This is a genomic window from Corynebacterium sp. MSK032 (assembly GCF_030232065.1).
GTDB classification, from domain to species: Bacteria; Actinomycetota; Actinomycetes; order Mycobacteriales; family Mycobacteriaceae; genus Corynebacterium; species Corynebacterium jeikeium_D.
In genome coordinates, this window is sequence record NZ_JASPJR010000006.1 from 57,672 (window position 1) to 115,342 (window position 57,671).

Consider the following 57,671-nt stretch of genomic DNA (forward strand, 5'->3'; position numbering starts at 1 on the left):
CCATTATTCAGGTTGTTCTTAGGTCGCTATACTTGGCCATGTATAGGCAATGGGCCTTGGTAGTTGTAAAACCTCGAAACCAATATTCCTAATAACTAAGCAGAAGGCGCAGCGAAAAAATGATTAGTGGCGCGAATTGGCAGGAAGGGACCCTCGGCGAAAACCTCGCTAGAGCTGGTGTCTCACGGCGCAGTTTCATGAAGTTTTGTGGCACTATGGCGGCAATTTTTGCCGCCGGAACTCCGAATGTCGGTGAGGCTGCGGCGCAGTCACTGACTCCCTCGGCGGAGGAAATCGCAGATAAGCTCTCGGCTGTAAAGAAGCCGAAGGTGGCTTGGCTGCAGTTGCAGGAATGTACCGGATGTATGGAATCCGTATTGCGTTCCGGAGGCACCACTGCTGAAGATGTGGTGCTGAACCTGGTTTCGATGGACTACAACGAGCTGCTCATGGCACCGTCCGGGCATGCGGCTGAAAAGGCTTTGGACGACATGAATGCCGAGGATCACATTCTGGTGGTCAATGGCTCGATTCCGACCGGCGAGAACGGTGCGTACTGCACCATTGGCGGTAAGTCGGCAGAACAGGTGCTGCTCGAGGCTGCTGAGAAGGCCACGGCAATCCTGGCCGTTGGTGCCTGCGCAGTCTGGGGTTCTGTCCAGGCTGCTAAGCCGAATCCGACCGGTGCCAAGGGTGTCGATGAGATTATCAAGGACAAGCCGGTGATTAACGTCTCTGGTTGTCCGCCGATTGGTGAGGTGATTACGGCCACCCTGACGTACGTACTCACTTATGGCAAGACACCGGAGGTCGACGCTGAGGGGCGGCCAAAGTTTGCCTATGACCAGCGTATTCACGACTCCTGCCCGCGTCGCGCGCATTACGATGCCGGTCAGTTCGTGAAAACCTTCGACGACGAAGGCGCACGAAACGGCTGGTGCCTTTACGAGGTCGGCTGTAAGGGGCCATCCACGTTTAGCCCATGCCCAATCGTGCAGTGGAACCTTAAGTCCGGTTGGCCAATTGGTGCTGGTCACCCATGTATTGGCTGTACTGAGAAGGACTTCTTCGACCAGTTCACTCCGTTCTACGATAAGCTGCCGGGAATCCCGGGTATTGGAGTGGAGTCCAGCGTGAACAAGGTCGGCGTTGGACTGCTGGCTGCCACTGCCGCAGGTGCCGCGGTCCATGGCGGACTCACATTGGTGAAGGAACTGAAGATAAGGCGCTCCAACGGCGAAGAAAAGGTGTTGGCTGCGTTTGGTGGTGTGGAAGGCCGGAAGCCACCGATGGTCGACCTTCCTTCAAACGCACCAGGCACGCAGAGCGAGACAGCATCCGATTCGAAGGACAACTAAGGGGGCATAGGACATGGCTACGGAAAAAGTTGTAATCGACCCGATTACCCGAATCGAGGGACACCTTCGCATTGAGCTGGAGCGCGAGGGAGACCAGATCAAAACCGCGTGGAGTGAGACTACTCAGTTCCGCGGTATCGAAACCATTGTGAAAAACCGCGATCCTCGCGATGTCTGGGCATTCGTTGGTCGTATCTGTGGTGTGTGCACGGGTACTCACTCGGTGGCGTCCATTGCCGCTGTCGAAGATGCCATTGGCTCGACACCGCCCCCGCAGGCACGTCGTATTCGCGACCTGGTGATTGGCTCGCAGGAGATTCACGACCACGTCGTTCACTTCTACCACCTTCACGGTCTGGACTGGATTGATGTCACGAAGGCTCTCGAGGCAGATCCGAAGAAGACCGTTGAGTTCGCGCAGTCGATCGGCTCGACGTGGAAGGGCAACAACGAAGAAACCTTCGCCCGGGTCAAGGAGACCGTGCAGGGCATTGTGGACTCCGGCCAGCTGTCCATCTTCACCGGCGGCTACTGGGGACATGAGGACTACCGCTTGCCACCTGAGGCCAACCTGATGGCAGTGTCGCACTACCTCGACGCCTTGGCTTTCCAGCGCTCTATCATCCGCATTAACACCGTCTTCGGCGGTAAGAATCCACACCCGAACTTCCTGGTCGGAGGCATGGCGTGCTCCATCGACCCGGAACGCTCTGAGACGGTCAACCAAGTCGGCATTGATCAGATAAAGTCCTGGATCGACGAGATCGTGGAGTTCGTCAATGACTGCTTCTACCCAGATGCAGTCGCCATCATGAGCGTTTACAAGGACTACTTCGACATCGGTCGCTCCTCCGACAGCTTCCTGGCGATAGGCATGGCCGGCGCCACTTACTCCGGCGACCCGGCTAAGTCCCGTGTCCAGACCGTGCATCCAGACATCAAGCCCGGTGTCATTCTCGACGGTGACTACACCAAGCTCCACCCATTCCAGCCGGAAAAGATCGAGGAATTCATCAACTCCGCCTGGTACACGCAGGAAGCCGGCGATGATGTCGGCCTGAAGCCGTACGACGGCGAGACAACTGTGAACTATACCGGCCCGAAGCCGCCGTATGAGTGGCTGTCGGACAATGAAAAGTACACCTGGTCGAAGGCGCCGCGTTACGACGGTCGCGCTGTTCAAGTGGGCCCGGTTGCTCGTGTGCTGTTGGCGTACCTGCAGAAGGAGCCGGAGACAATGCGCCTGGTCGACGAGGTCATGGATAAGCTCGACCTGCGCATTGAGCAGATGAACTCCACTGCGGGACGCACCTACGCACGCGCTGTGGAGTCGGTGACCACCGCCAATTACTTGGCAGATCATATTTTCCCGGAGTTCGTTGAGGCCCTGAAGAACGGCGACATCGATGTCTTCGACAACAGCCGTTGGGAGCCGACCACGTGGCCGGAAAAGTGCCAGGGCGTGGGTTTCCTCGAGGTCGCTCGTGGCATGCTCAGCCACTGGGTCAAAATTGAAAATGGCAAGGTGACCAACTACCAAGCCGTGGTTCCCACCACGTGGCTGGCCGGTGGCCGTGACCCGAAGGGGCAGCTTGGCCCATACGAGCACGCGCTGGCTGGCGATGGCACACATCCGCTGGTTGATCCCGAGCAGCCGCTTGAACCACTTCGCACGATTCATTCCTTCGATCCATGTATGGCCTGCGCAGTCCACATTTTGGATCCGGCTGGTCAGGAAATGTTTAAGGTGACGACGGCATGACACCCCCAGTGAGTGAAAATCCGGAACTGCGACTAAAAGATTCCAAGGGCAACCCCCTGGTTATTGCGGTTATTGACGCACACACCAGCCACTGGTTGTCGCCATCCGAGGTCATTCAGGCCGCAGCAATTGTCCCGGACGACTCCCGCGATCCTGTCGACCTTGCGCTAAAGGTCAGCTTGCGTCGTCGTCGTGACGATCTTTTCCACCTCGACGGCACGCCACTGATGAAACTGACCCCGGATTCCTACGACCCGGCGACGCCTGACCGCCGTTACTCCATTGCCAAGGTGCACGGCCTCAACATTGCGGATCAAACGGTCGATGTCGCCATCATGCGCGGTGAATTGAATGCGGTCGTTGAGGCATCCACGATGTCCCGTGAGGAAGGCGTTCTACTTCGTCGTAACGCGAACATGCATCATGGTCGCGGGCACCGCAGCATGGGCGTCGCGCTTGCGCCCATTGACAAAGACGGAAATATCATCGGAGAGTTCATCTTCGAAGGATTCGTGGCAATGGGGCTGCGGAAACTCGACGAGGCCATTGCGGAGAACAAGAAGGGCTCCGGTTCGTGGGTCGAGGTTCACCTGTGGGGATGGGCGCTGCGCGTTCAACATTGGTTGAACCTGGCGCTGATGTTGGTGATGACCTTTACTGGCTGGTACATCATGCAGCCCTATTTGACTGAGCGCACCTATGACGGCTCGGCCGCGGGATTCGCGATGGGATATGTCCGTTTCGCGCACTTCTTAGCCGGATTCCTATGGATCGCGGTGGGGCTATGGCGTGTCATTCTGCTGTTTGTTACCCACGACCGACAAACACGATGGCGTGCGCTATGGCCGATTCATAACAAGCAGGATGTTAAAGACCTCTGGCACACGATGCAGTACTACCTCTTCCTGCGCAAGGAAGGGCCGTTCTACTTCGCTCACAATCCGCTGCAGCAGCTGGCGTACACCGGCATTTATGCGATGTGTTTCATTCAGATGCTCACAGGTTTGTCGCTATACGCGATGATGGATCAGTCCAACTGGTTCTTCCAGCTGCTGGCTATGCCGACGCACTGGATTGGCATCGGCTACTTCCGCCTGATTCACACAATCATCATGTACCTGATTTGGCTCTTCGCCATCATTCACGTCTACTTGGTCATCCGCTCCGATGCGGTGCACAACCACGGTGGTCTGTCCTCGATGATTGGTGGCTCTGTCTGGCTACCGCGCGGCACGCAACCGGTTGACTCTCCACGCATTGGATAGGAGATCATTGGGTAACGATAAGGTGTCCGACGCAGTCACCGGTGCTGATGCTGGCACTCCGTTGGTGACGGTTCTTGGCATCGGCAACCCCGTCATGGGCGACGACGGCATTGGTCTCGAGCTGCTGAGGCGCCTTGCCCCAGAACTGGAATCTGCAGGCATGGGGCAGACAACGCAGGCCGGGGATTCTGCGCATCTGGTCTGGTCGCCCTCCAACCTCGATGATCCTGCGAACCTCGCCGGGCGAGGGGACGAATGGACGGGTGCGGTTGCCTACATCGATGGTGGCACCTGCGGTATGGAGTTGCTGCCCATCGTGCAGGAGGCCAAGAACCTATTGTTGCTCGACGCTCTCGCTGGTCCGGGGGATCCCGGTACCGTCGTCAAGCTCGTCGGTGACCAGATCCCTAGACTATTGGCGGCAAAGCTGTCCGCGCATCAGGTCGGCTTGCTGGATTTGCTCACAGCGGCGCGCCTGCTGGGGCAGGAGCCTGAGCGCGTCGGTGTAGTGGGAGTGGTCTACGAGTCGGCTGACATGGTGGTGGGGCTCAGCAACACGGCACTTGGCGGCATTGAGGAGGCGACTGAGGTTGCGCGCGAGCTCATCGACAGCTGGCTTGCCGACGAGCGCGACAGTGACGTCTAACCCTCGCCCTCAGCGCTGACCTCAATACTGGAGATTTCAAACTCGCGGCCGTGCCGCAAATCCGCAGTTGGGGTGCCGCAGACAGGGCAGGTTAGAGCATAGAATTCATCAATTTCATGCTCAGCCTCGCAGGTGGGGCAGTAGACCGTCGAGACAATGAGCTCGGCATCTAACTCGGCGCCCTCACACTGCGTCGCGGCACTGGCCACAGGCCATGCGGCGATGAGGGAATCGTAGACGACCCCGGAGCGGTCGCCCACACGCATTGACACCTTTGTCACGGTACGTCCCGGGCAGACCTCGGCAATCTTTTCCACCACGCTGGTCAACAATCCAAGCTCATGCACAGATACCATTATGGCGAAGCACTCAGCGCGAAGGAGGCGCAGGCGGACCATGTCATCCAAATCCGTTCCGGTTACCCAGCACATCCAGCTCGATGAGCTTGTTGACCCATTCGAGGCACGACTGGATGTCTATCGCGATGACAACGGCGCCATCACACAGGTGTCCTTCGACCTTTCAGGGCTGCCGCGTATCGACGGGATGCTCGTGGGCAAGCAGGCATTAGATGTGCCAGATATCACCAAGCGGCTGTGTGGCCTGTGCCCGGTTGTGCATCATCTTGCAGGTGTACGGGCGGTGGAGGACCTCTACGGGATTTCCGATATTCCCCGCACCGCACAGTTGATTCGAGAGCTGCTGGCGGCCGGGTCGACCTTGGATAATCTAGCGACCAAGTTTGTGGCCGCCGACCGCGAGGGGGCGCGGGCAATGAAGCGTGCGGGAAAAGCTCTGATGCGTGCAGCGGGGGCACCGTCGCACTTCCCGGATGTCGCCGTCCCCGGCGGTGTGCGCGCGGCAGTGGATAAGACGCTTGTTTCTGAGGCCGAAAGTGCTCTGGAGGCGCTGGCTGAGACGGCGGTAATCAAGGAAGTGGAGCTTCTTGCCGCCCCCGATGCTTCTGGTGCTTGGACGGATACTTTTGACGGTCTCGACGTCGCAGTCGTCGACGCTGACGGTGAACTTGCTCCGCTGGGAAATTACCTGGCAGTCGCGCGGCACGACACCGATACCGCAGCGCAGATTTTCCCGGCTGCTGATTGGCCTACACGTGTTCGGGAATCCCGTCCGGGCGATGCCGCTCCCAGGCCGGTGTTTGATGCCTCGAAGGAGCTGGGCAAGGATGGTTGTGAAGGTCAGCGGGCAGATTTTTACCGGGTGGGGCCGGTCTCCAGGCAGGTTGTCGTCGATAAGCGTGGAATCAGCCCACGCGACGCCCAACGCCAGCTTCTCGCCGACACCGTGGCCTGGGCGAAGCGGGTGCTTGCCGACGGGGAGCTGCTCGGCGACCATGTGTGCAATCCGAATGCTGCGACGGCGATTGAGAATGCTGACTTTGAAGAACCTCGCAGCGGTGTCGGGATGATTGACGGGCCACGTGGGCTGTTAGTGCATCGTTATACGGCAGGAGCTGACGGCATCATTACGGATTGTCAGATTATGACACCGACTGCGCAGAATGAACCCTGGCTGACGCGTATGCTTACCGAGCAGCTGTGCGGTGGCGGGGAGACTGCGGGGGTCGAGAAGTCGATTTGGGCCGCTGATCCGTGCCTACCGTGTAGTTCGGCACCTGCGGGAGTGATGACATTCACGATGCAGGAACATGCCGGTGCACCTGCGGACAATATAACAACGGATAGCCCTGGTTCGGCGGACGCCCCGACTGTAGTGGAGAGGACGAAGTAACACGATGTGTCTTGGAATTCCTGCCCGGGTTTTGGCAATCGCCGATGGTCCATTGCCGATGGCGACGGTGGATATGGCGGGGCAGAAGCGGCAATGCTCGGCAATGTACGTGCCTGAGCTGGTGGCAGGTGATTGGGTGTTCGTCCAGAACGGGTTCATCATGAACGTGCTGGACGAACAGGAGGCCAAGGAGGCCTTGGCCGCAATTGAGGAATATAACCTCATCGAACATGTCGCTGAGGTCTCCCCGAAGGGACGGGCCTAGTTCACGCAGGTCACGCCGGCGGCGTCGATAGCGGGGCGATCTTCCTGCGGAATTGCCCCGCCTTCCTGGCCGATGACATCGCCATTGGAACCATCTTCGACTTCAGGCGCGGGTTCGGCACCGTCGCCCGAATCAGCGGCCATTCCCTCTGATGTCAATCCCGGGCCTTCGTAGTCACCGGCAATTGTCACTGAGATGTGGTGCGGATCGAGGTATGGATCGTGGACAATCGGTACGCCACCGAGTGCCTCAGAGATGGCCTGCGCTGCCGGATCCTCTGGGTCAGCCGCATTGATCTGGCTGGAGGCAACGCCGGCGAACTCAGCGTTGCCGACCTCGCCCTGGGTGTAGCCCTTTTCCGTTAAGAAGCCTGAGACGCCGCTGGCCAAACCTTCAATGCCTGTGGCGTTGTAAACGCTGACCGTAGTTTCAGCCGCGTTGGGGTCAGCCTTCTTTTCGTCTTCTTCCTTCGCCGGAGCTTTTTCTTCCTTGGTGCCCAGCAGGGTCTCGAAGTACTTGTGAACCTGGCCCTTATCGATTGTGACCACCGACTCGCCATAGTCACCGACACCGTCAATCGAGGTCACCGGGATAGTTTCAAACTTCACGTTGCCACCACTGAGGCCCTGCATCTGGGTGGCAAATCCGGTGACATCCCAGTTGTCGTCGAGCACCACCGAACGCTGGACGGCGTTGCCCAGTTCAGACAGCTTCGCGGGATTAGACAGCGTGCCAGCGCCGAGCAGCTTATTGGTGAACGAGGCCATGAAGACCTGCTGGCGAGTAATTCGGTCGAGGTCACCGCGGGGCAGACCATGGCGCTGGCGGACGAATGAGAGCGCGTCGGCGCCCTTCAATGTCTGTGAGCCCGCTGGGAAATCTGCACCCGAGAACTCGTCGTAGACAGCCTCATTCAGACATACATCGACACCGCCGATGGCATCGGTGAGCAGGACGAAGCCGAGCAGGCCAACTTCTGCGTAGTGGTCAACGGTGATACCGCTGAGGTCGCTAATGGTTTCAATCAGAGCTCTACGTCCGGCCTCGGTCGAGCGACGCTCAATGTCTTCCGGCGAGGCCCCGCTTCCTGCGAGTTCCTCTTCCACCATTTGCTTTGTGTTGCCGTAGACACCATTAATCTTTGTGTTGCCTAGGCGATTGGTGTGGACATAGGTATCGCGCGGAATGGAAATTGCCGTCGCTGAAGAACCATCGGCAGGAACACGAATCACAATAATCGTGTCTGTATTCGTGGCTTCTTCGTCGCCGGCACGCAGAAGCTCAACTTCTTCCGGAGTCAGCGGGTTGCCCTGGGCATCGGTGCGAGAGTCGGAGCCGACGAGCAGAATATCGGTTGCACCGTCCTTCTCACTGCCCAGACCGAAGTCGCCACCCGAACCCAAGTTGTCGGTGGTTCTACCAAGTGTCCACCAGCCAACTGCGGAAATAACCAGGATAATGGCTGAGAGCAGCACAAGCGCATTGCGTAGCATCGGCGGCCAAGCTTGGGCTGTACTCTCTGCAGAGGACGGTGGCGCTTGAATATCGCGTGCGTGACGCGCGCGTGGCGTGTGGCTGCTCAAACCGGGGCTCCTCTTAAACCGTTTTTCGAAAATATAATTTGTGCTGCATGTCTGCGTGGGCATTCCACACATCGTGGAGCGCAGTAAGCAGCTGCGGAAACTACATAAACCTTAACCGTCCAACCGTGTGCGGTTACACCTCAACACAGTGTCAATCGTATCTACGATAGTGATAAAGAAGAATATGTCCGAAATTTCAGTCTCGCATTTCGCCACTCCTGGACCAACCCACAGCAACTCGCGGCGTCCCATTGTCGCCATAACTGGCGCGGCGGGACAGCTGGGTACTGCGCTTCAGTGTGATTCTTTCGCCGCCGATGTTGAGGTGCTCGCTCTTACGCGGGCACAGTTGGATATCACTGATTCGGCTGCTGTGGAGGCAACGCCTCTGCTTGACGACGTCGACATCATCATTAACGCGGCAGCGGCGACCGATGTCGATGGTGCAGAATCCGATCCCGGTTCGGCACACCTAATCAATGCACTCGGACCGAAGTACTTGGCGGCTCGGGCGAAAAAGGAAGACGCGTATCTCATTCACATCTCCACCGACTATGTCTTCGGTGATGTAGCAATCGATGAGATGACGGGGCAGCGCCGAGCGCTGCGAGTTGATGATTTCACCGCACCTCAGACTATGTATGGACGTACCAAGTTAGTGGGGGAGAACAATGTGCGTGATTCGGGCGCGCGTTCCGCTATTTTGCGTACGGCGTGGGTCTGGTCGGGCCCCACACAGCCAGAGGCCAAGGACTTCGTCTCCACGATGATGCGTCTGGCGGAGACGGCGACTGATGACAAGGGCAATCCGGCAATTATTAAGGTCGTTGACGATCAGCACGGCAACCCCACCTTTGTTGGTGACCTCGCCGGAGCTATCTGGGAGTTGTGCGATCGCGTGTTGTCCGAACCGAGCAGCGCACCGACCGGCACCTTCCATGTCACGGGCAGCGGTGAGTCAACATGGTTCGAAGTGGCTCGCGAAGTGTTTCGGCTCATCGGTCACGATCCACAGCGTGTGGTGGCGTGTACCAGCAGTGAGTTCCCTCGTCCGGCCCCGCGTCCGGCCTGGTCCGTGTTGGATGGTTCCGCATGGAGTGAGGTAGGTCTACATTCACTTCCGGAGTGGCAGGACACTTTGCGGGCAGTCCTGACCTAGGGTCTAGGTTTGTGATTGAAACCTCGAATTCCCCGCAACCCTCGCAGCTTCCGCTCGGTGTGGTCACCGTGACCTTTTCGCCCGGTGAGCACCTGAGCAAGCTGGTGGATTCGCTGGGCTCCGCCGCCAGTGCCTCCACGCGTCTGATCATGGCCGACAACGGCTCGACGGATGGTTCCGTGGAGAAGGAAGAAGCTCGGGCTAAGGAGACCGGAGCGGATGTTCAGCTTCTGCGCACCGGCGGCAACATTGGCTATGGCGCGGCCGCCAACCGTGGCATTGCGGAGCTGGGACGGGCTCGCCGTGCCGGTGAGATTAATCCTGACTACGTCATGCTGGTCAACCCTGACGTGGTGTTTGCCCCTGGCGCAATCGATGTTCTGTTGGAATGCGCGCAGCGCAATCCCAAAGCCGGAGCGATTGGTCCGCTGATTCGCGAGGCGGATGGCAGCGTGTACCCGTCGGCACGCGCGGTTCCTGAGCTTGTCAGCGGTATCGGACACGCGCTGCTCGCCGACATCTGGCCTACTAACCCTTTCTCACGGCGCTATCGGGATGACGCGGATATGGATCGCCAGCGACCGGCCGGCTGGTTGTCGGGCGCATGCCTGCTGCTGCGATGGGATGCGTTCGACCAGATTGATGGCTTTGATACCCGCTACTTCATGTACATGGAGGACGTGGATTTGGGCGACCGACTGGGCAAGGCTGGTTGGAGGAATATTTTCTGTCCTCGTGCAGAGATTCGTCACGCGCAGGGGCATTCTGCCAGTAAGCACCCAGAAATTACTGTAAAGGCCCATCACGAGTCGGCATACCGTTTTATGTCAGATCGCCTGCCGGGGCCGGCGCTGGCACCTGTGCGACTGGCATTGCGTTTGGGGCTGTTCCTGCGTGGCAAAGTCATAATCGCGGTCAAAAAGCGTAGGAATTAATTAACTGTTGGAATAATCCATCGAAGAAAGTTACCGATTTCATGACTACCGAAGTTCGTCCGAGTGCTGGGAATGGCTCCGCCTTCCAGCCGGGAGCGGATGCTGCACAGCAGGCGGGAGCCACGTTGGCTGAACAGACTGACGCTGTCATTCTGGTCGGCGGGCAAGGTACGCGTTTGCGCCCCCTTACTGTGAATACGCCGAAGCCGATGCTGCCCACGGCAGGGCATCCATTCCTGGAGCACCTGCTTGGCCGCATTCGTGCAGCAGGTATGAAGCACGTGGTATTGGGTACCTCCTACCGAGCTGAAGTATTTGAAGAACACTTCGGCGATGGTTCGGATTTGGGTCTCGAAATTGAATATGTCTTTGAAGCTGAGCCGCTGGGTACCGGTGGCGGTATCCGAAACGTCCTAGACAAGCTGCGCTATGACACCGCGATGATTTTCAACGGCGATGTCCTCGGCGGTACCGACTTGCGTGCGGTGTTGGGTACTCACGCGGAGAAGGATGCGGACGTCACGATGCACCTCGTACGTGTGCCGGATCCACGCGCGTTCGGCTGTGTCCCGACCGATGAGGATGGGCGCGTCCTGGAGTTCCTGGAGAAGACCCAGGATCCGCCAACCGATCAGATTAATGCCGGTATCTACGTGTTCCGCCGCGAGATTATCGAATCGATTCCGGCTGGTCGTCCTATTAGCGTTGAGCGTGAAATCTTCCCAGCGCTGCTTGACCGCGGTATGAACGTCTACGGTCACGTTGATTACGCCTACTGGCGTGACATGGGGACTCCGGGTGACTTCGTCCGCGGCTCCTCCGATTTGGTCCGCGGTATCGCGCCGTCACCGCTACTAGAGGGTAAGCACGGCGAAGCGCTTGTCGACGAATCAGCGTCGGTCGGTGGCGGCGCTCTTCTCTACGGTGGCTCTGTCGTCGGACGTGGGGCGGAGATTGGTGCGGGAGCTCGGATTGATCAATCGGTGATCTTCGACGGCGCACGCATCGGTGCCGGTGCTGTGATTGAGCGCTCTGTGATTGCCGATGGCGCCGATATTGGCCCGCGGACGGTCATCAGTGATGCCATTATCGGCGAGGGTGCCGTCGTTGGTGCGCGCTGTGAATTGATCAACGGTATCCGTGTGTGGCCGGGTGTCCAGATCCCCGATCACGGAGTACGTTTTTCGACGGATGTCTAGTCTGCAGCCTTCGGCGTGTCAGACTTTTGTCGGCAATATCTGATTAGAATTGCCGAAGTGTCGCCAAAGGTGCTGGTGAGAGGCATGTGGCGAATGTGATTGAGTTCAGGTGGCAGGTTTAGAGTCCGGGGGCCATCCTTCAACCTGAACTTAATCCCCAACGCGGGGGGAGGGGCTTCAGGGGCAATGAAAAGTATTGGGGCAAATTCTCTATTCGGCTTGACCGATGGTGGGTTACACGTGTGTAATCACAAATGTGTGTTTCGCACACTAAGCCCAATTTAAAGACCCGCAGCAACAACCATCAGGAGGCCCTCGGCATGGAAAAGTCCAGCATGTTTGATGGCGGCTCTGCTGTGGATAGTGAGACGAATGCGGGTGACATCGCTGTGAATGATAGCTCCTCTGAAAACCAGCCTCGGCCGTTGACAGAGTGGGCAGATGACCTTTCGGGGTTGTTTGAAGCCGTCGATCAGGACTGGCAGGAGCAAGCTCTGTGTGCCCAGACCGATCCAGAAGCTTTCTTCCCTGAGAAGGGTGGGTCCACTCGCGAAGCAAAGCGTATTTGTCGTGCTTGTGGTGTGCGAGATGAATGCCTGGAGTTTGCTCTCGAGCATGATGAGCGCTTCGGCATTTGGGGTGGCCTCTCTGAGCGTGAGCGCCGCCGTTTGAAGCGGCAGATTGGCTAGGGCAGCCGGGTCTGCATTTTATCCCTCGCTCGACCTCGCAGTTTCCCCTTGGGTAATACCCTGGGGGATTTTTCGGTGAAGGAGTTTTTCCTGCTCTCTAGGGTTAATAGACGAAAATATGTCCGCTCAGCATGTCGCTGGGTGGGCCCTTTTGTCGCTTAGTTCTTAATGCGAGTTACTGACTGCGTTTATGACAAAAATCGCCCGAAAAATGGCCTGAAAGTGTCATAAACTTGCACAGTTTCACATTTGCAGCCCGTATTCACGCGTGCAGCCGGTAATTTATGGGGCCTGACCAGTTACTATCTTGAGAATCACACACTGTTTGTCTATTAACCCGGTCTCTAGGGAGCTCCTTAGAAGAGAGCTTTCTACAGGAAGTTCTCGTCGAAACTAGGGTCCACCTCAACCGGATCAATGCCCAGATATACCGCCACCAGGCGGATCAGTACATATTGCAGCATCTGGTCCAGTTCCACTCGGCCCGAGACACGGCGCTCAATGGGGCGGCGGAACACTACTACGCAGGGGCGGGTGGGGTTGCCTACGCGGTCAATGCCAGCAGGGATAAGTCGTCCCAGCGGAACAGGTCCATCAGCGACAATCTCTTCCGGGAAGTACATGTCCGGGCGCAACTGCATGCGAGGAATCGTGTCGATGGCGATGTCCAGGTGCGACAGTTGTCGGGACCAGCGCTGATCCAATGGGGCATAGGCGTCAATAACCGCCTGGTCAAAAGCTTCTGAACGGCTCTTCCAACGAGGTACTTCCGGCGGCAGCAGAGGTCCCCGAGGTCCGCGACCGCGTCGCAGTGAGCGTCGCAAAGAGCGCGGAGTATAAGCCGATGAATTCATATTTGTTGAGCATAATCGGTCGGCCTGTCAACGTGGGTGAGGTCAACTTTCGGCCATGTCGCGGGTTTGCTGGGTAAGGCTGGGGTGCCCCGGGGAGCGTCGGAAAGCGAAAAACGCCCGGAGTGGGAGAAAAACTATCGAAACTTAAAGTTAGGGTCTAGACTTTGATGCCGTGAGTGTTTTTAGACGTTGTTGCCGGCCCGGCTGTGGCAAACCTGCCGTAGCTACGTTGACGTATGCCTACGCGGAGTCGACGGCTGTGGTGGGGCCGCTCGCCGCCGCGTCCGAACCGCATAGCTGGGATCTCTGTGAGAAGCACGCGCGTTCCATCACCGCACCGCTGGGTTGGGAGCTCGTGCGTTACGACGTGCCGACGCCCGCCCAGGACGATGATGATTTGACCGCATTGGCGGAAGCCGTCCGTGAAGCTGGCCGCAACGCGACTGGCCTGGTGCTGCGGGATGAGGTCGACAACCGTCCTCAGACCTACAAGATTGATTCCAGCCGTCACCCGTCGACGCGGAAATCCGCGCGCGGTCACCTGCATGTAGTTCGCGATCCGGAGGATTCGGACGACTAACGGGTCGGGCGCCGTGCCCCAGCTCATGCCATCTTGCCGCGGCATTTCTTTGTGAGAGCCTCTCTGGGGCTAGTATCATTTTTCACAAAACTGATACTTACCCAGAGAGGTTTTTCGTGGGCACTTACAATCGTTCCGATTTGGATGCCGTCATCAAGGCCTATGACGTGCGCGGTGTTGTCGGTGAGGGCATCGACGCGGACCTCGTCGGAGCCATCGGCGCCGCCTTTGGGCACATCATGCGTTCAGAGGGCGCAACGCGTGTCGTAGTTGGCCACGATATGCGTGAGTCCTCGCCGGAGTTGGCGGCTAGTTTCGCCGATGGCGCGGCAGCGCAGGGGCTCAATGTCACCCTGCTCGGCCTGACCTCTACGGACGAGCTGTATTTCGCCTCCGGAGTAAGGGAATGCCCGGGCGCGATGTTCACTGCCAGCCACAACCCAGCTGAATACAACGGCATCAAGATGTGCCGTTCGCTGGCCCGCCCAATCGGGCAGGAGACAGGGCTTGCTCAGATTAAGGACCTGCTTGTCGACGGAATTCCGGAGTACACCGGCACTCCGGGCGAAATTGATCGTGAGGATGTTCTGCAGGATTACGCGGCGTTCCTCCATGGACTGGTCGACATTCGCTCCGGCCGTCGCCTGAAGGTTGCAGTCGATGCCGGTAACGGTATGGGGGGACTGACAGTTCCGGCAGTGCTCGGAGAAGACATGGATGTTGCTGATCTCTACTTTGAGCTCGACGGCAACTTCCCGAATCACGAGGCCAATCCATTGGAGCCCGCCAACCTCGTTGACCTACAGAAGTTTACGGTGGAGCAGGGCGCAGACATCGGTATTGCCTTCGATGGCGACGCTGACCGCTGCTTCGTCGTCGACGAGAAGGGCAACCCGGTCAGCCCATCGGCCATCTGTGCGTTGGTGACCACCCGCTACCTGGAGCAGAACCCGGGTGCGGCTATCATCCATAACCTGATCACATCGCACGTCGTGCCGGAGATGATTGTGGAAAACGGCGGAACCCCGGTTCGTACCCGTGTTGGGCACTCCTTTATTAAGGCGCAAATGGCCGAGCACAGTGCTGTTTTTGGTGGCGAGCATTCAGCGCACTACTACTTCAAGGAATTCTTCAACGCAGACTCCGGCATGCTGGCTGCCATGCATGTCCTGGCCGCACTGGCCGAGCAGGATAAGCCGCTGAGTGAATTCATGGCCGAGTACAACCGCTACGAGGCCTCCGGTGAGATTAACTCCCGCCTGGGTAGTGCCGAGGAGCAGCAGGCCAAGCAGAAGGAAATCGAGGCCGCGTTTGCCGATCGCACGGAGTCCTCGGACTGGATGGATGGCCTGACCATTGAGCTGGCGGACTCCAAGGCGTGGTTCAACGTCCGGGCCTCCAATACGGAGCCGCTGCTGCGTCTGAACGTCGAGGCTCCGACGCGTGCTGAGGTCGACGCTCTTGTCGACGAAGTTCTCGGCATCATCCGCGGTTAATCAACCCCACGCGCCCGTTTTCAGGCATGCTTGGGAGTATGACCTCGTCATTCGACTCCTCCCATAACCCGCGCCAAGAGGCCCTGTTCTATCGTATGGCCACTGCCGGTGCAGGTCTCAGAGCTGCTGCTTCCGCGACTCGCGGGGGTGCGTTTGCTCAACTTTCACTGCCGCGCAGTGCGGTCATCCTCGTGGGAAATCGTCGGGCGCAGCTCGCTGCCGAATCCGTGCGCGCGCTTGCCGACGATATCCGCTGTCCGGTGGTAATTGCGCATCAGTTGCCCAGTTATGTCGGTGCCCTCGACTTGGTCATCGTCTGTGACGACAACCCCGGCAGCCCACTGGGGGCAGCTCTGGCTGAAGCTGATAGGCGAGGTGCTGCCACGGTCGTGGTGGATCCCGGTGAAGGGCCACTGCGTGCCGCCGGTAGCCCCGATACGGTTGTGGTTCCGCGCCCGGCGATGGCGGAGTCCGCGTCCTTTACCGCCTATGTCGGTGCCATCGCCAGCGCGCTCACCGAATGCGGTGCCACCACCCTGGCTCCGGCCGGGGTAGTGGAGGAAGTCGCTGATGCGGTGGACGCCGATATTGCCGCCTGTGCTCCGCAGCGAGATGAAACAGTTAACCCCGCGCGGCAGGTAGCGCAGTGGGTGGCAGGCCGCAGAATGCTTGCAGTGTCGACGACCTCGGCGCTGGCGCCGGTAGCGGAACTGGCATCGTTACAGATGCTTGAGGCAGGCGTGGTCTCGGCAGCGTCGTCGATAAGCGAATTGTCTCTTAGTGTGGGCGCGTTGCTCGCTGCAGAACCCCAGGAAAGCCGCGATATTTTCTATGACCCGTTTATTGATGGTGGGGATGAAGGGGCGACAGTGCTACCGTTGGGGGCGATTGTTTTAGCTGCGCCGAACAATGTGGGCCACTACCGGGACCACTACGGCGAGGTTGGATGGGCTCGTGTGGAGTGCCCTGCGCTCGATGCGGAGACTCATCATCCATTGGTTGAAGTATGTGTTGCTGCAGCCAGAGTTGGTGCGATTGCGGCGTTTTCTGCGTAATCGCCGGGTGTCACCGAAGGCTTTTGGGCCTTCGGTGAGATTGGCGTGCTCGCGCCAGAAGTGACTATTAGAGGAGTGATACGGGCATGGAGCTGTTGGACCCCGTGCTGCAGTCGTACCCCTGGGGGTCTCGTACACATTTGGCGAGAATCACCGGTGCGGACGCTCCCACATCGAAGCCCTGGGCGGAACTGTGGTTTGGTGCGCATGCACTGGCATCGGCCACGGTGGCCGGCACGCCGCTGGATGAGCTCATTGCGCAGGATCCGGCAGCTGCGCTCGGATATGCAATTGACACCGACAACGGCAGGCTGCCGTTCCTGTTGAAGCTGCTCGCAGCCGATGAGCCGTTATCGCTGCAGGCACACCCCACCTTGGCAGAAGCTCAGGAGGGATTTGCACGCGAAAATGCGGAGGGCATTCCGGCCACTGCACATTTCCGAAATTACCGGGACAACAACCACAAGCCGGAACTTATTGTCGCCCTGACTACCTTCGACGCGTTGGCCGGATTCCGCCCGGTGGAGCGCACGAAGGAGTTGCTCGCGACGCTGGCGGTACCGGAGCTCGACCATTACATGGGACTGCTCGATGCCGCCGATGACGAGAGTGCTCTGCGGGCATTGTTTACAACGTGGTTGACGTTGCCCCAGGATGTCCTCGATGAGCTGGTCGAGGCCGTGGCTGCCAAGTGCGCGGATTACAGTGGCGATGACGAGGAGTTCTCGCGAGTAGCCGAGACCACTTGCGAATTGGCTCGAAAGTATCCGGGGGACCCGGGAGTCCTGGGGTCGATGCTGCTTAATCGCCTTCGCTTACAGCCGGGCGAAGCCATCTACCTTGGTGCTGGACAGCTGCATGCTTACCTCAATGGCATGGGCGTGGAAATCATGGCCAACTCCGACAACGTGCTGCGCGGAGGGCTGACCTCTAAGCACGTCGATGTCGTGGAGCTACTGCGCGTGCTCTCTTTCCGACCGCTGCCAGATCCGGTGCTGCAGTCGCGGCTGACCGATGATGGCTGGAATGACTATGACGCGCCGGTGCGCGAGTTTCGCCTTCGTTCGCGGGATCTGGAGCCGGGCGAACATGTTCTGCTCGACGAAGAATCCGCCACGGTTGTGTTGTCTACAGCGGGCACGGTGGCGTTGCGTCACGACGACTCCGTGGTTGAGGTTCCCAGCGGCCATGCGGCCTGGGTTCCGGCTGTCGACGCAGTCGATATTGAGCTGACTGCGCGCCAAGACGGGGCAACCGTCTTTGTCGCGACCGTCCCGCGGGTGGGTTAGTCCTCGTCGTTATCGAAGAGATTTCCCAGGAATCCGGAGTCCTTCGGCTTTTCCGGGATTGGGGAAATCTTGCTATTGCTAGCCCCATTGCCGCCAGTGGTGTCCTTCTCCGTCGAAGGGGTCTGGTCCTTCGGAGGTGTCGGCTCCTTCGGGGATGTCGGCTCCTTCGAAGGAGTCTTCTGAGGAGTCTCGGACGGAGTTGTGGTTTGCGTACCCGACTGGGACTGCGCCTGCGATGAAGGCGGCTTCGGCTCAGCTGCTGCACCACCATCGCCTTCCGGAAGACTGTCGTTCGGCTTTTCCGAGTTATCTTCCGGTAGCAGTGGCACCGGCTTGCTGGGCGTCGGCGAAGAAACGTCGTCAGAGGTGGGCTCTGTGGTCTCCGTGGTCGTCGGAGGTGTCGATGTCGTCGACGTCGGAGTTGTCGCACTTGAGCTTGTGGAAGTCGGGGGGATGTACGCCTGCGGTGGCAGGTACGGATCCTCAACGATCTCGGTGCTCGATGACGTGGTCGGACGAGATACTAGACTGTCGTTCGTCTCAGTCAGCGAGGAATCTGAATTCGGTTCAGTGGTCTGCTGCAGCTCGGCATCACTAGGAACTGGAGGCAGTGGAGCAGAGGTCTCCATTTCCGACTGAGAGCCGGCGTTTTCCGGATTTGCACCCTTGGCGGCATTGCTATCGGAGCAGCCTACGAGCGAAGCGCTCAGGGGAAGGGCTGCAAGCAGAAGAGCTCCAAAAGCCTTCTTCACCATGGTAGGTACTCCTTTCGTGTCATGCGTGAGGTCGCCCTGTAACGAAAAAGATAACAGTTGCATTACGAGGTCTGGGAACTAACTTAACATGCCCGTTATCTTCTCTCTAGGGTGAAAATTGTGTTGAAGGGATTAAATATGTCTCTCGAACTGTAAAAGTGACGAAAAGTCGGGTAGAACTTCGGTAAGGCCACATGCGGTTTTCCGGCTAGCGGTACGTGCAGGCGACAGCTTTTAGGTCGGCGGCCAGATTACCGTGGGCTCGTCGAAAAGCGCTCTTTGGAAAGCGCTCGTCGATAGGCGAAAACTGGCTATTGGTTCGAAGCGCGAAAGGAGCGTGGCCACCTATCATGTCCATCTGGGATACTGAGATTTTTGGTAGCGATTCGGTCATTGAACTCTTCGATGAGGTTCAGGATCTCGACTCACAGGATCGTGTTGGTGCATTGATTGATGCTGGCCGCATTGGGGTGGATTCCGAAAATAGCGATGAGAAAGCATGCGCACTCGCGGCGGCTGTGATCATTGCAATTTGGAATGGTGCGCCATTTAGCGGCGGTGACATTGTGGAGGACTACAGCTTCATCCGGGAGGGAATCTCCGAGGCGCACGGCAGCGAGGAAGATGCGTTGGCTATCGCATCCGAGGTCTTCGATAGTCTTCTGGGGGAACTCAGTGAGTCTGACCAGGCGGCGCTGGAAAACTGCGTCGAAGCGGTAGAGTAACTCTCGCGTCCCCAGTAGTAATTCTTTAAGAAGAATCTCACGTCAAAGAATCTAGAGAAAGCGTTACATGTCCTCGAAGAACATTGATTTCAAGGTTGCAGACCTCTCCCTGGCTGAGGCCGGTCGTCACCAGATTCGTCTGGCTGAGCACGAGATGCCAGGTCTAATGGCGCTGCGCGAAGAGTACGCGGAGCAGCAGCCACTGGCCGGTGCCCGTATTTCCGGCTCCATTCACATGACGGTTCAAACCGCAGTGCTCATCGAGACCTTGACGGCGCTGGGCGCAGAGGTCCGCTGGGCCTCGTGCAACATCTTCTCCACTCAGGATGAGGCCGCTGCGGCTGTCGTCGTTGGGCGAAACGGCACTCCGGAGGATCCGCAGGGTGTTCCGGTTTTCGCTTGGAAGGGCGAGACGCTGGAGGAGTACTGGTGGTGCCTCGACCGCATCTTTGACTGGGGCGATGAAGATGCCAACATGATTCTGGACGACGGCGGCGACGCCACCATGGCTGTCATTAAGGGTATGGAATTCGAGGATGCTGGCCTGGTGCCGCCTGCAGAAGAGTCGGATTCGGACGAGTTTATTGCCTTCAAGGACATGCTTCGCGCCAGCTTGGAGAAGGATGCCGGCCGTTGGCACCGAATTGCAAAGTCGGTCAAGGGTGTCACAGAGGAGACCACCACTGGTGTCCACCGCCTCTACCACTTCGCAGAGCAGGGCGTGCTGCCATTCCCGGCCATGAACGTCAACGATGCCGTCACCAAGTCCAAGTTCGATAACAAGTACGGCACCCGCCACAGCCTTCTGGACGGCATTAACCGCGGTACCGACATGCTGGTTGGCGGCAAGAATGTGCTGGTTTGCGGTTACGGCGATGTGGGTAAGGGCTGCGCGGAGGCGCTGGCGGGGCAGGGCGCTCGCGTTCAGGTCACCGAGGCCGACCCGATTAACGCATTGCAGGCATTGATGGACGGTTTCGACGTCGTCGCTACTGAGAGCGTCATCGCAGATGTCGACATTGTCATCACCGCCACAGGCAACAAGGACGTCATTACTTTCGAGCACATGCAGCAGATGAAGAACCACGCGCTGCTGGGCAACATCGGCCACTTTGACAACGAGATTGACATGCACAGCCTGCACCACCGCGATGATGTCCGTCGTGTGGAGATCAAGCCGCAGGTCACCGAGTACATCTTCCCGCATGCAGACGGCGAGGAGCGCTCTCTGATTGTGCTTTCCGAGGGGCGTCTGCTCAACCTGGGCAATGCCACCGGACACCCGTCCTTCGTAATGTCGACCTCCTTCGCCGACCAGACAATCGCGCAGATTGAGCTCTACTGCAACGGTGATAAGTACGACAACACTGTCCACCGTCTGCCGAAGATTCTGGATGAGAAGGTCGCTCGCATTCACGTCGAGGCACTCGGCGGTGAGCTCACCCGACTGTCCAAGGAACAGGCCGAATACATCGGCGTTGACGTCGAGGGCCCGTATAAGCCAGAGCACTACCGCTACTAGTTCTAGCCAAGGCTAGGCCGTAGCCATGTGTGCGAGGAGAAGAATTTGATTATCGCAGTCGAAGGAATCGACGGTGCTGGCAAGAACACGCTTGTCACAGCTGTTACCAATCAACTCCGAAGTCAAGGACACTCCGTTTCTTCGATGACCTTTCCGGCGTACCGGCAGACAATCTTCGCTGATTTCGCCGATCAAGCCTTGCACGGTCAGCTCGGCGACACCGCGGACTCCGCTTGGGCAATGGCACTCCTGTTCGCTCTGGACCGCAAAGAACGTCGTGAAGCGATTGTTGATGCAGTGCGCGAGAACGATGTTCTGATTATCGATCGCTACGTCGCATCCAACGCGGCATACTCCCTGGCGCGCACACAGGATCCGGCGATCGTCGGGTGGATTGAGAAGACCGAATTCGGAGATTTCCAACTTCCGCTTCCCGACGTTCAGGTCTGTCTGGCCACGTCGGTGGGAGTGGCAGCCGACCGCGCACGCAAGCGGGAAGCCTCTGATGTGCAGCGAACGAGGGATGCCTACGAAAAGGACTCGGGTTTGCAGGAGCGCACACTAGCGGCGTACCAGAAGTTCGCGGAAGGCTCGTGGCAGTCACCATGGCTGATGCTTACGGGGGACGATGGGGCGGACCGCCTTGTGGAATGGATCAGTGCACGCCTGCGCTAGCCACCTCAACGGGAAACTACAGAACTAGATAGCTTTACGTTTAGAATATGACGCATGAGCTCAAAAATCCTGGTTGTTGATGATGATCCGGCCATCGCCGAAATGCTCACGATGGTGATGGAGCGCGAGGGCTTCGACACAGTAGTAGTCGACGATGGCCTCGAAGCTGTCAAGGCAGCAGAGCGGGAGAACCCAGATTTGATTCTGCTGGATCTCATGTTGCCGGGCATGGGTGGTGTCGATGTCTGTCGCACTGTGCGAGAGACATCGGCGGTGCCGATCATCATGTTGACTGCGAAGACCGACACGGTCGATGTGGTCCTCGGCCTGGAATCCGGTGCGGATGACTATGTCACGAAGCCCTTTAAGCCGAAGGAGCTCGTGGCGCGTGTGCGCGCTCGGCTGCGTCGTCAAGAGGACAGCCCGAGTGAGACCCTCGAGGTCGGCGACCTGACTATCGACGTGCCCGGTCACGCCGTGTTCCGCGATGGCAAGGAGATTTCTCTGACCCCGTTGGAGTTTGACCTATTGCACACTCTTGCTTCCCGTCCGAAGCAGGTCTTTTCCCGTGATGAGTTGTTGGAAAAGGTCTGGGGATATCAGCACACCTCGGATACCCGACTCGTCAACGTTCACGTTCAGCGTCTGCGCTCGAAGATTGAATTGGATCCGGAAAACCCCCAGATTGTGCTGACCGTCCGCGGTGTCGGGTACAAGACGGGTGACTAATCAAGGTCAGTCAGCTTTAGTGGGAGCCGATTCTTGCGTCGATTAATAACGAAGCTTCGAGACTTCACCAACAGGGGAGTGACCTGGGCGGTTACGCTCTGGCGCACGTCTATCCAAGCGCGCATTCTGACCTCTGTGGTGGTACTGAGCGCGATGGTGATTGCGGTACTCGGTTTCGCGCTGGCGACTATTGTTACCCAGCGGCTTATCGACGCAAAGGTTACCGCTGCCGACGAGGAAATTGACCGTGCTCGCGCGGTGGTGGAGCAGGCGATTGAGAACTCTTCGTCCAACGAGCTGCAAGCTCTTCTCAACGTGGGGCGCGATGCCCTTGTGAACCGTGCAGCCGGTTCCGGTGCTGCGCCACTGACAAGTTATGAACCGCTGCTCGTGGCGCCGGTGCCACGAGGCACGGTGTTGGCTTCATCGCCGATTAAGGCCGATGTTCCAGAACGATTGCATGAAGTAGTCCGACAAGGGCAAATTGCGTATCAGGTACGCCAAGTCACTGATAACCGCGGCGATACGTACTCGGCGTTAATTATCGGTAGCCCTACTTCTACCTCGGTTGATGGGCTCGAGCTCTATCTGGTCACCTCTATGGCTGCAGAGGAATCGACTATTAAGTTGGTTCGTGGTCTCCTCGCCGGTGCGACAGTAGTCATCATGGCGCTTCTCGGCGGTATTACTTGGTTCTTCTCCAATCAGGTGACGACACCAGTGCGTTCCGCCGCCCAGATTGCCCAGCGCTTTGCCGACGGCCACTTGCGCGAACGCATGGTCGTGCAGGGTGAAGATGACATGGCGCGACTGGCCATGAGCTTTAACAAGATGGCCGAATCGCTGTCGACGCAGATTAGACAGCTGGAGGAATACGGCAGTCTGCAGCGACAGTTCACCTCCGATGTCTCGCATGAGTTGAGGACGCCTCTGACCACGGTGCGTATGGCCGCCGACCTTATTGCTGACGGCGCTGAGGACCTCGATCCGGCGACTCGCCGCGCAGCTGAGCTGATGAATGAGGAGCTTGAGCGTTTTGAGATGCTTCTCAATGACCTGCTTGAGATCTCACGCCACGATGCCGGCGTTGCTGATCTGTCCGCAGAAAAGGTCGATGTCCGTCGCTGCGTGGATGCTGCCTATCAGCAGGTAACGGTCGTGGCTAAGGAGACCGGTACACCCATCCGCTTCCACCTGCCCGATGAACCGGTAATGGCAACAGTCGACTCGCGTCGTATCGAGCGCGTGCTACGCAACCTTATGGCCAACGCTGTTGACCACAGTGAGGGCAATCCGGTGGATGTCACAGTGCGGGCGAGCAATTCCGCGGTCTCGTTTACGGTCGTTGACCACGGTGTGGGGCTAAAGCCGGAACAGCAAGAGCTGGTGTTTAACCGGTTCTGGCGCGCTGACCCCTCGCGTGTCCGACGCACCGGCGGGACCGGACTTGGCTTGGCGATCGCGCGTGAGGACGCACAATTGCATGGTGGGGAACTGGAGGCATTTGGCGTGCCGACGGTCGGTAGCTGTTTCCGCCTGACTGTGCCACTGGAGCCTGATGCGAGCTTCGGTGAGCATCCGCTCGGCCTGGAAGTTCCGCCGCTGCCCGATCAGATTCCGCATCAGCAGGAAATTGGTGCACGGGAGTTGGAATCGGATTCGATTGCACCGCAAGTCAAGAGCCAGGATCAGGGTAAGGGGCAGCCGACTAGCGATAGCGAATCCCGACAGGCACGAGAGGAGGATATTTAAATGACGGCGCAGCATCAGTCAAAGGCTCGTCGCGTCCTGCGTAAGACAGTGGCGCTTAGCTCAGTGATCATTTTGGGCACGGCCGCAGGATGTACCACCATTCCGAGAAACACCAGCCCCCAGGTGCTGCGTCCGTTTGAGCCGCCCCAAGTTCGTATTGAAGTTCCTCAGCCACGACCGAATGTCAATGCAGACATTGTCCTGCGCGACTTTTTCGCCGCGGCCGCGCATCCGGTTGATGATTTTCAAGCTATGCGTGCCTTCATGACCCCGGAACTTGCGGCCAGTTGGAAACCGCAGGATAGTGCCCGCATTCTCGACGGTGTCAACCTCATCGCCCAGAGGGATGAAGGAGGATCGCGACAGTCCTTCGTTGCCCGAGGTCGCAGCGTTGGTCAATTCGGTACTGATGGTGCGTATGAGCCCCAGTCCGGTGACTATGAGGAAACCGTGGAGATGAAGCTTGGTTCGGATGGGCAGTGGCGCATTTCCTCGCTGCCCGACGGTGTTGTCATGGAGCGTCAGGCATTCCTGGAAAACAATGTGCCTCGCAATATCTATTTCCTCGATCCGGCGGGTAATCATTTGGTCACAGATCGTCGTTGGCTCTATCGTGGCGTCACCGATGGCGCGACCAATCTGTTGACGAAGCTGAAGAACGGCCCATCAGCACCACTGCGGCCGGGCGTCACCACCGTGCTCAAGCCCAATGCCTCAATTGCGGTGGAAGCAGGACCTGTGTCCAACGCGGACGGTCGCAGGGTCGAAATCACCGGATTGGGTGATGTTTCCGAGGAACTGCGTGTCATGCTCGCGGCGCAGATTATCTGGACTCTCGACTCGGCAGATTTCCGTGGTCCGTGGATCCTCATGGCCGACGGCGAACCACTAGTTGCCAGCCACGACGAGCCGTGGACGAAGGACACCGACACAATCCAGCTCTACGACCCGAATCATCTACCGGCTGATAACGCACCGTTGCGGACGGTCGACCGCAGCGGTATCTACGAGATTGCTGACGGCCACGCCACACCTGTGGGACGCGGCTGGACCGCCAGCGGCAGCACCGCGGTGTTCTCCGCGGCAGTGGGCACCAACCCCAATGGCAGCGAGCTCATTGCCGCCGTGTTCCGCTCGGCCGTGGATGGTCGTGCTGGGTCGTATGACCTCGGGGAGTCCACATTGATGCTCGGCGGAATACAAGATCAGCCGGTTCCTGTGCTGACTGGCGAGAGTCTCACCCGTCCGACATGGTCTCCAGACGCCGAGGCGGTCTGGACAGTGAAGGACGGTACAACCGTCGTACGCCTGGTTCGGCAGTCGACGTCATCTCGGATTCAGCAGGAGGAGGTTGATACCTCTGAGCTCAATCACCTTCTTGACGGCGGCGCAGGCACGGGGCGCCCGAGCGCCGGTATTTCTGAATTCCGCGTCGATTCTTCAGGCACGCAGGTAGCGATGATTATCGCTGGTGAAGTCTATATCGCCACCATCGAAAGGCATGACGATAAACCGTGGAAGTTGACGCACCCGCGTGCTCTGCCGCTCCCTGAAAACGTTTCCCCGGTGTCGCTGACGTGGTCGCCGAATCAAACGGTCACGGTGGGCGGTTACAGCGGGGACACCCCGATGTGGAGCGCCTTCCCGGACGGTGCGACCAGCTCTGTTCTGCCGAAGCTCAACCTGACACCGCCAATTCCTGTGGTTACCGCGACCTCGTCGAAGCGTTACGCATTAGATGCCACCGGTGTTATGGAGCTGATCTCCAGCGAGGGGCAGCAGCAGTTCTGGCGCCAGGTTCCGGGTGCGCGTGGTCGAATGGCTCCGGTGTCTGTGGAATAAGCGCAAATCGGGGAGGGGATTAATGGCGCAGGGGAGGTCATCGCAGGAATTTCTGCGCGTGCTTTACGACGTTACCCGCGATGCAATCGGCCTCGTGATACCGGAAACCTGTCCGGTGTGCGGCTGCTCCGGGACGCTGTGTCGCGATTGCAAGGACGATCTTCAGCAACCTCCAGTGCGGTTTTCACCGCGGGCTGCGTTACGCGCAGCAGCGTGGACCTGCGGTCCGTACTCGGGTGCGAGGAGACATCTCATTTTGTCGGCCAAAGAACGGGGCAGTGGTGAAGCCAGACGAATCATGGGGGCCGTGTTCGCCGCTGCGGTACGAAGGCTAGCCTCTGATGGCCATATAATGCCCCCGGAAATTACCCCCGTCATTTTGATTCCCGCGCCGACAAGATCGTCATCCCGTCGACAACGGGGTGGGGACCCGGTAACAATTGCCTGCGACTTTGCTTGCAGTCAGCTCCCCTCCAGTTCGGTATTGCCCCTGGTGCGCATTGGCGGGCGCACGCGGGATTCCGCGGAGCTGGGGGCTTCTCAACGCAGACGAAATCTTTCTGGCCACATTGTGCCGCTGACGCAATTCAAGCGCGGAATTAGCGACAAGCTGCGACAACGCTGTGCGCAGGCGACAGTAATTCTGGTTGATGATGTGGCCACTACTGGTGCCACTGCAGCGGAAACCGAGTTGGTGGCAGCGTCATTGGGGATTCGCATCGACATGGTGTTGGTGCTCGCCCGGGCGTAGACGCAGGGGTGTCGTCGGCAAGCGAAAAATAAACGAGGGGAACGTGGCATTGGTTACCCCCGGAACTGTATCCTGGGGGTGCAGAAAGACTCGTCACCGTAGACGCCGTGAGTAATCCCGCTCACGGAAGGGCGGTGGCCATACCGGGAGGTAGGTAGCAAGTGTCCACACCTGCTGACAACAACGAGGTACTCAGCCCGAACGCTCAGGTGACCATCACCGGGCGCAATGTTGAGGTTCCAGAGCACTTCGCAGATCGTGTTAAGGCGAAGCTGGCGAAGATTGAGCGCCTCGACCCGACTTTGACCTTCTTCCACGTGGAGCTCCAGCACGAGCCGAATCCGCGCCGTGCAGACCGCTCTGACCGTATTCAGATCACCGCTACTGGCAAGGGTCACCTGGCTCGTGCGGAAGCCAAGGAAGATAGCTTCTACGCTGCACTGGAGTCTGCTCTGGGCAAGATGGAGCGCTCCCTGCGTAAGGTGAAGGCTCGCCGCAAGATTAGCCGTTCTGGCCACCGTGCACCGATGTCCGTCGGCGAGGCAACTGCTTCGCTGGTTGCAGAGGCTGAGGCAGCGGCTCCGGAAAAGGCTGATCCGTACGAGGATCTGGTTGAGGACGTGACCCCGGGTCAGGTTGTGCGTACCAAGCAGCACTCCGCAACTCCGATGACGGTGGAAGATGCTTTGTCTGAGATGGAGCTCGTCGGTCACGACTTCTACCTCTTCGTTAACGAGGCAACCTCTCGTCCGTCCGTGGTCTACCGTCGTCACGCATACGACTACGGTCTGATTGAGCTGGCAGACGAAGACGAGAAGTAAGTCTTCACCAAAAAGAGCACGCAATACCGCGCAGAGCTGTGTATTGGTAAGTAATTGCTCACATGAGCCCGTCTTCTCTTAGAAGGGAAGGCGGGTTCGTCGTATAATCAACCGTTGCACATTAAAGTTCGACGTGAATCGGCCGGAAAGGTCCCAATTTAGTGTTTTCGCTCAGCAAGTTGCTCCGCATTGGTGAAGGCCGCGCTGTCAAGAGGCTTGGCAATATTGCAGATCAGGTCATCGCCAAGGAAGACGAGTACGCAGCTCTTTCAGACGATGAACTCCGTGCCAAGACCGAGGAGTTTAAGAAGCAGCTGGCTGACGGTGCCGATGTAGACGATTTGCTTCTGGATGCTTTCGCCACGGCGCGCGAGGCATCCTGGCGCGTGCTGGGGCAGAAGCACTACCGCGTCCAGGTTATGGGCGGTGCGGCACTGCACTTCGGCAACGTTGCCGAGATGGGTACTGGTGAAGGTAAGACCCTGACCTGTGTGCTGCCCGCATACCTCAATGCGTTGGCAGGCAAGGGTGTTCATGTCGTTACGGTTAATGACTACCTGGCTAAGCGTGACGCGGAGTGGATGGGTCGAGTCCACCGCTTCCTGGGGCTTGAGACTTCCGTGATTCTCTCTGAGCTCAGTCCGGACCAGCGCCGCAAGGCCTATGCTGCCGACATCACCTACGGCACGAACAACGAGTTCGGCTTTGACTACCTGCGCGATAACATGGCGCATTCGCTCGACGATTTGGTGCAGCGTGGGCACCACTTTGCCATCGTCGATGAGGTTGACTCGATTCTGATTGACGAGGCCCGTACCCCGTTAATCATTTCCGGTCCGGCAGATGGCGATCCGCACTGGTACCTGGCGTTCTCCAAGATTGTGCCGCGTATGAAGCGCGACATTCACTACGAAGTCGATGAGCGTAAGCGCACCATCGGTATTCGTGAAGAGGGCGTTGAATTCGTTGAGGATCAGCTGGGTATTGCCAACCTGTATGCTCCGGAAAACTCCTCGCTGGTCAGCTACCTGAACAATGCCCTGAAGGCCAAGGAGCTGTTCACCCGCGACAAGGATTACATTATCCGCAATGGTGAGATCCTCATTGTCGATGAGTTCACCGGTCGCGTGCTGGCAGGCCGTCGCTATAACGAGGGCATGCACCAGGCAATTGAGGCCAAGGAAGGGGTGGAGATTAAAAACGAGAACCAGACGCTGGCAACCGTTACGCTCCAGAACTACTTCCGCCTCTACGACAAGCTGTCCGGTATGACCGGTACGGCTGAGACCGAAGCGGCTGAGCTGCACCAGATTTACAAGCTGAATGTCATGTCGATTCCGCCGAATCGCCCGAAGCAGCGTGAGGATCTGCCCGACCTGATTTACAAAACGCAGGAGGCAAAGTTTGCCGCTGTTGTCGAGGACATCCGCGAATGCCATGAAAAGGGCCAGCCAGTTCTCGTTGGTACGACGTCAGTTGAGAAATCCGAGTACCTTTCCAAGCTCCTGCAGCGCGAAGGTATTCCTCACTCTGTGCTGAACGCTAAGCACCACGAGAAGGAAGCTGAGATTGTCGCAGTGGCGGGTCGTCTCGGAGGCGTTACCGTGGCAACTAACATGGCCGGTCGTGGTACTGACATTGTGCTGGGCGGTAACCCGGACATCATCGCTGACCTGAATCTGCGCTCTCGTGGTCTGGACCCGGTGGAAACTCCGGAAGAGTACGAAGAGGCGTGGGACGCTGAGATTGAGCGTGTTCGTCAGCAGTCGAAGGAAGAAGCTGACAAGGTACGTGAGGCCGGTGGCCTCTACGTCCTGGGTACTGAGCGTCATGAGTCACGCCGCATTGACAACCAGTTGCGTGGTCGTACCGGTCGTCAGGGTGACCCGGGTGTTACCCGCTTCTACCTGTCCATGCGCGATGATCTCATGGTTCGCTTCAACGGTCAGCGCATGGAAGCGCTGATGAACACTCTGAATGTCCCGGATGACGTTCCTATCGACTCCAAGGTTGTCTCCAACTCCATTAAGAGCGTCCAGGCTCAGGTGGAAAGCCAGAACTTCGAAATCCGTAAGAATGTTCTGAAGTATGACGAGGTTATGAACCAGCAGCGTAAGGTCATCTACGCTGAGCGCCGTCGCATCCTCGAAGGTGAGGATTTGAAGACTCAGGTCCGTGACATGCAGGACGACGTAGTCGATGCGTATGTCAACGGTGCCACCGCTGACGGTTACGTGGAGGATTGGGACCTCGACGAGCTGTGGAATGCCCTTGAGCAGCTCTATAGCCCGACGTTTACCGCGCAAGAGCTCATTGATGGCTCTGACTTCGGTACCCCGGGTGACCTCTCGGCCGATGAGCTGTCCAAGGCTCTGCACGCGGACATCTCGGCCAGCTACGACCAGCTTGAGGATGCGGTCTCCGCAATTGGCGGCGACGACCAGATGCGCAACATCGAGCGCTTCACCATCCTGAACGTCATGGACCAGAAGTGGCGCGAGCACCTCTACGAGATGGACTACCTCAAGGAGGGCATTGGCTTGCGCGCCATGGCCCAGGCTGACCCGCTGGTGGAGTACCAGCGTGAGGGCTACGACATGTTCACCGCGATGATGGACGGCATCAAGGAAGAATCGGTTCGTCAGCTGTTCCTAATCCGTAAGCAGGTTATGCCCGCAGTGGAAAACACTGAGGGACAGGAGAATCAGGCTCCAGCTCTGCCGACGGAAGCTGCTGAGCAAAATCAGCAGATGACCTACTCCGGTCCCAGCGAGGACGGCAGTGCAGAGCAGCAGCGCGTGGATCAAGAGTCTGAGGGCAACCGAGCGCAGCGTCGGAAGGCGGCTCGCAAGCGCCGTCGCTAAGCACTAAAGCACCCGAAACGCGGTCATGGTCCATGGCCGCGTTTTTGCTGTTCCGCGGCGGAAAGTGCCCGTGAACGCGCGAACGCGCGGACCGACACGGCAACTACCCAGGAACTCGACCTTCTTGCCGTCCGCGGAAGCGCTGGCGTGAAAGGATTGCAACGCGACACCCTTGAGGCTGGTGTTCTTCGACAGCGTGAGTATCGCAGCGTGAATAATCGGGTCGATATTGATGCGACGTAGATCGTTGACTCGCCTGCGACCCGCGATGATGTCGAAGACGCGGCGAGTAATCGTGCCAAGCTCCTGTCTCAGATTCTGTTCACAGTGCTGGACGACGTGCGGTGTTTGCGGCGTCTTTTTTGCAGCAGGAGCGGCCGCGACGGGCGGTAATGCCGTCATGACAGCGGCTCCGGTGGCAGCCGAGCATCCGCTGTAGGTCGGTGCCACTTTTGCGGTTTGAGAGGCGGCGGCATTAGCTGACTGGCCGAGTTGAATTGTGTGGAGAAGCGAAAAGCCCGTTGCCGGTTCAATGGATTCCCTGCCACTGGAGCGGTGCTCAGCGGCGTGCGACAGCGCGTAAGGCATCGGTGTCTGAGATTTTGGTACGTGAGACGTTGGTGCCATGGATTAATCCCCCTAAAAACTCTCCATTGGCAAGTTCCCCCTTGCTGAAGACCATTGTCCTACAAGTGCTTTAAGTGTGCAGCTTGTGAAGGGGAATTCACGGCCGGCGTGGGGGGATTGTGGAGAAGGCGCAGTCGCGAAATGGGCTGAGTGTTTCGCTGTTAATGGTCCTATCGGTTTCCGTCAAGGCCGTTCTGGTCGTCTACAAATGGGCGTAACGAACAGCCAATTAACACGCTGAACTGGAAAAAAGGCAAACGTGCAGGTCATGCGATAAACTACAGGCCATGCGCGGAATGATTATCGATTACTGTGGTGTCCTTGACGGCACGGATGAAGACCAGGCACGTTGGCGTAATTTGCTGGTAGAGGCGCGTGCAAATGGTGTTGGCCTGGCAGTCCTGTCGAATGACCCAGGTGGCCCATCGGCGGATCCGATTCGCAAGCTCGAAGATGAGGGCCTGGTAGACGCAGTTGTGCTCTCTGGTGAAATTGGCCATGAGAAGCCTTCGGCAGAGGCTTTTAATGCAGCCGCTGCGGCTATTGAACTGCCGGCACGGGACTGCGTGTTGGTAGATGATTCGATTGAGAACATCCATGCGGCCGTCTCTAACGGCATGGTGGGAGTCTTCTATCAGCAGTTCGACCGCGCAGTGGTCGAGATTGCCGGTCTGCTGGGTCTCGAGGGCGAGTTCTAATGCGCGTCTATATCCCAGCGACTTTCTCCATGCTTGAGGCGCTTAAGGAGGATGAGCTCTTCCACGCCCGCGGTGGTTGGGGCTTTGCTGTCACTGAAGCGCTGCGCGATTTCTTTACTGAGGGCGATGATGAGGAACTGGCAGACGTAGCCTTTGATGAGGCTGCGCGTGCGTCGCTCCGTCTGCTCGATGCCGCAGAAGAGAAGTTCCCGCACCGTCGAGTGGTCATTTCCGTTGATGTGGAGGCGGAGCCGCAGTCGGATATGGGAGATGCTGTGGTTAAGGTCGGCGGCCCAATTTCGCTTGCCGACGTTGCAGCTCTCCACATTGATGTGGAAGAGGCGGAAAGCAAGGTTGAGGCTGCGATTGATGCCGTCGATAAGGCAGATCTCGGTGACGAGGATGCGGAGCTCACTGTCGGCGATGCGCTGGAGATCCCGCTGGCGTGGTACGACGTAGCTGAGCTCGGCATGGTGGTCGACTTCCTGTAGTAGCGCGTGCTCGGCGTTAAAGAAGGGGACTGGGTTTAGGAACCCAGCCCCTTTTTTGTATGGCACAAGTGTTTTCAGTGGGGGTATAAAAGACGGGATTGTTTTGTGTGGATAAGCTCCATGTCAAAGGGGGTGTTTCGCACGGGAGTGGGGGTAATGACAATTTCGCTATTTGTGTCAAAATCATTTGTTTCTCTTGACCAATAACTTACCGCTCCGTAGTCTACGTCTAAGTAACCTACGGACACGTAATAATGAATCGGGTGGGGCATGCCTACTGATGAACAGCGTTATTACTTGTTCGCCCGTGACAGTCAGGAGGGCCAAAAATGGGGCTTAAGACCAAAGTTTCCCGGGTATTCAAGCATTTATCCACGCCACTTTTGCCCGATGATTACACGCATTTGCTAAATCCGCTGTGGTCAAGTCGCGAGCTGCGCGGTCAGATTGAGGCCATTAATCCCACATCTCCTACTTCAGCAGAGTTGATAATCCGTCCGGGTTGGGGGATGCCAACAGACTTCAAGCCAGGCCAGTTCATCGGACTTGGCGTAGAGGTCAAGGGGAAATACCTGTGGCGTTCCTACTCGCTGACAAATGCGCCGCGGCCTCATGACGGGCTGCTGACTATCAACATCCGTGCGCTAAACGACGGCTATGTGTCCCAACACCTCGTCGCCAATGTCAAGCCGGGTACTGTCGTCCGCCTGGCTGCCCCGGCTGGGGATTTCCATCTTCCGGAGCCGCTCCCAGCCCGCATTGCGTTTGTTACCGCAGGCTCCGGCGTAACTCCGGTGATTTCCATGCTGCGTGATCTTTCAGCTCGCAATGCCTCAGTGGAAGTCGAGCACATTCACTCCTACCGCGGCGAGGCAGAAGCTGTGTTTGTCAATGAGCTTCGCGAGCTGGAACAGTGCAGCGCTACTAGCGCGTTGAAGTATCGCCTGCATGCCCGGAATACGGAGACGCAGCCGCGGATTGACGCTGCGGCGGTTACCGACATCATTGCTGACTTTGGAGCGCTGGCATCGTCGGCAAGCGCCTACGCCTGTGGTCCGGTTGAACTGCTGAAAAACCTTGAGCCGGAGTTTCCCGGGCTGCGGACGGAACGTTTCACCGTTGACCGCTCGGCGGCAGGGGAGGTCGGCGGCACGGTGAGTTTAGGCAGCCGAGGCGATATCGACGTAGACGGTGCAACCACCATCCTGGAGGCGGCCGAGAGCGTCGGGGTTGACCTGCCGTACGGCTGTCGGATGGGAATTTGTGCGACGTGCGTGCAGCAGCTCTCCGACGGCGCAGCGCGGGACATCCGCACCGGTGCGACGTTTGTGGCGGGGGAGCGGGTCCGAACGTGCGTCTGTGCGCCGGCGGGGCACGCGCGTATCGAACTGTAAGTTCGCCCCACATCTATCTCAACCTGTATTAACCAGGAGAAACTACCTAAAGGAGTTGGGACCCTTCCCATGGCAATTTCTGATATCGCATCGTATGCGCACTTGAGCGAAGAAGACGTCGCAGAGATTGGGCGTCGATTTGCGGAAATCGAAAAGCAACACCGCGATTCGCTGGGGCAGAAGGATGCTCGCTACATCCGCACGCTCATCCGCATTCAACGCACCCTTGAGGTGACTGGTCGAGGTCTGCTGATGGTACCGACAGCCGGCATGGCCCTGAACAAACTAGGGATGCTGCCGAAGTCGTGGAAGAACACCGCGCACTGGGGTTTCAAATGGGCGGGTGCCTCAGCGCTGGGGCTGGCAAAGATTTTGGAAAACCTCGAAATCGGCCACAACACCATGCACGGTCAGTGGGACTGGATGAATGACCCCGAGATTCACTCGGCCACCTGGGAGTGGGACAATTCCTGCCCATCCAGCGGGTGGAAGCACTCCCACAACTTTGTCCACCACAAGTACACCAACGTGCTCGGTATGGACAACGATGTAGGATATGGCATTCTCCGGGTGACTCGTGACCGCCGTTGGAAGCCATCGACGCTGCTGCAGCCGGTGACAAACGTGGTGTTGGCCAGCCTTTTCCAATGGGCAGTGGCCTTCTATGACGTCGAGCTCGGGCGCGTGTTCGCCGGCAAGAAATCCTGGGATGAGGCCCGACCGCAGCTCATGGAGGTGCTCAACAAGTCGGGGCGCCAGGTGCTCAAGGACTACGTTCTCTTCCCGGCGATGGCGGGTCCGCGTTACCGTGAGGTGGCCTTTGCGAACATGATGGCCAACCTCGCCCGTAATCTTTGGGCCTACGCGGTCATCTTCTGCGGACACTTTCCGGATGATGCCGAGACTTTCACCAAGGAGCAGTACAACACCGAGGACAAGAGTGAGTGGTATTTGCGCCAAATGCTGGGCTCGGCGAACTTCCACGGTGGGCTGGCGCTGTCGGTGCTCTCAGGAAATCTGAATTACCAGATTGAGCACCACCTGTTCCCGGACATGCCGTCCAACAGGCTCGCGCAGATTTCGAAGCAGGTTCAGCAGATCTGCCGGGAATACGACCTGCCATACAACACGGGGTCGTTCCCGAAGCAGTTCTTCCAGGTCCAGCGCACGCTGCTGAAGTTGTCGCTGCCGGATCGTTTCTTAGTCGCTGACCCGGACAACGCCCCAGAGGTACGTTCGGAGACGGCGTTCAAGAAGTATCCGCAGGTTGAAGCGGAGCTCCAGTCCAGTTCCCCGCAACGCAAGGGCTTAGCGACGGGCCTGCGAATGCTCCGCCGTCTTCGCCCAGGTGTCCGGGAAATTGTCCGGGCCTACACCGGTCGCTCGACGCACACTGCTGCGCGCGGTTAGCCCTCGGCCCGCTTGCGAACCGCAGCCGCGACTGCTGGTTCGCGGTTCCATGGCATTGATTGCTTGTGGGGGAGCCGTAGCCAGGCGCGAATCATGGTCACGGTCAGCGTCGCAGTTGCACCAGCGAGGAAGAGTGCTAAGTAAGCCGAGGAATTCTGGCCGGTGAACTCCACGGTCACGATCAGTGCGAAAAGTGGGGCTGCCATGGACGCCGACAGGAAGGCCGCCGCGCCGAGAATCGCAAAGTCGCTCAGCGGAACTGAGGGCATCAATGGCTGTACGAAGCAGCCGACGATGAAACCGCTGAGCGCGCCAAGGGCAAAGCCGGGAGTCAAGAGACCACCGACGGCACCAGAACGGAAAGTAACGAGAACCGCGATAGCTTTCGCAATCAGCAGGATGACTGCAAAACCCAGCAGCGGGCGGTCCATGAGAACTGTGGTCGCAGCGATACGGCCATTGCCCAATACTTCTGGAACCCACAGTGAAATCACACCAACCAGTGTGAATGCGAGGGGGATGGCCCAGGCAGAGTGCCAGCCAGTCGGTGCTGTGTCCGACATTCGAGAGCTGAGAATGCGAAATGCGTAGCCAATGGCACCGCAGATAACACCGATGAGCAGTGCTGCCCCGAGGTTGCCCCAGCCGTCTGAGAGATTAATTGGGCTGTAGAGCGGGCTACTGCCGACCACGATGCCCGACGTCACCGTGGCGATGGCTGAACACGCCAGCACCACCATCACCGCGGTAATGCTCAGTGAGCCCAGCAGAATCTCCAACGAGAAAACCGCTCCAGCCAACGGGATGTGATAAATCGCCCCCAGGCCGGCACCGGCTGCTGCTGCGACCAGAATACGGCGGTGTAGCGGATCGATGCGCAGTCGATGCGACATCTGCGAGGCCACCATTGCACCGAGCTCACGCGGGGCATTCTCGCGTCCCATGGATGCACCTGCAGCGACAGTCGCCATCTGCAAAAACACATTGACAAGAGTTGACCACACAGGCATGGGGCGGCCGTGCATGCCCGCTTCAACGCTTTCAACAGGCTTCGCCTTTGTGCGAAGAGCTGCCCAGATTGGTCCTGCAATCAGCCCCGCCAACACAATTCCGACAAAGCGCTGTAAACCAGTGGTGCCATCGGTTACGACCGCTACGTCACCCTCGTGCTGCCCGTAGACCGCGTACTCGATGCCGTGCATGATCAGCGCGAGCCCGGCAGCTCCGAGCCCCGTCGCAAGACCCACGATAAGCGTGTAGATGCACAGCCGAATCCAACTGCCGGGAGCGGGGTAGAGTCCGGAGCCCGCTTTGTCCGACTCAGCACCAGCCGCGGCTTCAGAGGGCGTCTCCACAGAATCGGTGTGGCTAGTCTCTTTCAATGTCCAGCTCCCAGTCCTCGTTGTCGCTGATGGCGCTCAACAGGCGACGCACGGCCATCGCTCGACGGTGCTGAACTCCCTCCAGCTTGTCGAGGGCGCACTCTGGATCCGCGGGCGGCCCCAAATGGGTGCAACCACGTGGGCATTCATCTGTCGCTGCCTGGATATCTGGAAACGCCGCCAGCAGCGTCTCCGGTGTCACATGAGCCAGACCAAAGGAACGAATGCCCGGGGTATCAATAATCCACGACGCCGCATCGTCATCGCTTTCCGACGGCAACATCAGCGCCACCGACTGCGTGGAGGTATGGCGGCCCTTACCCACACCACTGACTTCGCCGGTCTCACGGTTGGCTTCAGGAACAATCCGGTTGACAAGGGTCGATTTCCCCACACCGGAATGCCCAACCAAAGCTGTCACTCGTCCTGGGACATCGATGAGTTCTGACAGAGGAGCCAAGTCATCATTAATACCGCAGACAACGACATCCACTCCGAGTGCCGAGAACTCCCCGGCAAATTCCTCTGGGTCGGCCAGATCGGATTTAGTCAGACAGAGCACGGGGCGGACACCGCCGGCGTAGGCCGCGACCAGCGCGCGTTCGACAAAACCGGTGCGAGGTTCAGGATCGGCGACTGCGCACACAATGAGCAGCAGGCTGGCATTGGCCACGACGATGCGCTCATACGGGTCATTGTCATCGGCGGTGCGACGCAAAACCGTGCTGCGCTCTGCCAGCTTGACGATGCGGGCCAGTGTGCCCGCACGGCCGCTGACATCGCCTACGACACCGACACGGTCACCGACAACGATATTGGTGCGGCCGAGCTCGCGGGCACGCATGCATGTCACTGCAACATCAGGGTTGTTATCGAGGACTACACCCCAACGACCACGATCCTTGGTCACCACCATGCCCCAGTGGGCATCGGCGTGGCGGGGGCGATCCTTCGTCCGTGGTCGCGACCCTTTACCGGGGCGGATGCGTACATCGGACTCGTCCCATTGCCGTCCACGCCTGCGTGCCGCCACTGTTATTTCCCTGCCTCGGTTCCGTTGTCCACACCATCAAGTCGAGCTTCGACTGACTTTTCCAACGAACTAGGGCTGGGGGAGGCCAGTCCGAGCATCTCCAGCCAGCGCAGATCGAATCCAGGCATGGTCTTAGCAGTGGTACCGATATTTTCGACTTCCACGCCCTCCGTGCGCAGGCCAACAATGGCACCAGCGGTGGCCATTCGATGGTCGGCGTAGCTGTGCCAGAGGCCACCGTGGAGCGGAACGGGGTCGATCGCAATGCCGTCGTCAAGCTCGGTCGCGCAACCGCCGAGACGGTTGATTTCCGTGGTGAGCGCGGCGAGACGGTTGGTTTCGTGACCGCGCAGGTGTGCGATACCCGTCAGCTCGGTGCGGGTAGTGGCCAAGGTGGCGATGGCGGCGACAGTGGGGGTCAGCTCGCCAATCTCGGACATGTCCATCGTGAGTCCGCGCAGCTCCGACGGCTTTGAGCCCACGACGGTGAGGCTGGTGCGGCCACTCTCGTGACGGTTGAACGTCACGGTAGCGCCCATAGCGGTGAGGATCTCGCGGATGCGGTCGCCTGGCTGCGTGGTGTGCTCTGGCCAGTCGGGCACGGTGACGCTGCCACCAGTGACAGCCGCAGCGGCCAGGAAGGCGGCGGCGTTGGACAGATCGGGCTCGACCTGCCAAGTACGACCCATCATTTCGGTGGGGTGAATGGTGAACGTTGTGCGTGGTCCCTCAGGTGTGTCGGCCGTGGTCTCCTCGACCTGCACACCGGCCTCGCGAAGCATGTCCAGGGTCATGTCAATGTGCGGGCGGGAAGGAATCTCACCGGTCGGGCGAAGTACCAGGCCACGGCCATAGCGCGGTGCTGACAGCAACAGACCAGAGACGAACTGGCTCGAGGCCGAAGCGTCAATTTCCACTTCGCCGCCGATGTCCGGCAGATCCTGCTCCTGGACCGAGTCACCGAGGCGGTTGCCCTGATTCGGGCCCTGCGGATTGACCGTGAAGGGAAGCCCATTGCCCGCGATGTTCACACCGAGGCTGCGCAGGGCATCCAGCACGGCCGACATCGGGCGAGCCTTGGCCTCTACGTCGCCTTCGAAGAACACCGACCCCTGCGCAAGAGCTGCGATAGGTGGCACGAAGCGCATAACCGTACCTGCGAGACCACATTCCACGACACCACCGCGAAGCATGCGTGGAGTGACGCGGAGCGTGTGGTTCGGGGCACCCGAATATGTCGAGTCGGCACTGATGTCAGTTCCCAGGGCCTGCAGTGCGCGAATCATAAGATCGGTATCGCGAGAGCGTAGAGCACCATGGATAACCGATGGTGTCGAAGATAGCGCCGCGATGACAAGGGCACGGTTCGTAATCGACTTCGAGCCGGCAATCTGCACCGTGGCGTTAAAAGGCTGTCGACCGGCATCGGCACCGTCGACACTTACAGTAGGGGCGGACCAATTCTGATTTTGGGAACACACACAACCAATTATGGAACACTTTCACTCCATACCTCGACTAGAGGGGGAGTCAACGGCACAATCAGTTGGTATGTGTGGTCGTTTCGTCAATTTCACAGTCGCCGAAGAACTGCTCAGCACAACTGCTGAGATTCCCGGTTTGGCGCCCGTGCGTGCCGACGGCCCGTTGCCCACCTCCCGCTACAACATCGGCCCGACCATGCCAATAGTTGCTCTTGCCCGCGAGCACCCCGGCCGCACAGGAACCATTGCTGCCACCGTGCGCTGGGGTTTAATTCCGCAGTGGGCCCGCGAAGTGCCAACAAAACCTTTCTTCAATGCCCGTGCGGAAACCTGGCAGTCCAAACCGACTTTCCGGGACGGCCTGCCCTGCGCAATCCCCATGAACGGTTGGTATGAGTGGAAGAATCGCCAGCCCTACTTCGTCAGCTTCAGCGATGACGCACCGCTTTTCACCGTCGCTGGGCTGTGGGCGCGCTGGGGCGATATCGTCTCCGCCACAATTCTCACCACCGACGCCGTGGGACAGCTCGCGGATCTGCATCATCGTATGCCGCGCGTGCTTGCCGACGACGAAGTCAGTGACTGGTTGGATCTCTCGGCCTGGGCAGCAGACGGAGATGTTGGCATGACCAGCGCAGAAGTGGTGGACAAGCTGACCATCCGACCGGTCAACCGCGCCGTCGGCAATGTTGCGAATGAAGGGCCGCACCTGCTGAATGGGCCCGATGGAGCAGCACCCGGCCACAACGAGGAGCTGTTTTAAGGCCGTATCAGCGGGGAGGTTGCAGGAGTAGCCGCAGGGTTAGCGGGCGATGTCGGCGACCGTGGCGTCGCAAAGCGAAACCAGATCAGCGGGTGACAGTTCGATGTCCCACCCGCGGCGACCACCGGAGACAAACACAGTGTCGGCGAGAGTGGCTGTCTCATCAATGACGGTGGGGAGCTTGCGGCGACCGCCAAGCGGGGAGATGCCGCCGGGAACGTAGCCGGTGGCAAGTGACGCGTCATGGGGGTCGGCCATCGTGGCCTTGGAAGCCCCGACAGCCGCGGCAGCGGCCTTGAGGTTGAGCATTCCGGTGGCGGGGACGACGGCGATGGCCAGCCCAGTGCGTTTGCCGGATAGCTCGATAATGAGAGTTTTGAAGATGCGTTCGGGCTCGACTCCGAGATGCTCTAGTAGCCAAGAGGCGGCCTCTTCGCCGAAGTTGTCGCTGCCGTGGGGGAATTGGTGAACGTGGAAGTCGATTCCGGCGTTCTGACAGACGGCGATTGCCGGGGTGGCGGCAGCGGATTTCTTGGCGGACTTCTTCGACATAATTTCCCATCGTTGCACACCAGTGCCGCCACGCTACGAAATGCCTGGTGACGGGGGTCTGGCCGACTCGTGGGTGCGGATGTTTTAGGATAGGTAGCATGTCAGGTGATCAGACAGGAACATCGGCCATCCGGACTGATGAGTCGGATGAGGAGCTTGCGCAGCGCTTTGAGCGTGATGCCATGCCGCTTTTGGATCAGCTCTATGGAGCGGCGCTGCGGATGACACGCAACCCCGCCGATGCCGAAGACCTGGTGCAGGAGACCTACATCAAGGCTTTTCAGGGCTTCCGCTCCTACAAGCCGGGCACGAACCTGAAAGCGTGGCTCTACCGCATTCTGACGAATGCGTACATCAACAGCTACCGCAAGGCGCAGCGACGTCCTGCCGAGTACGCCACCGATGACATCACGGATTCACAGATCGCGGAAACCGCGTCGCACACTTCGATAGGGCTGCGCTCTGCTGAGGTTGAAGCGCTGGAAAAGCTTCCTGATGAGGAAATTCGTGACGCTTTGATGAGCCTCAAAGAGGACTACCGGATGGTGGTCTACTACGCCGATGTCGAGGGATTGCCCTACAAGGAAATCGCCGAAATCATGGGTACGCCCATCGGAACTGTGATGAGTCGGCTCCACCGTGGAAGAAAACAGCTCCGAGACGCGTTGCACAACGTAGCCGTGGAACGTGGATTCTTGAAAGAAGAGAAGGGAGATTCTCCGCGATGAGCCGAGAGTCGAGCCAAGATATGGAGCAGACGCCAGAGCGCGGACACGCCTGTGAAGATGCTTTCTGTCAGGATGTCCACTCGCGCCTACACGCATTTTTGGATGGAGAGTGTGATTCGGAGGAGCGCCGCTTTCTCGAGGAACACATTCACAAATGCCCTCAGTGCTTGGAAGAGTTCGGTTCCGAGCAAGCTATACGACGGCTGCTGCGCCGGTGTTGCCAGCAACCTGCCCCTGAGGACCTCCGTCAGCGCATTACCACTCGGATTCGCGTGTCCTATACGCGGGTGGAGTACCGCAGGTAGCTGCTGGCGGCTAGGTTTTGGTGCGTCATCTTTTGGCGCGTATTCCTTTGATGCTTAATGCGATGTTGCGTAATACGGTAATGCGGTAATGCGTAATGGGAAAATCCCAGGTCACGGTGATGTGGCCTGGGATATTTTTGTGGAGCTATTTGTGGAGCTAAGGGGAATCGAACCCCTGACCTTCGCATTGCGAACGCGACGCTCTACCAACTGAGCTATAGCCCCATTGCTTTCGAGCAACCTAGCTGGAGCTGCTGTAAAAGCTCTGTTTTCAGACGTTACTCCGGTGGGGTTTGGGCTCCAAACTCGCTGGTAAGGTTCTGGCGGATGGTTAATCCGGAAAGCGAGGATGCGGTATCGACGAGGCATCGAAAAGGTGTTGAAAGTGACTAGGTTTATGACAAAAAACCGCGGGTGAATTCAATTCACATGTCATAAACCTAGTCACTTTCAGATCTGCTACCCGTTGAGGTATCCGCTGGAGGCATAAAAAACTCCACCCCGTCCCTCGGTGCAATACCGAGTTGTGCCGGGGTGGAGTGAGATGTCTTAGCCGGTGATGGCTAAGACTGCTGCAACTAAGGGCAACTTAGCTGTTCGGACGCTTGCCGTGGTTAGCCTTGTTCTTACGGCGGTCCTTGCGCTTACGGCCACGCTTGCTCATAGCTGGGCTCTCTTTCTATCGGGTTAAACAGGTATCAACCGGTATAGATTACACGGTCACCGTGTAACCCTATTAATCAGACCGGGGTATTAGACTGCGGTGCTGGTGCGAGTGCGACGGGTGCGGCCGCGGTTGCGACGGCGCTTCAGTGCGCGACGCTCATCCTCGCTCATGCCGCCCCAGACACCTGCATCCTGGCCGGTCTCAAGTGCCCAGGCCAGGCACTGAGCAGTAACAGGGCAACGGTTGCAAACGACCTTGGCCTTAGCAATCTGGGCGAGGGCCGGGCCGGAGTTACCGACCGGGAAGAACAGCTCCGGATCCTCTTCACGACAAACGGCCTTGTGACGCCAATCCATGACAAACTCCTAAAACATTACGAGCCCCGGGTGAGGGCAGGGTTAAATTTCCTTGCGGGAAGGCAGCTCCGGAAATGGATTTCGTCAGACACGACAAATCGCCGTATCTCAACGAAGGTTGGGGTTCATTCCCGGTTGCCCAGGGGTATTAGGCATCTTGGGAGGGGCCACCTGTTCCATCGCCTATACGACGTGAAAGGTAGTGGGGACTCACCAAAGAGTTTGCGCCTAAAAAGGCGAGACTTGCATGGTTACACAACCAGTGAACTGCGTGCCTGTCTCGCTGACGATTTACATGTTTTCACGACTGGGGCGGTTCGTAAAGAGCAAAATGAATAAAAGTGCCAAACCTCACAGAAAAGTGAAGTTTTGGTTAAAACGCCAGGTCAAAACTAGCCCTTTGTGGGGGTAAAATTAGTTTTGGTAATTGCAGTAGTGAGGGTGTATGGCGCATTTTTGTTGGCTTGTCAGTAAACAGTTGTAGTTTAAGTCGGGTTTGCCTCGGCTTTTTGGCTAGTACTGAACAGTCGGCGTGTGCGATCCATGACCTTTTTGGTCACCACAACGAGCAAGCGCTCGTCCACGGGGCGGGTAGCGACTTTCTTGGTGAACTGGTCCTCGGTGTAATCGTCGGCACGCGCCACAAAATTGATAGCGCCTTGCTTAACACGGATGTTGAGGGACTCACACTGATTGATGTACTCGCCGTCCAACTGGAGACGAAGTGGGGCAGTAGCGGTGAGCTCGATGTGCTGGACGTTGTCGACGCGTCGTTCGCGGGCTTCGACGTGGAAGGGGGAACGCAGTCGGGTGAAGAAACCGGCTAAATTGGCTGCGGCGACAAGTCCCGTCACTCCCCTCAGGGAAGTGAAGCCATAAAAGCCCAGGCCCCTGCGTAGGGACACAGTGGGGTTGGTGACGATGGGGAGGTCGCCGAGGAATGTCCAGGGATTGGAGTTGGACACCACGGCCATTGCGAGATCACGGCCAAACTCCGTGCCGTCGATAGTTGCGGTGATTTGTGGCGGGCTTTTGCGCAACTGATTCCATGCGGTGAAAATTGCCGGCAAATAGCGCACGGCTTTGGCGCGGGTACCGTTTTGTCGGAGCTGTTCCATGGTGGAAATGACTTCCGCATCAATGCCGATACCGGCATTGACCACGAAGCATCGCTCCGCTGCATGTCCAACGCTGATAGTGCTGCGGGTTCGGGAGCGCAGCAGACTTGCGATGTACCACGCGGCATCTACGGGGTCGCGGGGAATACCCAACGCACCTGCCAAAACGTTGGCGCTGCCGGTGGGAATTGTCGCGATGGCAGGCAGGTCAGTGGCAGGCAGTGCGGAGAATGGGTTGGAGTTCATGAGCCCATTGACAATCTCGTTAATGGTTCCGTCGCCGCCGAGAGAAATAATGACGTCGTAATCGCGAACCGTTTTACCCGCCACCATTTCCGCAGCATGGCCAGGGTAGGCGGTAAACATGGATGTCAAGCGAATCCCCTCGACCGAGCGAAGCGCCCGCACAACGCCGGGCATACGTCGAGCAGTGTTACTGGTCGAATTCGGATTGGAGATTAGCAACGCACGCACAGGCACCAAGAATAGTGCATGAGCAGACTTGTGATGGGCGCATTAGCCGGTATGCCTCCAGGGTGTATTCATCGGTTCGCACCGGGCTAACATGTAGGGCGTGAGTAACCAGAAAAACAGCAGCAATGCGCCCAAATCGCGTACTACCGACCAGCTTGCGGCAGCCGACGGGCCGATCGCCGCACCTCAGGTTGTTATGGTCGGTGCGTGGATTGGTGTCGCCGAATGTGCCCTCGGTCTGGGCTACGGGATCTTCCTTCTCATTCGTGATTTGATGGGGTACCGCGACGAGGCCGCGGTCATTTCCGGTTGGGGTACCGCGCTGTGGTTCCTTCTCATTTTCGGCGCTGTTCTCGCTGGTGCGATTATGTTGCTGCGTGGCGCCCGATGGGGGCGCGGGCCGATTATTATGCTCAACCTCTGCTTGCTGGGCGTGGCCTATTACATGTTCCGCTCGAGCGCTTTTCTGCTTGCTCTACCGACGGCGGCAGCTTCAATTGCTGCGCTGGCCTGTATGTTTAGTCCGAAGGCGATTGATTGGGCTGCCCGCTCTTTCTAAGCTTCGATGGCGAACGCGTCGACTGACTCACCGCGCTGAACTAGTAGCGTGTCACCGACAACTGCAAGGCGCACGGGCACTTCCGGCTTGTCCGCATTATTTGCATGAGTGGACTTCGCAGCTGCAGGCAACGGGAGTGTGCCGATAATCTCGAGAGTCTTGGCATTCAATACCGCGACTCCGTCAGCGACTGGCATGAAAACATGCTCACCCCATGGAGCTGGGGTTCCTGTGGCCTCAGGAAACTCGAAATCCGGCGCCAGGGTGCTCGGGCGGAAGCCCAGTAAACCACGCGGCGACCACCACGTCATGTGATGGGGAAGATCCGTTGTAAAAGGCGCACGCGGGGCATCGCCGTTGGAGTTAGCTTCCGCCGGTGCTGGGCGCAGAGTAGTCTCATCCAGCGCCAATTCAGTCAGCATCGTGCCGTCCATACGAAAAACTCGGATGCGATTGTCTGACAGTACCGCCGCCGTGTCCTGGCCAATCGATACCAGTGACATATCTGCAGTTACCGGACCAAGGTCAATATCACTCTTGACCTCTGGTTTCCGCGATTCCTCCGGATTTGCCGCCTGCATGACCAGACGTCCGTGACCATCGCAGTTGTTTACAACGGCCAGCAGCTCCACGCGTGTGAGCGCACTGATAATCGAACACTCTGGATGTGGCTGCATCTTCGGTTCCGGAGATGCTGGAACCTTGCCGTACTCGACTACTCGGACCAAGTCAGAGCGCCACAGCTCCAGGAATCCAGAGTCGTAGACACCCGCGTATGAATTCGAGCGCACGGCGGCAGGGCTGTCAGCAGCAATCGATTTTCGGGTCGCGACATACTGTCCCGAATCGGGCTTGAGTGCAACGGTCTCACCGCAGCCAGCTGCCCCACGAAAAGTCGCGAAAACTTGGCCATCACTGCCCGAGAGCGCACAAAGCGGAATATCTCGTCGATAGTGCCAGCGCTCCGTGCCGTCGTTAAGCGAGATAGCACGCACGCCCCGGTCCTCAGCAACGATGAGGGAGTTGTCCATCACCAGTGGCGCCGGGGAGATGGTGTGCGTGCTTGTGCTTGCCGACGATTCGGTGGACCACACCGGCCGGAGAGTATGTGGCATTGCCTCCGGATCGTTCGCGGCCGGGGCTTGCGCTGTGCTGCTCGTCGGTGCCGTGGATTCAGTGCGATCGACCTTACGAGCCGGAGAAGCGACCCATGTCCAACCGACGACTAGCACTACGGCGATGATGAGAACTACTGATGCGATTCGATTGCGGCGCAGTCGGGTCTCTGCAGTGGTGGGCTCAGCGTTGGCTTGTGGTGACTGCAGCACGGTTGGAATGTCCTGTCGACGAGTGGTCGTGGCGAGAGGTGAGGTGGGGAGTTGGCACGCGCAGCGGCCTAGCTGCGACGATGAGAATTGGAGTGGCCGTCCCGCTTTGAGCTTCGTCCTTGGCCGCGATTGCGATGATGAGACTGTGAGCGGTTGTTTCGCGGGCCTCTTCCGCCACGCCCGCGAGGTGGCCGGGAACCCAATACCGGGCGGGCTGGCCCGACCTTCTCATCGATCCCCTCGGGGATGTCTAGAGCTTCGGCGAGCTCGGGGGAGGTGGAAAACCACGTCGGAATCTCGGCCATGTCCAGGTCGAGAGCATCTGAAATAGCCTTCCACTTTGTGGTTTCATCCCAGCCGACGAGCGTAACGGCGACACCGCTGTGTCCCGCGCGGCCGGTGCGGCCGATGCGGTGGACATAGGTCATTTCGTCATCAGGCACCTGGTGGTTGATGACGTGGGTGACATCGTCGATATCGATACCGCGAGCCGCGACATCGGTTGCGACCAGGACGTCGACGTCGCCATTGCGGAACGCCGTCAGCGAGCGCTCACGTGCAGGCTGGCCCATATCGCCGTGGACGGCGGTGACCAGGAAGCCGCGCTCGCCGAGCTGCTCAGCAACCGAGGCGGCGCCGCGCTTCGTGCGAGCAAAAATGATGGTGCGACCACGATCGTTGGCTTGCAGGATGCGGGCAATGACCGAGACCTTATCCATCTGGTGCGATTGGAAAACAATCTGTTTAGTGGTCTCGTGGACTGTGGCCTCTTCCTCGCCTGATTCAGCGCGGATGTGCACCGGGCGATTCATAAAGGTACGTGCGAGAGTCAGAATTGGGCCCGGCATTGTTGCCGAGAAGAGCATGGTCTGACGTTCATCTGGCACCGCAGCCAGAATCTTCTCGATGTCCGGCAGGAAACCCAAGTCGAGCATTTCGTCGGCCTCGTCGAGAACCAAAATCTTTACGCCTGACAGCTCTAGATTATTGCGCTGGTAAAGATCGATGAGACGGCCCGGAGTGCCGACGATGATGTCCACGCCGCGGTCTAGCTGTTCAATCTGTTCCTCATAGGGGCGGCCACCGTAAATGGTGCATACACGCAGATTGGTTGAGTGCGCAGCGCGGGCTAAGTCCTCGCCGACCTGCACGCACAGCTCACGGGTGGGAACGACGATGATTGCGCGGGCAGTGCCATCCGGTTCTGGAATGCGGGCGTCATCAAAGACGCGGTCAATGAGGGGGACACCAAACCCAAGGGTTTTTCCCATGCCAGTACGGGCTTGGCCGATGATGTCCGTGCCGTCGAGCGCCAAGGGCAGCGTCAGTTCCTGGATGGCAAATGTGCGGTTGATTCCTTCGTCGGCGAGTGCGTCGCAGATTTCCGCGGCGACCCCCAATTCGACGAATGTCGGGGACTGGGACTCTGCCACGGCGACTCCTTTGCTGTTTGTAACCTCACGTGACACGACGGCTTAATCGGTCTCTCTAATCCTAGCCGCTTTGGGAATGGTTATGATGTCACCTATGGACATCACTATTGGATTTGCAGACAATACGCGTGAGCTGAGCATTGAAAACGTCGCTGGTGGTGAGGAGGTCAAGGCTGCGATCTCCCAGAAGCTGGCTGCTGGCGAAGGTGTGATTGAGCTCAGCGACGGCGCTGGTCAGGAGTACCTGATTAATGCTGACAAGGTCGCCTACGTCCGTACCGGTAATAACGCAGACCGTAAGGTTGGCTTCTTCGCCTAATGACGCAAGAACCCTTTCTCGTACGCATTGCAAGGAGTTGGGGGTGGCGAGCCTATGCCATCCCTGTACTTGTGGTGCTCACTGTCATCATTCTCTTCGACATCTTCACTGCTGAAGATGATTCTTCAGGTTCCGGCACTGGCACTGTCGCCTCGCAGAGTGGCAATGGTCGCCCTGGTCCGGTGCCCGGTGAGGGATACGGTGATGGTTACGAGGGAGGGCAGTTGCCACCCGGTCCGGCCTTTGCCACGGAACCCTCGGGAAATTTTAAAGATGTCACCGTGGCGCATCCCCGTGTTGGGGAGGGGCGCGACAATGCGGTCAGGTATTCCGTGGAAATTGAAGACAACATTGATGTTCCTTCGATTGGTGGCGAGCGCGCCTTTGCAGAGACGGTGAACTCGATTCTGGCCGATCCACGTGGCTGGACAGCTAATCCAGATTTTTCTTTCGAGGCAGTGCCTCGCGACCAGGATCCGACGATTGTCGTGCAGCTTTCCGCGACTGGAACCGCACATCAGCTGTGCGGCAACACCTTGGGAATGGAGACCTCCTGTTACCTGTCTGGGCAGCGGGAAGGTGAGCCTGGGCGCGTGGTCGTCAGTATCGCCCGGTGGGTTCGAGGTGCCCTGCCTTTTGAGGGGGACCTGGGATTGTATCGCCAATACCTTATTAATCACGAGGTTGGTCACGGACTTGGGTACGCGGTTCACGAGCCCTGTCCGAGGGACGGCGGTATCGCGCCAATCATGATGCAGCAGACCCTGAGCGTGTCGAACGATGAACTGCACAAAATCGACAGCAGCGAGGTCTATCAGGTCGATGGTAAGACGTGTTCTGTCAACGGCTGGCCGTACCCATTTGGGGCGGACGACGATACGGCCGCACCGACTCAGAAAGCAAGGTAGTAGCAGATTATGATCGCCACTCCTCCCGACCGTGTTTTAGAGGCCTTTGGTGCCGAGGGCGAGCCGCATCGTGCCGGGCGAGCTTGGGACAATGGCTGGGTCTACGACGATTCCATTGTCCTTTCGCCGGTACATAATTCGGCGCAGGCGCTGTGGTCTGCAAAGGTTCGCAGTGCGCTAGATGTCGATGGCGTCCGAGTGGCGAAATCCGTGCGTACCAGTGACGGCCGCTTGGTTATTGCTGGGTGGCAGGCTCGTCATTTCATCCCGGGGGGATTCGCGCCACGTGCCGATGAAACCATTGTGGCCGCTGGTCGCGTGGAAGAGTCGCTTGCCAGTATTGAACGGCCACAGTTCCTCCTTGATAAGGAGCCCGATTACTTCGTCATGTGTAATCGCGCAGCTTGGGACTCTGACCCAATCGGCATCCTCGAGCAGCTTCTCGACGCGGATAGCGTCCCCCGCGCCGATTGTGCCGAGGCTCTCACGATCTCCGGTGATCTTCTCCAGCTGCGGGCAGAGATGGTTGTGCCAACGGAGCTTCTGCAGGTCTGTCACGCAGACCTCGTCGGCACGCTGCTTTACGACGACACGGCCGCCCCGGTTCTCACCGATATCGTGCCAGCGTGGCATGTCCGTGGTTGGACAGCTGCCTTGGCGGCAGTGGATTGTCTGTCCATGATGGGGGCTGATGAGGAGCTACTGCGGCGCTTCGATCACCTGCCGGATTTCGGTCAGTTGCTCGTTCGTGCGATGTGTTATCGACTTTTTGTCCACGCTGTTAGTCCAGAATCGCAGCCGGGTGCGTATCGCGGTCTGTTCCGCGCGGCTTCGCTAGTTCGCGCGTTTGTGTCTAAGTAACGCCGGGCAGTATTTACAGGCGTTTTTTGGGCGGGGGTAGTTTTCTCCCTATTTCGAATGGGTGTTCGAGTGTTGGTCCGGGGGTTGTGCCACAATGGTGCACATGAACGTAGATGGAATGCCGAAGGTTCGGTTCGTCCAGGAGGAACCTCCTCGTCGTCGGCAGTGGTTGGGTACTGCGGTAGAGGCGCTCTTCCCTTCCCATAATCAGGCGCTCGTGGTAGAGAACAAGCTTGTAAACCAGCCTGTTGTGCGTGTTTTAGGAGGTCCAGGAACCGGTAAGAGTTCGCTGCTGGCAGATCTCGCGGTGGACTACATGCAGGCGGGCATTCCGGCGGACAGCATTTTGGTGGTGTCACAGTCAAAAGAGGCCGCCGCGGAATTGAGGCGGGATATTGACAGGCGTTTTGCCTCTGAACTGGGGGAAGGCGGTTCGGTCGGGGCAGGTCAAGGTGGCATGGTGCGTGCCGTGCATTCGCTTGCCTATGCAGTAGTACGTGATGCCGCCGTCAGTCGGGGAGAGCCTGAACCATCGTTGACCACTGGTGCACGCCAAGATGCTGTCGTGCGGCAACTTTTGGCCGGTCATGCGGAAGATGGTGGTGCGTATTGGCCAGAGCGGTTGCGCCCGGCTCTTCCGTTAGTCGGTTTTTCCCGTGCGGTTCGTGACTTTCTGCTGCGTGCAGCTGAGCGGGGGATTGATGCCCCGAGGCTTCAGCAGCTCGGCGTGGACTATGGCATTGAGTCGTGGTGTGCGGCTGGCAAGTTTATGGCGGAGTATCAGCAGACTATGCGGTTGGCGTGGGAGCCCAGCCTGAACGCTGCAGAGATTGTCTCTGCGGCATTGATGGAGCTGGATACAGACGCGCAAGCACTGGCTCGGTGGGGAAAGTCGGTGGTGCTGGTCGATGATGCTGAACACCTATCCCCGGAAGCTGCGCGTCTTGTGGATCGGTTTGTGTCGCAGGCGGCCGTAGCCGTCATTACTGGTGATGAAGATCAATCGGTATTCCATTTCCGCGGTGCTAATAATGACTATCTCCGGGGGACTGGTGAGGTCGAGTACAAGGCAATCCACTTGCAGCAGTCTTACCGCTGTAACGCTGATATCGCGGATTTAGTCAACGCAGTTTCTCAGCGCTTGCCTAAGGCTCCTGCATACCGTGGCATTGTTGGTTCAGTTGGAACACAAGAAGCTAGTGAATCCGACGTTGGAAACAACAGCGAGACCGTCGCAGCGGAAAACTCGTACGCAGCGAAAAGTGCAGTAAAAATAGCTATTCATCCCTCTGAACGTGCACAGCGAGCCACAGCCGCGGACTACTTCCGGCGCCTTCATATTGACGAGGGGGTGGCATGGAAGGATATGGCGGTCATTGTCCGGTCCGGCGCAGGGGAGTCCTCTCTGTTCCGTGCATTGTCGCGTGCGGGGGTGCCTGTGCAGATTGACCCAACGGACATCGTGCTAAGTCATCAGCGATTGGTGCGAGCGCTGATGGTGGCGTTGCGGGCAACTATGAACCAGCTCGATGACGTGGAGTGGGACGAGTTCCTCTCCGGCCCACTGGTCAACATGGATCCGATTGTCAAAGAGCGTCTGCTGCGCGGAATCCGAAAGGCCGACCTGTTCGGCGGGGCCGCGATGACTCAGCTCATCGGAATCTTGAAAGCAGATGGACTCACAACAGAGCAGCTGGAGCTTATTGAGTCTCTGTCGCAGCGTGAACGTCAGGCGCTGCAGGCGCCGCTGGATCTATTGAGCGCAGCGCGTGAAGCGTTGCGTGATGGTGTGGAAGCAACTTTGTGGGCAATTTGGCAGTCCACTGGTTTGGCAGACCATCTGGTGGCGACATCGTTGCGCGGCGGTACAGCTGGAGCATCGGCTGACCGCGACCTGGATGCTGTGATGGCACTGTTCGACTTTGCTGGTGACCGTGTGGAGCTGAATCCAAAGCTGACGGTTGACGGTTTTATCGCTTCTGTGGAAGAACAGGAGCTGCCCATCGGCGCACGTGACCGTAGCGGGGTAGAGCGCGACGCCGTGCGCATTCTCTCAGCGCATGCGGCTCTGGGCAGGCAGTGGAAGGCAGTAGCAGTTGTCGGAGTACAGGAAGGCCAGTGGCCCAGCCTCGGTGTGACTGGCTCGGTGATGAAGCAGAACGAGTTCATCGGTCTCGTCGACCACGGGATTGCACCGCGGGAGTACATCAATTCCATGGCGGATGCGCTAGCGGAGGAACGTCGTTTGCTGCACGTCGCGGTATCACGGGCTAGCGACAGGGTACTGCTGACCGCAGTCGATTCTCCTGATGATGTTGGAGTTCCCAGTCCGTTTGTTATCGAGCTCGTTGAAAAGCTCGGTAATTCGGCGACGGAGCTGGCGAAGCAGTCAGAAGCCTCTTCGGCTGCGAACGGAGTCGGGGCTACGGCTAATGAAGCAGACACCGGCAATCCGGATGTTGCAGAGGCAGAAGATTCCAAATGGGCCGGTGAAGGCCTGCCACGGGTGCTCTCTGTGGAGTCACTGCTGGCAGAACTGCGTGCAGCCGTTGTAGACGATGCGGAGACTGAGACGCGGCGTCGACAAGCTGCACGTCAACTCGCGCGATTGGCGCAGGTTGAGGTTGCTGGCGCACATCCAGACACCTGGTGGGGGCTCCGTGCACCGTCGACCTCGAAGCCGGTAAATGACAAGAAGCCGATGAGAATCAACCCTTCCAAGGTGGAAGCAGCCCTGAGTTGCCCGCTGAAGGCCATGCTGGATAAATTAGCACCGACATCGGCCATGTATTTAGGCTCTCTACTTCATCAGGCGGTAGAAGCCGTAGCCAAGGGAGTGACTGTGCCTGAGGCGCAGTCCGAAATCCGGCGTGTGTTTGGTGACCTGTCCGATGATCCGGAGTGGCGTAAGCGTACTGAGGAAGACACCTGGTTGACAGCGCTGGAGGATTGGCAGCGGTGGATTGAGACTAAGAAAGATATCGGGACCGAGGTTCCGGTAAAAGTCACCATCAACGATGACATCGTGATTGTCGGACGAATCGACCGATTGATTGAAGACGCTGATGGCGCAGTTCAAATCGTCGATATTAAAACCGGTAAGACAGCGCCCTCCGGTAAAGAAGTAGAAGGACACGCACAGCTAGCTACATATCAGCTGGCGTTGTCGAAGGGGAAGCTCGTTGAAAGCGGAGCTGGGCTTGCTGTGGACAACGGCGAAGGCATTGAACAATCAGGGGCGTACCTGGTATTTCCGCGAAAGTCACACAATAAGACCATTATCACTAGCCGAGAACAGTCAAAGCTCACGGAAGACAAGTTGGCTGACTGGGAGCGTCGTGTGGAGCAGGTAGCACGTGCGACGTCTGGCCCGCGTGCCTTGGCGCTCGCTGGTGAGCATTGCAAGTTCTGCACGCTTTCGAAGGCGTGCCCGGCAGCAGAAGGGAATCGGTAGTCATGTCGGAGGAACGAACCATCATTGATCCCGTCACCCTGTCGGAGATGATGGGCCAGGACTTTCCGCCCACACCGCAACAAGCGGCGGTAATCGGTGCACCGATGGAACCAATGCTTGTTGTCGCCGGTGCCGGTGCTGGTAAAACAGCGACAATGGCTGCCCGTGTTGTGTGGTTGGTCGCCAACGGCTTTATCCGCCCAGAAGAAGTTCTAGGTTTGACCTTCACCAGGAAGGCAGCGCGCGAGCTCGGCGTCCGTATCCGCCAACAGCTGAATGCGCTTGCTTCTTCCGCTGCATTTCGTGCACAAGCTTCACCAGAGGTGCTAGCAAGCCTCGAGGTCATTGCCCCAACCACGCTTACTTACGATGCCTATGCCTCTGAAGTCGTGAGCAATTATGGTCTTTTGCTGCCGACGGAGCCGGGGGTCACCATTATGGATGGCGCGACGCAGTGGCAGTTGGCCTGGGAAACAGCTCGCAATGTGACCGAAATTGATGTCGATATTGCGCCATCAACGCTGGCCAGTCGCATTATTGAGCTGGGGTCGAACATCGACTCAAACTTGTCTACTCCGCAGGCGATTCGCGAGGAAACCGAAGCGTTCATCAGCAATATTGAGCAGACCCCGCAGAAGGGTAAACGCGAGGGGCTAATTGGCGATCTACAGGGCATCGTCGATAAGCAGCGGGAGAGATTAGAGATTTTGCCGCTGGTAGAGCAGGTTCGAGCTCGGTGCAATGAAGAAAATGTAGCCACCTTTGGTATGCAGATGGCTCGTGCGGCCCGGCTAGCCACCGACTTCGCGGAAGTCGGGGAGGAGGAGCGGCGTCGCTTTAAGATCATCATGCTCGACGAGTACCAGGACACGTCGCACACACAGCGGCTGTTCCTGCGTGCGCTGTTCTCCGGTGGTTGTGTCACCGCTGTCGGCGATCCGATGCAGGCAATTTATGGCTGGCGAGGAGCAACGGCCGAAAACCTTGTGCAGTTTGTCAATGATTTTCCGCGGTCGGATGGGCAGCCAGCGGAGAAAAAGCAACTGACCATTTCTTGGCGAAACCCGCAGTCAGTGCTGCAGCTTGCTAACGCAGTCTCCGACCGTGCTTTTGCGGGGCAGGCTCGTACGGTAGAGGCACTGGATGCGGGGCCAAAAGCAGGTCAGGGCGAGGTGCAGCTTGCTTTCACTGCAACCGGTGAGGAAGAAGTTGCATACATCGCAGATTGCATGGAGGCGCAATTACGCGAATGTGAAGCAGCTGGCAACAAGCTCGATGCTGCCATCCTGGTTCGGACAAATGCTGAATCGGCTGTCTATTTAGATGCACTGTCTGAGCGGGGTGTGCCTGCAATCATTGTGGGACTCGCTGGATTGCTGCACTTGCCCGAGGTCATGGATATCACCTCGGTGATGAAGATATTGGTCGACCCCAGTTCAGACCAGGATGCTCTGCGTCTGCTACTCAGCCCACAGTTCAATTTGGGTGCCGCAGACGTGGAGGCACTTCGCACTCGTGTAGATCAGCTGGCAATCACAGGAAAGGACGAGTTGGCCCGCAAGAAGGGCAACGTCGAAGAGACTTCAGACTCCTCACCGCTTTCCCAGCTCGCTCGCCAGTATGACAAGCTCGTGGAAGATGCCGAAGCAGCATCGTCCGCGGTGGGGCTGGGGCACGCCATCGCCGACCCGGATATTCGTTTTTACGACGGCACCCCGCTGGCGCGCGGCAGTGTGGAAAAAAATGGGCGGTTGGTCTGCAGCGAGTCACTGAACTACACAGATGAAGCAATGGTGCGCATCGCACAGTTGGGTGCAAGCCTACGAAAACTACGCCGGTTCTCGCTGAATAAGCCTCTGCCGGAACTGGTCGAGGACATCGCTACTGAGTTTGGAATTCGCGTAGAAGCAGCGGCCGGACAGTACGGTTCCGCTACCGCGATAACCAGGCCGACGACTGCACATCTGGATCGGTTTGTCGATATCGCTGCGACGTATTCTCAAAATATCTCGGACGATGTGACAGGGTTTTTGAACTATCTGGAATTCGCTGTCGAACACGATGATGGCTTGGAACGGGCACCTATGAACATGCCGGAAAACTGTGTCCAAATCATGACTATGCACAAGTCAAAGGGCTTGGAGTGGGAAACCGTTGCTGTTCCGGGCATCACCACTAGCAAGTTCGACAGAGTTGATTTGTCATCGTGGCTCACCAATTCAGTTCAGCTTCCTCCTGGCGCAATTACTCAAGTGGATCCGCTAACGGCTAGTGCGGAAACAACAGAGGATGCAACGCAGCTTGCAGCAGGCGATTGGGCTCCTGTCGCTGATTCTGTCGATAGCAACGCCCCCGAACTGGACATATCAGGCACCGATAACCAGACCGACCTCAACAAGGTGATCAAAGCCTACAAGGAAGAGCTGCGAGAAGTGGAGAGGGAAGAAAAACAGCGCCTCTTCTACGTTGCCATGACTCGCTCCGCGAAAAAGCTCATTGTCACTGCAAGCAGGCGGCCTAATCCGAGCTTGAAGAAACCCACCGACGTGTCGGCGGACTTCGCAGCCATCGCCACTCAATTCAGTGACTATGTGGTGTCGTGGACAGATGGGGAGGACCCTGAGGTAGAGGACACTGAAGTCGATTTGGACTGCGACACTGCGGTTGATGGGGTGGTCTGGCCCGTCGATACCCTGGGCAACCGCCGAGATAGTGTGCAGCGAGCAGCCGAAAGCGTCATGCGCTACATGGGCGAAGACCAGGATGAGCGCCCCATTGCAGGTGACCTGTCTGAGGTATGGGAAACGGAAACGACCATTCTCGTGGATGAAATCCTTCGAGCTAAGGCCGCGGAGATTCATCTACCAATGCCGACAAGCATGTCCACTAGCGAATACCAAGCGATGATTGCGGATCCGGTCGCGTTTGCTCGTCGGAAAGCACGCCCGGTGCCGTTTAAGCCAAACCGATTCGCGCGCCGAGGTACGGCATTCCACGCTTGGTTGGAGAATCGCTTCGGTGCACACAGTCTGCTGGACGATGAGGATCTCTTCGGGGATCAACTGGATGACTTCCTCGGCACAGAACAAGTCGCGTCCGAACGCGAACTGGAGAAATTGAAGGCGAATTTCGAGGCATCTGAGTGGGCTGACCGCACGCCAACGCATGTAGAGGTGCCGTTTGAAATTGCCATCGGGCAGAGGCGGGTCGTCGGCCGAATCGACGCGGTGTTTAACGACAACGGGAAGTGGAGCGTCATTGACTGGAAGACAGGCCAGATGCCGCGCGGAAAGGAAAGGGAAGTAGCGGCGCTACAGCTGGCGATTTACCGCCTGGCGTGGTCGGATAGGCTGCGCGAGATGGGAATGGAAACTGCCCTCGAAGACATTGAAGCCGGGTTCTTCTACGTTTCGGCAGGACGGACGCTAATACCAGATGAAGCGCTACTGCCAAGCAGGATAGAGTTAGACAGGAAAATGCGCGAGCTGATTGGATAATCATCTACGTATGTAACTGCCGCGTGGCCGTGGCCAGTTATCCAGGTGAAAGCAGCAGTTTGTATGCGCTATTTTTCACCGGGAGGAGTTTTCATGAAAGGCAGGCGAGGAGCGGTTGCGTAATCCAATTCGGAAATCTTCGGGATACGAAACCGGGCTCAATGATCTTCCCGGGCATGCACTGCTGGGAGTCATTGGTCTGCCTGAGTCCGCGCCGAAGAATCCTTGGCGGCTAATCATACGTCGTTTGAACTACGCCGTGTTTTTGCTGCTGATTGCATCCGTCGTGGTCTACTACGACCACGACGGATACACGGAGCCTCTCACCTTCATCGATGCGGTGTATTACTCGGCTGTCAGCCTGTCGACGACGGGCTACGGTGACATCACGCCGGTCACACAGAGGGCTCGATTACTCAATATTTTGATCATTACGCCACTGCGTGTGGCCTTCCTTGCTCTCTTGGTCGGTACTACTCTGACCGTTTTGACCCAAGAGTCTCGGAAAACCCTGCAAATTCAGCGCTGGAGGAGACAGTTGCGCAACCACACCGTCGTTATCGGATACGGCACCAAGGGTCGTTCTGCCATTGCAGCTCTTCTCGCGGACGGCGTAGATCCGGCAGAAATCGTTGTTATTGATACGGACAAGGAAGCACTCGACCACGCTTCGAATCAAGGCTTGGCGACGGTGCATGGGTCGGCTACTAAATCTGATGTGCTGAAGTTAGCTGGTATTCAGCGTGCCCGCTCTATAGTCGTTGCACCGAACAAAGATGACACAGCGGTGCTGGTCACGTTGTCTGTCCGCGAGTTGGCACCGGGTGCCTCAATTGTGGCTTCAGTGCGTGAATCAGAAAACCGCCACTTGTTGACGCAGTCAGGTGCAGACCAAGTGGTCATTTCTTCTGAAACCGCCGGCCGAATGCTGGGGCTGGCCACGGTGACTCCTTCGGTGGTGGAGATGATGGAAGACCTCCTGAGCCCGGATGAAGGATTCTCTGTTGCAGAGAGGCTCGTCACCGAAGAGGAAATCGGTGCCAGCCCACGGCACCTCGCGGATATTGCACTCGGTGTGGTGCGCTCGGGTGAGCTGTACCGAATTGATTCACCGGAGTGTGAATCGGTGGAGCCAGGCGACCGGCTGCTGTACGTCCGCCGTGTCTACAGCAATGACGAATAGCACTCGACAAGTTTAAAAATGGGGTCTAACAACTTTTGACTTACTCAGAGGCGGATGTGAACGAGCCGGAATATCTAGCTGGGCTGGATCCAGATCAGCGTGAGGCAGCCACGGCTCCGATGGGGCCGGTGTGCATTCTTGCCGGAGCCGGTACAGGTAAGACCCGAACAATTACTCATCGCATCAAGTACCTCATTGACCAGGGGTTTGTGCAGCCGCAAAAGGTATTAGCGGTGACATTTACCTCGCGTGCCGCAGGGGAGATGCGCGACCGCCTGGCAAAGATGGGAACGCCTGGAGTCCAGGCGCGCACTTTCCACTCGG

At 58.2% G+C, this 57,671-nt stretch carries 52 protein-coding genes and 1 tRNA gene (1 of these 53 only partly in view); 38 read left to right on the forward strand and 15 right to left on the reverse strand.

The window, feature by feature from the left end; translation table 11 throughout:
- The first annotated feature begins 119 nt into the window (after positions 1-119).
- The 4 genes from QP995_RS04835 (at position 120) to QP995_RS04850 (ending at position 5,031) form a co-directional block, all read left to right on the forward strand.
- Positions 120-1,358: a hydrogenase small subunit gene (locus QP995_RS04835; protein WP_284852973.1), complete on the forward strand. Its 1,239-nt coding sequence runs from the start codon at positions 120-122 to the stop codon at positions 1,356-1,358.
- A 13-nt stretch (positions 1,359-1,371) separates the two neighbouring features.
- The gene (locus QP995_RS04840) at positions 1,372-3,120 is read left to right on the forward strand and encodes a nickel-dependent hydrogenase large subunit (protein ID WP_284852974.1); all 1,749 of its coding nucleotides are present in this window, start codon (positions 1,372-1,374) and stop codon (positions 3,118-3,120) included.
- A complete protein-coding gene (cybH, locus tag QP995_RS04845) occupies positions 3,117-4,385 on the forward strand; it encodes a Ni/Fe-hydrogenase, b-type cytochrome subunit (RefSeq protein ID WP_284852975.1) in 1,269 nt (422 codons plus the stop codon). The genes QP995_RS04840 and cybH overlap by 4 nt, the downstream gene beginning before the upstream one ends.
- A gap of 61 nt (positions 4,386-4,446) precedes the next feature.
- A complete protein-coding gene (locus tag QP995_RS04850) occupies positions 4,447-5,031 on the forward strand; it encodes a hydrogenase maturation protease (protein ID WP_049191165.1) in 585 nt (194 codons plus the stop codon).
- Here QP995_RS04850 and QP995_RS04855 read toward each other — a convergent pair.
- Positions 5,028-5,387 (reverse strand): hydrogenase maturation nickel metallochaperone HypA/HybF, encoded by a 360-nt coding sequence (locus QP995_RS04855; protein WP_172954599.1) that lies wholly within the window; start codon positions 5,385-5,387, stop codon positions 5,028-5,030. The two genes, QP995_RS04850 and QP995_RS04855, sit on opposite strands and share 4 nt — an antisense overlap.
- 40 nt (positions 5,388-5,427) lie before the next feature.
- On the opposite strand from QP995_RS04855, the gene QP995_RS04860 reads away from it, so the two are divergent.
- The gene (locus QP995_RS04860) at positions 5,428-6,783 is read left to right on the forward strand and encodes a nickel-dependent hydrogenase large subunit (protein WP_070862615.1); all 1,356 of its coding nucleotides are present in this window, start codon (positions 5,428-5,430) and stop codon (positions 6,781-6,783) included.
- A 4-nt stretch (positions 6,784-6,787) separates the two neighbouring features.
- Positions 6,788-7,048, forward strand: coding sequence for a HypC/HybG/HupF family hydrogenase formation chaperone (locus QP995_RS04865; RefSeq protein WP_016422191.1), 261 nt, complete (start codon positions 6,788-6,790; stop codon positions 7,046-7,048).
- Here the strand turns inward: QP995_RS04865 and QP995_RS04870 are convergent.
- Positions 7,045-8,631 (reverse strand): LCP family protein, encoded by a 1,587-nt coding sequence (locus QP995_RS04870; RefSeq protein WP_048731647.1) that lies wholly within the window; start codon positions 8,629-8,631, stop codon positions 7,045-7,047. The two genes, QP995_RS04865 and QP995_RS04870, sit on opposite strands and share 4 nt — an antisense overlap.
- Positions 8,632-8,815: 184 nt before the next feature.
- Here QP995_RS04870 and rfbD point away from each other — a divergent pair, with 184 nt between their 5' ends.
- The 4 genes from rfbD (at position 8,816) to QP995_RS04890 (ending at position 12,613) form a co-directional block, all read left to right on the forward strand.
- A complete protein-coding gene (rfbD, locus tag QP995_RS04875; protein ID WP_284852976.1) occupies positions 8,816-9,790 on the forward strand; it encodes a dTDP-4-dehydrorhamnose reductase in 975 nt (324 codons plus the stop codon).
- A gap of 11 nt (positions 9,791-9,801) precedes the next feature.
- Positions 9,802-10,725, forward strand: a complete 924-nt coding sequence (locus tag QP995_RS04880; protein ID WP_284852977.1) for a glycosyltransferase family 2 protein — start codon at positions 9,802-9,804, stop codon at positions 10,723-10,725.
- 41 nt (positions 10,726-10,766) lie between these two features.
- Entirely contained in the window at positions 10,767-11,924 is a 1,158-nt protein-coding gene (manB, locus tag QP995_RS04885) for a mannose-1-phosphate guanylyltransferase (protein WP_049191147.1), read from the forward strand.
- A 320-nt stretch (positions 11,925-12,244) separates the two neighbouring features.
- Positions 12,245-12,613, forward strand: a complete 369-nt coding sequence (locus tag QP995_RS04890) for a WhiB family transcriptional regulator (RefSeq protein WP_005510060.1) — start codon at positions 12,245-12,247, stop codon at positions 12,611-12,613.
- A 371-nt stretch (positions 12,614-12,984) separates the two neighbouring features.
- Here the strand turns inward: QP995_RS04890 and QP995_RS04895 are convergent, their stop codons facing one another.
- Positions 12,985-13,467, reverse strand: coding sequence for a metallopeptidase family protein (locus QP995_RS04895; protein ID WP_070439494.1), 483 nt, complete (start codon positions 13,465-13,467; stop codon positions 12,985-12,987).
- 172 nt (positions 13,468-13,639) lie between these two features.
- Here QP995_RS04895 and QP995_RS04900 point away from each other — a divergent pair, with 172 nt between their 5' ends.
- The 4 genes from QP995_RS04900 (at position 13,640) to manA (ending at position 17,887) form a co-directional block, all read left to right on the forward strand.
- On the forward strand, positions 13,640-14,047 hold the full coding sequence (locus QP995_RS04900) for a DUF3499 domain-containing protein (protein ID WP_005509890.1): 408 nt from the start codon (positions 13,640-13,642) through the stop codon (positions 14,045-14,047).
- A gap of 116 nt (positions 14,048-14,163) precedes the next feature.
- On the forward strand, positions 14,164-15,543 hold the full coding sequence (locus tag QP995_RS04905) for a phosphomannomutase/phosphoglucomutase (RefSeq protein WP_083295704.1): 1,380 nt from the start codon (positions 14,164-14,166) through the stop codon (positions 15,541-15,543).
- Between the two features lie 38 nt (positions 15,544-15,581).
- Positions 15,582-16,598, forward strand: a complete 1,017-nt coding sequence (locus QP995_RS04910; RefSeq protein ID WP_049172792.1) for a hypothetical protein — start codon at positions 15,582-15,584, stop codon at positions 16,596-16,598.
- An 86-nt stretch (positions 16,599-16,684) separates the two neighbouring features.
- Positions 16,685-17,887: a mannose-6-phosphate isomerase, class I gene (gene manA / locus QP995_RS04915; RefSeq protein WP_049172794.1), complete on the forward strand. Its 1,203-nt coding sequence runs from the start codon at positions 16,685-16,687 to the stop codon at positions 17,885-17,887.
- Here manA and QP995_RS04920 read toward each other — a convergent pair.
- Positions 17,884-18,642 carry a hypothetical protein gene (locus QP995_RS04920; RefSeq protein WP_069359452.1) on the reverse strand — a complete coding sequence of 253 codons (759 nt, stop codon included), beginning with the start codon at positions 18,640-18,642 and terminating at the stop codon, positions 17,884-17,886. The two genes, manA and QP995_RS04920, sit on opposite strands and share 4 nt — an antisense overlap.
- Before the next feature lie 350 nt (positions 18,643-18,992).
- Between QP995_RS04920 and QP995_RS04925 the strand changes: the two genes are divergently transcribed.
- The 9 genes from QP995_RS04925 to secA all read left to right on the forward strand — a co-directional run bounded on the left by QP995_RS04925 (position 18,993) and on the right by secA (position 30,323).
- On the forward strand, positions 18,993-19,367 hold the full coding sequence (locus tag QP995_RS04925; protein WP_038627901.1) for a DUF4259 domain-containing protein: 375 nt from the start codon (positions 18,993-18,995) through the stop codon (positions 19,365-19,367).
- A gap of 67 nt (positions 19,368-19,434) precedes the next feature.
- Complete coding sequence (ahcY, locus tag QP995_RS04930) at positions 19,435-20,889, forward strand: adenosylhomocysteinase (protein WP_049172800.1); 1,455 nt, start codon at positions 19,435-19,437, stop codon at positions 20,887-20,889.
- Between the two features lie 45 nt (positions 20,890-20,934).
- Positions 20,935-21,564, forward strand: coding sequence for a dTMP kinase (locus tag QP995_RS04935; RefSeq protein WP_049172929.1), 630 nt, complete (start codon positions 20,935-20,937; stop codon positions 21,562-21,564).
- Positions 21,565-21,618: 54 nt separating this feature from the next.
- Entirely contained in the window at positions 21,619-22,293 is a 675-nt protein-coding gene (mtrA, locus tag QP995_RS04940) for an MtrAB system response regulator MtrA (protein WP_048731669.1), read from the forward strand.
- Between the two features lie 78 nt (positions 22,294-22,371).
- Complete coding sequence (gene mtrB / locus QP995_RS04945; protein ID WP_070429795.1) at positions 22,372-24,045, forward strand: MtrAB system histidine kinase MtrB; 1,674 nt, start codon at positions 22,372-22,374, stop codon at positions 24,043-24,045.
- Positions 24,046-25,887, forward strand: a complete 1,842-nt coding sequence (locus QP995_RS04950; RefSeq protein WP_284852978.1) for an LpqB family beta-propeller domain-containing protein — start codon at positions 24,046-24,048, stop codon at positions 25,885-25,887.
- 493 nt (positions 25,888-26,380) lie between these two features.
- Complete coding sequence (locus QP995_RS04955; RefSeq protein ID WP_141737802.1) at positions 26,381-26,638, forward strand: hypothetical protein; 258 nt, start codon at positions 26,381-26,383, stop codon at positions 26,636-26,638.
- Positions 26,639-26,799: 161 nt separating this feature from the next.
- Positions 26,800-27,459: a ribosome hibernation-promoting factor, HPF/YfiA family gene (gene hpf / locus QP995_RS04960; RefSeq protein ID WP_016422210.1), complete on the forward strand. Its 660-nt coding sequence runs from the start codon at positions 26,800-26,802 to the stop codon at positions 27,457-27,459.
- A gap of 161 nt (positions 27,460-27,620) precedes the next feature.
- Positions 27,621-30,323 carry a preprotein translocase subunit SecA gene (gene secA, locus QP995_RS04965; protein WP_070545755.1) on the forward strand — a complete coding sequence of 901 codons (2,703 nt, stop codon included), beginning with the start codon at positions 27,621-27,623 and terminating at the stop codon, positions 30,321-30,323.
- Between the two features lie 3 nt (positions 30,324-30,326).
- Here secA and QP995_RS04970 read toward each other — a convergent pair whose 3' ends face one another.
- Positions 30,327-30,950, reverse strand: a complete 624-nt coding sequence (locus QP995_RS04970) for a hypothetical protein (RefSeq protein WP_049172812.1) — start codon at positions 30,948-30,950, stop codon at positions 30,327-30,329.
- Positions 30,951-31,237: 287 nt separating this feature from the next.
- Here QP995_RS04970 and QP995_RS04975 point away from each other — a divergent pair, with 287 nt between their 5' ends.
- From QP995_RS04975 to QP995_RS04990, 4 genes are all read left to right on the forward strand, one after another.
- On the forward strand, positions 31,238-31,648 hold the full coding sequence (locus QP995_RS04975; RefSeq protein WP_038627918.1) for an HAD-IA family hydrolase: 411 nt from the start codon (positions 31,238-31,240) through the stop codon (positions 31,646-31,648).
- A complete protein-coding gene (locus tag QP995_RS04980; protein ID WP_049172814.1) occupies positions 31,648-32,139 on the forward strand; it encodes a DUF6912 family protein in 492 nt (163 codons plus the stop codon). The genes QP995_RS04975 and QP995_RS04980 overlap by 1 nt, the downstream gene beginning before the upstream one ends.
- A 329-nt stretch (positions 32,140-32,468) precedes the next feature.
- Positions 32,469-33,533, forward strand: a complete 1,065-nt coding sequence (locus QP995_RS04985; protein WP_049172816.1) for a flavin reductase family protein — start codon at positions 32,469-32,471, stop codon at positions 33,531-33,533.
- Positions 33,534-33,602: 69 nt separating this feature from the next.
- Positions 33,603-34,943, forward strand: coding sequence for a fatty acid desaturase family protein (locus tag QP995_RS04990; RefSeq protein WP_049172818.1), 1,341 nt, complete (start codon positions 33,603-33,605; stop codon positions 34,941-34,943).
- On the opposite strand, the gene QP995_RS04995 is transcribed toward QP995_RS04990, so the two are convergent.
- The 3 genes from QP995_RS04995 to aroA are packed head-to-tail and all read right to left on the reverse strand — an operon-like array spanning position 34,940 to position 38,839.
- Positions 34,940-36,325 (reverse strand): chloride channel protein, encoded by a 1,386-nt coding sequence (locus QP995_RS04995; protein ID WP_049172820.1) that lies wholly within the window; start codon positions 36,323-36,325, stop codon positions 34,940-34,942. The two genes, QP995_RS04990 and QP995_RS04995, sit on opposite strands and share 4 nt — an antisense overlap.
- Positions 36,312-37,358, reverse strand: coding sequence for a ribosome small subunit-dependent GTPase A (gene rsgA / locus QP995_RS05000; protein ID WP_070566230.1), 1,047 nt, complete (start codon positions 37,356-37,358; stop codon positions 36,312-36,314). Before rsgA ends, QP995_RS04995 begins: the two co-directional genes overlap by 14 nt.
- Before the next feature lie 2 nt (positions 37,359-37,360).
- A complete protein-coding gene (gene aroA, locus QP995_RS05005) occupies positions 37,361-38,839 on the reverse strand; it encodes a 3-phosphoshikimate 1-carboxyvinyltransferase (RefSeq protein WP_284852979.1) in 1,479 nt (492 codons plus the stop codon).
- Positions 38,840-38,909: 70 nt separating this feature from the next.
- Here aroA and QP995_RS05010 point away from each other — a divergent pair, with 70 nt between their 5' ends.
- Positions 38,910-39,605: an SOS response-associated peptidase gene (locus QP995_RS05010; protein WP_016422219.1), complete on the forward strand. Its 696-nt coding sequence runs from the start codon at positions 38,910-38,912 to the stop codon at positions 39,603-39,605.
- A gap of 39 nt (positions 39,606-39,644) precedes the next feature.
- Here the strand turns inward: QP995_RS05010 and ybaK are convergent, their stop codons facing one another.
- Entirely contained in the window at positions 39,645-40,157 is a 513-nt protein-coding gene (gene ybaK, locus QP995_RS05015; protein WP_049193314.1) for a Cys-tRNA(Pro) deacylase, read from the reverse strand.
- A gap of 98 nt (positions 40,158-40,255) precedes the next feature.
- Between ybaK and QP995_RS05020 the strand changes: the two genes are divergently transcribed.
- Both QP995_RS05020 and rsrA read left to right on the forward strand, forming a co-directional pair.
- Positions 40,256-40,885 (forward strand): sigma-70 family RNA polymerase sigma factor, encoded by a 630-nt coding sequence (locus QP995_RS05020; protein ID WP_049172829.1) that lies wholly within the window; start codon positions 40,256-40,258, stop codon positions 40,883-40,885.
- A 20-nt stretch (positions 40,886-40,905) separates the two neighbouring features.
- Positions 40,906-41,190 (forward strand): mycothiol system anti-sigma-R factor, encoded by a 285-nt coding sequence (gene rsrA, locus QP995_RS10865; RefSeq protein WP_038629430.1) that lies wholly within the window; start codon positions 40,906-40,908, stop codon positions 41,188-41,190.
- A gap of 152 nt (positions 41,191-41,342) precedes the next feature.
- On the opposite strand, the gene QP995_RS05025 is transcribed toward rsrA, so the two are convergent.
- The 4 genes from QP995_RS05025 to QP995_RS05035 form a co-directional block, all read right to left on the reverse strand.
- Positions 41,343-41,415 (reverse strand) — tRNA-Ala (locus tag QP995_RS05025).
- Between the two features lie 364 nt (positions 41,416-41,779).
- Entirely contained in the window at positions 41,780-41,854 is a 75-nt protein-coding gene (locus tag QP995_RS10910) for a 50S ribosomal protein bL37 (protein ID WP_014300525.1), read from the reverse strand.
- An 89-nt stretch (positions 41,855-41,943) separates the two neighbouring features.
- Positions 41,944-42,213 carry a WhiB family transcriptional regulator gene (locus tag QP995_RS05030; RefSeq protein ID WP_005511107.1) on the reverse strand — a complete coding sequence of 90 codons (270 nt, stop codon included), beginning with the start codon at positions 42,211-42,213 and terminating at the stop codon, positions 41,944-41,946.
- Positions 42,214-42,698: 485 nt separating this feature from the next.
- Entirely contained in the window at positions 42,699-43,805 is a 1,107-nt protein-coding gene (locus QP995_RS05035) for a diacylglycerol/lipid kinase family protein (protein WP_284852980.1), read from the reverse strand.
- A 100-nt stretch (positions 43,806-43,905) separates the two neighbouring features.
- Here QP995_RS05035 and QP995_RS05040 point away from each other — a divergent pair, with 100 nt between their 5' ends.
- Positions 43,906-44,364 carry a hypothetical protein gene (locus tag QP995_RS05040; RefSeq protein ID WP_224783785.1) on the forward strand — a complete coding sequence of 153 codons (459 nt, stop codon included), beginning with the start codon at positions 43,906-43,908 and terminating at the stop codon, positions 44,362-44,364.
- On the opposite strand, the gene QP995_RS05045 is transcribed toward QP995_RS05040, so the two are convergent.
- Both QP995_RS05045 and QP995_RS05050 read right to left on the reverse strand, forming a co-directional pair.
- On the reverse strand, positions 44,361-45,692 hold the full coding sequence (locus QP995_RS05045; RefSeq protein WP_284852981.1) for an Rv3212 family protein: 1,332 nt from the start codon (positions 45,690-45,692) through the stop codon (positions 44,361-44,363). The two genes, QP995_RS05040 and QP995_RS05045, sit on opposite strands and share 4 nt — an antisense overlap.
- Before the next feature lie 68 nt (positions 45,693-45,760).
- Complete coding sequence (locus QP995_RS05050; RefSeq protein WP_049193361.1) at positions 45,761-47,125, reverse strand: DEAD/DEAH box helicase; 1,365 nt, start codon at positions 47,123-47,125, stop codon at positions 45,761-45,763.
- A gap of 94 nt (positions 47,126-47,219) precedes the next feature.
- On the opposite strand from QP995_RS05050, the gene QP995_RS05055 reads away from it, so the two are divergent.
- The 7 genes from QP995_RS05055 to QP995_RS05085 form a co-directional block, all read left to right on the forward strand.
- Complete coding sequence (locus QP995_RS05055; RefSeq protein ID WP_065423001.1) at positions 47,220-47,444, forward strand: DUF3107 domain-containing protein; 225 nt, start codon at positions 47,220-47,222, stop codon at positions 47,442-47,444.
- Positions 47,444-48,352: a DUF3152 domain-containing protein gene (locus tag QP995_RS05060; protein WP_049172838.1), complete on the forward strand. Its 909-nt coding sequence runs from the start codon at positions 47,444-47,446 to the stop codon at positions 48,350-48,352. Before QP995_RS05055 ends, QP995_RS05060 begins: the two co-directional genes overlap by 1 nt.
- Before the next feature lie 9 nt (positions 48,353-48,361).
- Positions 48,362-49,213, forward strand: coding sequence for a TIGR02569 family protein (locus QP995_RS05065; RefSeq protein ID WP_147719150.1), 852 nt, complete (start codon positions 48,362-48,364; stop codon positions 49,211-49,213).
- 103 nt (positions 49,214-49,316) lie between these two features.
- Positions 49,317-52,667 (forward strand): ATP-dependent helicase, encoded by a 3,351-nt coding sequence (locus tag QP995_RS05070; protein ID WP_242451364.1) that lies wholly within the window; start codon positions 49,317-49,319, stop codon positions 52,665-52,667.
- A gap of 2 nt (positions 52,668-52,669) precedes the next feature.
- Positions 52,670-56,164, forward strand: a complete 3,495-nt coding sequence (locus QP995_RS05075) for an ATP-dependent helicase (protein WP_070429783.1) — start codon at positions 52,670-52,672, stop codon at positions 56,162-56,164.
- A 115-nt stretch (positions 56,165-56,279) separates the two neighbouring features.
- Complete coding sequence (locus QP995_RS05080; RefSeq protein ID WP_049182182.1) at positions 56,280-57,347, forward strand: potassium channel family protein; 1,068 nt, start codon at positions 56,280-56,282, stop codon at positions 57,345-57,347.
- Positions 57,348-57,466: 119 nt separating this feature from the next.
- Positions 57,467-57,671, forward strand: the 5' end (the start) of a protein-coding gene (locus QP995_RS05085) for an ATP-dependent DNA helicase UvrD2 (protein WP_070429882.1). Its footprint extends 1,865 nt past the window's final position; only the first 205 of its 2,070 coding nucleotides appear in the window; the start codon lies at positions 57,467-57,469; the stop codon falls past the right edge of the window.

Coding starts and splice junctions, on each gene's coding strand:
- manB (WP_049191147.1), top strand. CDS start 10,767: ATGACTACCGAAGTTCGTCCGAGTGCTGGGAATGGCTCCGCCTTCCAG.
- manA (WP_049172794.1), top strand. CDS start 16,685: ATGGAGCTGTTGGACCCCGTGCTGCAGTCGTACCCCTGGGGGTCTCGT.
- QP995_RS04860 (WP_070862615.1), top strand. CDS start 5,428: ATGTCATCCAAATCCGTTCCGGTTACCCAGCACATCCAGCTCGATGAG.
- QP995_RS05010 (WP_016422219.1), top strand. CDS start 38,910: ATGTGTGGTCGTTTCGTCAATTTCACAGTCGCCGAAGAACTGCTCAGC.
- QP995_RS05065 (WP_147719150.1), top strand. CDS start 48,362: ATGATCGCCACTCCTCCCGACCGTGTTTTAGAGGCCTTTGGTGCCGAG.
- ahcY (WP_049172800.1), top strand. CDS start 19,435: ATGTCCTCGAAGAACATTGATTTCAAGGTTGCAGACCTCTCCCTGGCT.
- QP995_RS04890 (WP_005510060.1), top strand. CDS start 12,245: ATGGAAAAGTCCAGCATGTTTGATGGCGGCTCTGCTGTGGATAGTGAG.
- QP995_RS05030 (WP_005511107.1), bottom strand. CDS start 42,213: ATGGATTGGCGTCACAAGGCCGTTTGTCGTGAAGAGGATCCGGAGCTG.
- QP995_RS04920 (WP_069359452.1), bottom strand. CDS start 18,642: ATGGTGAAGAAGGCTTTTGGAGCTCTTCTGCTTGCAGCCCTTCCCCTG.
- QP995_RS04990 (WP_049172818.1), top strand. CDS start 33,603: ATGGCAATTTCTGATATCGCATCGTATGCGCACTTGAGCGAAGAAGAC.
- QP995_RS05075 (WP_070429783.1), top strand. CDS start 52,670: ATGTCGGAGGAACGAACCATCATTGATCCCGTCACCCTGTCGGAGATG.
- QP995_RS04950 (WP_284852978.1), top strand. CDS start 24,046: ATGACGGCGCAGCATCAGTCAAAGGCTCGTCGCGTCCTGCGTAAGACA.
- QP995_RS05055 (WP_065423001.1), top strand. CDS start 47,220: ATGGACATCACTATTGGATTTGCAGACAATACGCGTGAGCTGAGCATT.
- mtrA (WP_048731669.1), top strand. CDS start 21,619: ATGAGCTCAAAAATCCTGGTTGTTGATGATGATCCGGCCATCGCCGAA.
- QP995_RS04910 (WP_049172792.1), top strand. CDS start 15,582: ATGACCTCGTCATTCGACTCCTCCCATAACCCGCGCCAAGAGGCCCTG.
- QP995_RS04865 (WP_016422191.1), top strand. CDS start 6,788: ATGTGTCTTGGAATTCCTGCCCGGGTTTTGGCAATCGCCGATGGTCCA.
- QP995_RS05020 (WP_049172829.1), top strand. CDS start 40,256: ATGTCAGGTGATCAGACAGGAACATCGGCCATCCGGACTGATGAGTCG.
- QP995_RS04985 (WP_049172816.1), top strand. CDS start 32,469: ATGGGGCTTAAGACCAAAGTTTCCCGGGTATTCAAGCATTTATCCACG.
- QP995_RS04855 (WP_172954599.1), bottom strand. CDS start 5,387: ATGGTATCTGTGCATGAGCTTGGATTGTTGACCAGCGTGGTGGAAAAG.
- QP995_RS04970 (WP_049172812.1), bottom strand. CDS start 30,950: ATGGCACCAACGTCTCACGTACCAAAATCTCAGACACCGATGCCTTAC.
- QP995_RS04980 (WP_049172814.1), top strand. CDS start 31,648: ATGCGCGTCTATATCCCAGCGACTTTCTCCATGCTTGAGGCGCTTAAG.
- ybaK (WP_049193314.1), bottom strand. CDS start 40,157: ATGTCGAAGAAGTCCGCCAAGAAATCCGCTGCCGCCACCCCGGCAATC.
- rfbD (WP_284852976.1), top strand. CDS start 8,816: ATGTCCGAAATTTCAGTCTCGCATTTCGCCACTCCTGGACCAACCCAC.
- QP995_RS04925 (WP_038627901.1), top strand. CDS start 18,993: ATGTCCATCTGGGATACTGAGATTTTTGGTAGCGATTCGGTCATTGAA.
- QP995_RS05070 (WP_242451364.1), top strand. CDS start 49,317: ATGAACGTAGATGGAATGCCGAAGGTTCGGTTCGTCCAGGAGGAACCT.
- QP995_RS04895 (WP_070439494.1), bottom strand. CDS start 13,467: ATGAATTCATCGGCTTATACTCCGCGCTCTTTGCGACGCTCACTGCGA.
- QP995_RS04975 (WP_038627918.1), top strand. CDS start 31,238: ATGCGCGGAATGATTATCGATTACTGTGGTGTCCTTGACGGCACGGAT.
- cybH (WP_284852975.1), top strand. CDS start 3,117: ATGACACCCCCAGTGAGTGAAAATCCGGAACTGCGACTAAAAGATTCC.
- rsrA (WP_038629430.1), top strand. CDS start 40,906: ATGGAGCAGACGCCAGAGCGCGGACACGCCTGTGAAGATGCTTTCTGT.
- QP995_RS04840 (WP_284852974.1), top strand. CDS start 1,372: ATGGCTACGGAAAAAGTTGTAATCGACCCGATTACCCGAATCGAGGGA.
- QP995_RS04835 (WP_284852973.1), top strand. CDS start 120: ATGATTAGTGGCGCGAATTGGCAGGAAGGGACCCTCGGCGAAAACCTC.
- QP995_RS05060 (WP_049172838.1), top strand. CDS start 47,444: ATGACGCAAGAACCCTTTCTCGTACGCATTGCAAGGAGTTGGGGGTGG.